Annotated in this window: 51 protein-coding genes, 1 tRNA gene and 3 pseudogenes (1 of these 55 running past the window's edge); 31 read left to right on the plus strand and 24 right to left on the minus strand. The window is 71.0% G+C overall.

Features of this window, described 5'->3' with window-relative positions:
• Window positions 1-143 precede the first annotated feature (143 nt).
• Window positions 144-386, minus strand: a complete 243-nt coding sequence (locus tag O7620_RS00585) for a helix-turn-helix domain-containing protein (RefSeq protein WP_278121208.1) — start codon at window positions 384-386, stop codon at window positions 144-146.
• Window positions 387-757: 371 nt separating this feature from the next.
• Here O7620_RS00585 and O7620_RS00590 point away from each other — a divergent pair, with 371 nt between their 5' ends.
• Window positions 758-1,801 carry a hypothetical protein gene (locus O7620_RS00590; RefSeq protein ID WP_278121210.1) on the plus strand — a complete coding sequence of 348 codons (1,044 nt, stop codon included), beginning with the start codon at window positions 758-760 and terminating at the stop codon, window positions 1,799-1,801.
• Here O7620_RS00590 and O7620_RS00595 read toward each other — a convergent pair.
• The 5 genes from O7620_RS00595 to O7620_RS00615 all read right to left on the minus strand — a co-directional run bounded on the left by O7620_RS00595 (window position 1,781) and on the right by O7620_RS00615 (window position 6,762).
• Window positions 1,781-2,815 (minus strand): NAD-dependent epimerase/dehydratase family protein, encoded by a 1,035-nt coding sequence (locus tag O7620_RS00595; RefSeq protein WP_278121212.1) that lies wholly within the window; start codon window positions 2,813-2,815, stop codon window positions 1,781-1,783. The genes O7620_RS00590 and O7620_RS00595 overlap by 21 nt on opposite strands.
• Before the next feature lie 212 nt (window positions 2,816-3,027).
• Window positions 3,028-3,603 carry a hypothetical protein gene (locus O7620_RS00600; protein WP_278121213.1) on the minus strand — a complete coding sequence of 192 codons (576 nt, stop codon included), beginning with the start codon at window positions 3,601-3,603 and terminating at the stop codon, window positions 3,028-3,030.
• 424 nt (window positions 3,604-4,027) lie between these two features.
• On the minus strand, window positions 4,028-4,792 hold the full coding sequence (locus O7620_RS00605; protein ID WP_278121215.1) for a TIGR04255 family protein: 765 nt from the start codon (window positions 4,790-4,792) through the stop codon (window positions 4,028-4,030).
• A gap of 299 nt (window positions 4,793-5,091) precedes the next feature.
• Window positions 5,092-6,621 carry a tyrosine-type recombinase/integrase gene (locus tag O7620_RS00610; RefSeq protein WP_278121216.1) on the minus strand — a complete coding sequence of 510 codons (1,530 nt, stop codon included), beginning with the start codon at window positions 6,619-6,621 and terminating at the stop codon, window positions 5,092-5,094.
• Window positions 6,622-6,689: 68 nt separating this feature from the next.
• Window positions 6,690-6,762, minus strand: a tRNA-Arg gene (locus tag O7620_RS00615).
• A gap of 158 nt (window positions 6,763-6,920) precedes the next feature.
• Between O7620_RS00615 and O7620_RS00620 the strand changes: the two genes are divergently transcribed.
• A complete protein-coding gene (locus O7620_RS00620; protein ID WP_151489440.1) occupies window positions 6,921-7,616 on the plus strand; it encodes a hypothetical protein in 696 nt (231 codons plus the stop codon).
• A gap of 136 nt (window positions 7,617-7,752) precedes the next feature.
• Here the strand turns inward: O7620_RS00620 and O7620_RS00625 are convergent.
• Both O7620_RS00625 and O7620_RS00630 read right to left on the minus strand, forming a co-directional pair.
• A pseudogene (locus tag O7620_RS00625) lies at window positions 7,753-8,691 on the minus strand (alpha/beta hydrolase); the annotation flags it as partial.
• Window positions 8,692-8,945: 254 nt separating this feature from the next.
• The gene (locus O7620_RS00630) at window positions 8,946-9,386 is read right to left on the minus strand and encodes an HPF/RaiA family ribosome-associated protein (RefSeq protein WP_151489442.1); all 441 of its coding nucleotides are present in this window, start codon (window positions 9,384-9,386) and stop codon (window positions 8,946-8,948) included.
• A 305-nt stretch (window positions 9,387-9,691) separates the two neighbouring features.
• Here O7620_RS00630 and O7620_RS00635 point away from each other — a divergent pair, with 305 nt between their 5' ends.
• The 3 genes from O7620_RS00635 (at window position 9,692) to O7620_RS00645 (ending at window position 13,293) form a co-directional block, all read left to right on the plus strand.
• Window positions 9,692-10,489: a single-stranded DNA-binding protein gene (locus O7620_RS00635; RefSeq protein WP_278121219.1), complete on the plus strand. Its 798-nt coding sequence runs from the start codon at window positions 9,692-9,694 to the stop codon at window positions 10,487-10,489.
• Window positions 10,490-10,777: 288 nt separating this feature from the next.
• Window positions 10,778-11,755, plus strand: coding sequence for a cobalamin biosynthesis protein (locus O7620_RS00640; RefSeq protein WP_278126785.1), 978 nt, complete (start codon window positions 10,778-10,780; stop codon window positions 11,753-11,755).
• Window positions 11,752-13,293 carry a cobyric acid synthase gene (locus tag O7620_RS00645; RefSeq protein WP_278121220.1) on the plus strand — a complete coding sequence of 514 codons (1,542 nt, stop codon included), beginning with the start codon at window positions 11,752-11,754 and terminating at the stop codon, window positions 13,291-13,293. Before O7620_RS00640 ends, O7620_RS00645 begins: the two co-directional genes overlap by 4 nt.
• 444 nt (window positions 13,294-13,737) lie before the next feature.
• On the opposite strand, the gene O7620_RS00650 is transcribed toward O7620_RS00645, so the two are convergent.
• A complete protein-coding gene (locus O7620_RS00650; RefSeq protein ID WP_278126786.1) occupies window positions 13,738-14,139 on the minus strand; it encodes a rhodanese-like domain-containing protein in 402 nt (133 codons plus the stop codon).
• 740 nt (window positions 14,140-14,879) lie between these two features.
• Between O7620_RS00650 and O7620_RS00655 the strand changes: the two genes are divergently transcribed.
• The 5 genes from O7620_RS00655 (at window position 14,880) to O7620_RS00675 (ending at window position 20,031) form a co-directional block, all read left to right on the plus strand.
• Window positions 14,880-15,497, plus strand: a complete 618-nt coding sequence (locus O7620_RS00655; protein ID WP_278121222.1) for a hypothetical protein — start codon at window positions 14,880-14,882, stop codon at window positions 15,495-15,497.
• Window positions 15,498-15,565: 68 nt separating this feature from the next.
• Entirely contained in the window at window positions 15,566-16,699 is a 1,134-nt protein-coding gene (locus tag O7620_RS00660; RefSeq protein WP_278121224.1) for a M48 family metallopeptidase, read from the plus strand.
• 36 nt (window positions 16,700-16,735) lie between these two features.
• The gene (locus O7620_RS00665) at window positions 16,736-18,079 is read left to right on the plus strand and encodes a dipeptidase (protein ID WP_278126788.1); all 1,344 of its coding nucleotides are present in this window, start codon (window positions 16,736-16,738) and stop codon (window positions 18,077-18,079) included.
• A 65-nt stretch (window positions 18,080-18,144) separates the two neighbouring features.
• Window positions 18,145-18,351 carry a hypothetical protein gene (locus tag O7620_RS00670; protein ID WP_139585616.1) on the plus strand — a complete coding sequence of 69 codons (207 nt, stop codon included), beginning with the start codon at window positions 18,145-18,147 and terminating at the stop codon, window positions 18,349-18,351.
• Window positions 18,352-18,438: 87 nt separating this feature from the next.
• Window positions 18,439-20,031 (plus strand): ATP-dependent DNA ligase, encoded by a 1,593-nt coding sequence (locus O7620_RS00675; protein WP_278121226.1) that lies wholly within the window; start codon window positions 18,439-18,441, stop codon window positions 20,029-20,031.
• Window positions 20,032-20,041: 10 nt separating this feature from the next.
• On the opposite strand, the gene O7620_RS00680 is transcribed toward O7620_RS00675, so the two are convergent.
• Entirely contained in the window at window positions 20,042-20,863 is an 822-nt protein-coding gene (locus O7620_RS00680; RefSeq protein ID WP_278121227.1) for an SURF1 family protein, read from the minus strand.
• Between the two features lie 172 nt (window positions 20,864-21,035).
• Between O7620_RS00680 and O7620_RS00685 the strand changes: the two genes are divergently transcribed.
• Together O7620_RS00685 and O7620_RS00690 are read left to right on the plus strand one after the other, a co-directional pair.
• Window positions 21,036-22,439, plus strand: a complete 1,404-nt coding sequence (locus tag O7620_RS00685) for a cobyrinate a,c-diamide synthase (RefSeq protein WP_278121230.1) — start codon at window positions 21,036-21,038, stop codon at window positions 22,437-22,439.
• A complete protein-coding gene (locus O7620_RS00690; protein WP_151492175.1) occupies window positions 22,436-23,005 on the plus strand; it encodes a GNAT family protein in 570 nt (189 codons plus the stop codon). The genes O7620_RS00685 and O7620_RS00690 overlap by 4 nt, the downstream gene beginning before the upstream one ends.
• 7 nt (window positions 23,006-23,012) lie before the next feature.
• Here O7620_RS00690 and O7620_RS00695 read toward each other — a convergent pair whose 3' ends face one another.
• Window positions 23,013-25,145, minus strand: coding sequence for a transglycosylase domain-containing protein (locus O7620_RS00695; protein WP_278121233.1), 2,133 nt, complete (start codon window positions 25,143-25,145; stop codon window positions 23,013-23,015).
• A gap of 121 nt (window positions 25,146-25,266) precedes the next feature.
• Between O7620_RS00695 and cobC the strand changes: the two genes are divergently transcribed.
• From cobC to cobA, 3 genes are read left to right on the plus strand one after another with little or no spacing between them, the layout of a single operon-like run.
• Complete coding sequence (gene cobC / locus O7620_RS00700; RefSeq protein WP_278121235.1) at window positions 25,267-26,352, plus strand: Rv2231c family pyridoxal phosphate-dependent protein CobC; 1,086 nt, start codon at window positions 25,267-25,269, stop codon at window positions 26,350-26,352.
• Window positions 26,352-27,470: a nicotinate-nucleotide--dimethylbenzimidazole phosphoribosyltransferase gene (cobT, locus tag O7620_RS00705; protein ID WP_278126790.1), complete on the plus strand. Its 1,119-nt coding sequence runs from the start codon at window positions 26,352-26,354 to the stop codon at window positions 27,468-27,470. The genes cobC and cobT overlap by 1 nt, the downstream gene beginning before the upstream one ends.
• A gap of 28 nt (window positions 27,471-27,498) precedes the next feature.
• A complete protein-coding gene (gene cobA, locus O7620_RS00710) occupies window positions 27,499-28,773 on the plus strand; it encodes a uroporphyrinogen-III C-methyltransferase (RefSeq protein WP_278121237.1) in 1,275 nt (424 codons plus the stop codon).
• 275 nt (window positions 28,774-29,048) lie between these two features.
• Here cobA and O7620_RS00715 read toward each other — a convergent pair whose 3' ends face one another.
• Window positions 29,049-29,237, minus strand: coding sequence for a DUF397 domain-containing protein (locus O7620_RS00715; RefSeq protein ID WP_278121239.1), 189 nt, complete (start codon window positions 29,235-29,237; stop codon window positions 29,049-29,051).
• Window positions 29,234-29,608 carry a DUF5753 domain-containing protein gene (locus O7620_RS00720; RefSeq protein WP_347403746.1) on the minus strand — a complete coding sequence of 125 codons (375 nt, stop codon included), beginning with the start codon at window positions 29,606-29,608 and terminating at the stop codon, window positions 29,234-29,236. Before O7620_RS00720 ends, O7620_RS00715 begins: the two co-directional genes overlap by 4 nt.
• A 345-nt stretch (window positions 29,609-29,953) precedes the next feature.
• Between O7620_RS00720 and O7620_RS00725 the strand changes: the two genes are divergently transcribed.
• The gene (locus tag O7620_RS00725) at window positions 29,954-30,229 is read left to right on the plus strand and encodes a hypothetical protein (RefSeq protein WP_278121241.1); all 276 of its coding nucleotides are present in this window, start codon (window positions 29,954-29,956) and stop codon (window positions 30,227-30,229) included.
• A 516-nt stretch (window positions 30,230-30,745) separates the two neighbouring features.
• On the opposite strand, the gene otsB is transcribed toward O7620_RS00725, so the two are convergent.
• Together otsB and O7620_RS00735 are read right to left on the minus strand one after the other, a co-directional pair.
• Window positions 30,746-33,310: a trehalose-phosphatase gene (gene otsB, locus O7620_RS00730; RefSeq protein ID WP_278126792.1), complete on the minus strand. Its 2,565-nt coding sequence runs from the start codon at window positions 33,308-33,310 to the stop codon at window positions 30,746-30,748.
• A gap of 41 nt (window positions 33,311-33,351) precedes the next feature.
• Window positions 33,352-34,752 (minus strand): trehalose-6-phosphate synthase, encoded by a 1,401-nt coding sequence (locus O7620_RS00735; RefSeq protein ID WP_074313851.1) that lies wholly within the window; start codon window positions 34,750-34,752, stop codon window positions 33,352-33,354.
• Between the two features lie 1,482 nt (window positions 34,753-36,234).
• Here O7620_RS00735 and O7620_RS32020 point away from each other — a divergent pair.
• The 5 genes and pseudogenes from O7620_RS32020 to O7620_RS00760 form a co-directional block, all read left to right on the plus strand.
• A pseudogene (locus O7620_RS32020) lies at window positions 36,235-36,555 on the plus strand (IS3 family transposase); the annotation flags it as partial.
• Window positions 36,556-36,927: 372 nt separating this feature from the next.
• Window positions 36,928-38,604, plus strand: a complete 1,677-nt coding sequence (ettA, locus tag O7620_RS00745; RefSeq protein ID WP_151492014.1) for an energy-dependent translational throttle protein EttA — start codon at window positions 36,928-36,930, stop codon at window positions 38,602-38,604.
• A gap of 12 nt (window positions 38,605-38,616) precedes the next feature.
• Window positions 38,617-39,063, plus strand: a complete 447-nt coding sequence (locus O7620_RS00750; protein ID WP_151492013.1) for a thioesterase family protein — start codon at window positions 38,617-38,619, stop codon at window positions 39,061-39,063.
• Between the two features lie 29 nt (window positions 39,064-39,092).
• On the plus strand, window positions 39,093-39,797 hold the full coding sequence (locus O7620_RS00755; protein WP_278126794.1) for a hypothetical protein: 705 nt from the start codon (window positions 39,093-39,095) through the stop codon (window positions 39,795-39,797).
• A 131-nt stretch (window positions 39,798-39,928) separates the two neighbouring features.
• On the plus strand, window positions 39,929-40,513 hold the full coding sequence (locus O7620_RS00760; protein ID WP_151492011.1) for a YbjN domain-containing protein: 585 nt from the start codon (window positions 39,929-39,931) through the stop codon (window positions 40,511-40,513).
• 21 nt (window positions 40,514-40,534) lie between these two features.
• Here O7620_RS00760 and O7620_RS00765 read toward each other — a convergent pair whose 3' ends face one another.
• The 4 genes and pseudogenes from O7620_RS00765 to O7620_RS00780 all read right to left on the minus strand — a co-directional run bounded on the left by O7620_RS00765 (window position 40,535) and on the right by O7620_RS00780 (window position 44,662).
• The gene (locus O7620_RS00765) at window positions 40,535-40,963 is read right to left on the minus strand and encodes a globin (protein WP_278121245.1); all 429 of its coding nucleotides are present in this window, start codon (window positions 40,961-40,963) and stop codon (window positions 40,535-40,537) included.
• Between the two features lie 87 nt (window positions 40,964-41,050).
• Complete coding sequence (locus tag O7620_RS00770) at window positions 41,051-42,442, minus strand: MFS transporter (RefSeq protein WP_278126795.1); 1,392 nt, start codon at window positions 42,440-42,442, stop codon at window positions 41,051-41,053.
• Window positions 42,443-42,674: 232 nt separating this feature from the next.
• Complete coding sequence (locus O7620_RS00775) at window positions 42,675-43,685, minus strand: mechanosensitive ion channel family protein (protein ID WP_278126796.1); 1,011 nt, start codon at window positions 43,683-43,685, stop codon at window positions 42,675-42,677.
• Window positions 43,686-43,796: 111 nt separating this feature from the next.
• Window positions 43,797-44,662: pseudogene (locus O7620_RS00780) on the minus strand (IS5 family transposase).
• 814 nt (window positions 44,663-45,476) lie between these two features.
• Between O7620_RS00780 and O7620_RS00785 the strand changes: the two are divergent.
• Window positions 45,477-45,821, plus strand: a complete 345-nt coding sequence (locus O7620_RS00785) for a transposase (RefSeq protein WP_278121247.1) — start codon at window positions 45,477-45,479, stop codon at window positions 45,819-45,821.
• 175 nt (window positions 45,822-45,996) lie between these two features.
• A complete protein-coding gene (locus O7620_RS00790) occupies window positions 45,997-46,533 on the plus strand; it encodes an HNH endonuclease (protein WP_074313833.1) in 537 nt (178 codons plus the stop codon).
• 11 nt (window positions 46,534-46,544) lie between these two features.
• Here O7620_RS00790 and O7620_RS00795 read toward each other — a convergent pair whose 3' ends face one another.
• The 5 genes from O7620_RS00795 to O7620_RS00815 form a co-directional block, all read right to left on the minus strand.
• Window positions 46,545-46,802 carry a Txe/YoeB family addiction module toxin gene (locus tag O7620_RS00795; RefSeq protein WP_278121249.1) on the minus strand — a complete coding sequence of 86 codons (258 nt, stop codon included), beginning with the start codon at window positions 46,800-46,802 and terminating at the stop codon, window positions 46,545-46,547.
• On the minus strand, window positions 46,799-47,074 hold the full coding sequence (locus O7620_RS00800; protein ID WP_151492006.1) for a type II toxin-antitoxin system prevent-host-death family antitoxin: 276 nt from the start codon (window positions 47,072-47,074) through the stop codon (window positions 46,799-46,801). The genes O7620_RS00795 and O7620_RS00800 overlap by 4 nt, the downstream gene beginning before the upstream one ends.
• Window positions 47,075-47,123: 49 nt before the next feature.
• Window positions 47,124-47,963, minus strand: coding sequence for a class F sortase (locus O7620_RS00805; RefSeq protein WP_278121251.1), 840 nt, complete (start codon window positions 47,961-47,963; stop codon window positions 47,124-47,126).
• Window positions 47,964-47,975: 12 nt separating this feature from the next.
• Complete coding sequence (locus O7620_RS00810; RefSeq protein WP_278126797.1) at window positions 47,976-48,449, minus strand: hypothetical protein; 474 nt, start codon at window positions 48,447-48,449, stop codon at window positions 47,976-47,978.
• 142 nt (window positions 48,450-48,591) lie between these two features.
• Window positions 48,592-49,053, minus strand: coding sequence for an Lrp/AsnC family transcriptional regulator (locus O7620_RS00815; protein ID WP_278121253.1), 462 nt, complete (start codon window positions 49,051-49,053; stop codon window positions 48,592-48,594).
• 147 nt (window positions 49,054-49,200) lie between these two features.
• Here O7620_RS00815 and O7620_RS00820 point away from each other — a divergent pair, with 147 nt between their 5' ends.
• The 8 genes in view from O7620_RS00820 to O7620_RS00855 are tightly spaced (at most 23 nt apart) and all read left to right on the plus strand, a layout consistent with a single transcriptional unit that may run on beyond the window.
• Window positions 49,201-50,103: a tryptophan 2,3-dioxygenase family protein gene (locus O7620_RS00820; RefSeq protein WP_151491797.1), complete on the plus strand. Its 903-nt coding sequence runs from the start codon at window positions 49,201-49,203 to the stop codon at window positions 50,101-50,103.
• Window positions 50,104-50,117: 14 nt separating this feature from the next.
• Window positions 50,118-51,398 carry a kynureninase gene (kynU, locus tag O7620_RS00825; protein WP_151491798.1) on the plus strand — a complete coding sequence of 427 codons (1,281 nt, stop codon included), beginning with the start codon at window positions 50,118-50,120 and terminating at the stop codon, window positions 51,396-51,398.
• Window positions 51,395-52,732 carry an NAD(P)/FAD-dependent oxidoreductase gene (locus tag O7620_RS00830; protein WP_278121257.1) on the plus strand — a complete coding sequence of 446 codons (1,338 nt, stop codon included), beginning with the start codon at window positions 51,395-51,397 and terminating at the stop codon, window positions 52,730-52,732. The genes kynU and O7620_RS00830 overlap by 4 nt, the downstream gene beginning before the upstream one ends.
• Window positions 52,733-52,755: 23 nt before the next feature.
• Complete coding sequence (locus O7620_RS00835) at window positions 52,756-54,237, plus strand: 2-hydroxymuconic semialdehyde dehydrogenase (RefSeq protein ID WP_278126800.1); 1,482 nt, start codon at window positions 52,756-52,758, stop codon at window positions 54,235-54,237.
• A 20-nt stretch (window positions 54,238-54,257) separates the two neighbouring features.
• Entirely contained in the window at window positions 54,258-55,055 is a 798-nt protein-coding gene (locus O7620_RS00840) for a fumarylacetoacetate hydrolase family protein (RefSeq protein WP_278121259.1), read from the plus strand.
• Window positions 55,052-55,987, plus strand: a complete 936-nt coding sequence (locus tag O7620_RS00845; protein WP_278121261.1) for an acetaldehyde dehydrogenase (acetylating) — start codon at window positions 55,052-55,054, stop codon at window positions 55,985-55,987. The genes O7620_RS00840 and O7620_RS00845 overlap by 4 nt, the downstream gene beginning before the upstream one ends.
• Window positions 55,984-57,048 carry a 4-hydroxy-2-oxovalerate aldolase gene (gene dmpG / locus O7620_RS00850; RefSeq protein ID WP_151491802.1) on the plus strand — a complete coding sequence of 355 codons (1,065 nt, stop codon included), beginning with the start codon at window positions 55,984-55,986 and terminating at the stop codon, window positions 57,046-57,048. The genes O7620_RS00845 and dmpG overlap by 4 nt, the downstream gene beginning before the upstream one ends.
• On the plus strand, window positions 57,045-57,274 hold the 5' portion of the coding sequence (locus tag O7620_RS00855; protein ID WP_278121263.1) for a fumarylacetoacetate hydrolase family protein. Its footprint extends 544 nt past the window's final position; only the first 230 of its 774 coding nucleotides appear in the window; the start codon lies at window positions 57,045-57,047; the stop codon falls past the right edge of the window. Before dmpG ends, O7620_RS00855 begins: the two co-directional genes overlap by 4 nt.

The following is a 57,274-nucleotide window of genomic DNA, read 5'->3' on the forward strand; positions in this document are numbered from 1 at the left end:
GTGGTTGCGGCACTCCGCGATGGCGTCGGCCCGGCTGAGGTTGAGCGGCTGTCGCCGTTCAGCGGTGCCTACGTTCGGAAGCTCGCTCGGGAGCACAGCGTCCCGCCTGCGCCGCCGGGGCCAAAGCGGGTTGCCCGATAGCGCTATCCGGCAGCACGCAACGTGTGGTTGCTGGCGTCCACCAGGCCGCACGTCAGCGCGGACGCCTCCATGTCGTCGATGGCGCGCGCTGGGATCACGAAGCGGCCACGGACCTTGATGGCGGGGAACTGGCCGGCGTGGATCGCTCGGTAGAGGGTCACCTCCGACATGCCGAGGATCGCCGCAGTGTCCGCGACCGACCGGAACCGGGGGCGATCGTGCTTGAAGGCGAGGGGTTCAGCCACGAGAGTCTCCTCAGTAGTCTGTGGTTGGCGTTCCGTTCGGCTTGCTGAAACCCAGTGAAGTCGAAAGCGAGCGGAGTGCCCATGCAAACCCAGTGCAATGCTCGGCAATCCGATGCAACTTGCAAGCTCGGGAGACCACGGTGGCGACGGTAGACCGGTGGACAGGAAACCTTGCCTGCTCGTTTCAAGCCGCCGCCGGAATGACGAACGAGGGATTCGCGGGATGGCTCGGGATCGCTACAAGGACGGTCGCTTACTGGCATAGTCGGCCAGACACTGTTCCTGGAAACGCGAATCAAGACGTGCTTAACGCGGCCCTGGGCCGTGTATCGGATTCGGTTCGATCCCGGTTCTTCGAAACGCTCAGCCGAGTGCAGCCGGAGGGAATTGCTGGCAGTGACGGCATTGTTCTGGATAGTGTGAGTGCTGCTGCCGACTCGGTCGCCAACGATTCCTTGCTGATGAGCCTCGCTCTGCCGCACGACTCGATCGAGTCCTTACAGGAAGACGTAACGCTGCTCGCCCGTTCGGGTGGCATGACAGCTTTCGACGTGTTCAGCGGTGCCCGGCGGTTGCGCGACGAGGCAAGGGCTTTGGTCGAGCGCACTCGGCGGCCGGTTGATCTGGCCGATCTCTACGTGATTATCGGCCAGAGCGCCTCCCTGATGGCTTCTACCGCCTTCGATCTCGGGCACTGGAACGAGTCGGCGGCACTAGCCAGGGCATCGACGCAGTACGCCGACCTGGCCGGACATGCGTCATTGAAGGCATGGACCTACGGCCTGCAAATGACACTTGCCAACTGGCGCAACGAGCCTGATTCCGCACTGAGCTACTTCGCTCGCGCCATGCGAGCGGCCCCGGAGGGGGAGCCGAGGCTGAGACTTCGCTATATCGCTTCCCGCTCTCATGCGCTGCTCGCCGATTCCGATTCAGTCGCTGCCGTCTTGGAAGCAGCCCAGCGAGACAGAGAATCGGCAGCGGACCGACCCGACGAACTCGCCACCTCTACGGGCGGGGAATTCGCATTCGGCGAAGCGCGGGCGGCGGCATGTGCGGCGGCGGCGTGGCTTGACCTCCGGAACGGTGAGCAAGCCGCGAGGTACGCCCGAGAGGCGTTGCAGGTGTACGAGGCGTTGCCCTCGCCCAGGCGGCCGTACTCGCAGATCAACGGCACACAGATTGATGTCGCCGCTGCCCACCTCCACATGCAGGACAAGGATGGTGCGGCCGAAGCGCTGCGCACCGTCTTGGACCTGCCGCCGCAGAAGCGCAACGTTTCCCTGACAGGCCGGCTGTCGCGGATCGAGCGCCTGCTGAGCGAATCACCGTGGGACCGCGACGCGGACGCGCGCCAGCTCGCCGAGCGCATCGCGGCGTGGTTGTCGGAAACCTCAGCCCGCCCGCTCACCTGACCGGTGCCAGGCTGCCAATACCTGCTCTTCCTTCTCCAGGCTGATGCCGATCTCGGCGGCCCGATCGTGGCTGCTGGCCTCGCCGCTCTCCACCATCCATCGCCAGGTGTCGCGGACGGTCAGAGAGAGCGGCCGGCAGCGCAGTCCGGCTGTCTGCGCCTTGGCGGTGTCGACACGCCACACGCCGTCGAACGTGCGCCAGAGGGGCAGCTCGGACCACTGCCGCACGCCTTGGCTAAGCAACACCTCGTCGGGCACCCAATCGAAGGAGGCGTCACCACGGGTCGCGTGGGCGCAGTCCGCCAGTAGTCCGCCGAAGGTCGCGCCGTCCACCGGGGCACAGACGTTGAACGCACCTGAGAAGCCTTCGGTGATGGTGTGCAGTGCGAACGCGGCCACGTCGCGCACGTCGACCGGCTGGATGGTGCGGTCAGGGGAGCCGGGTGCCAGAACTTGTCCACCAGCAGCCACGCGACGCAGCCACCAGGGCAGGCGGCCGACGTACTCACGCGGGCCGAGAACGACACCGGGGCGCAGGATCGTCGTCCGGTCCGCTCCGAACGCGGCGACTACTGCGCCCTCGCATCCGGATTTCTGGTAGCCGTACCGGGTCGGTCCGTCCTCGGTGTCGGTGCCGTAATCCGGGCCGGCGTCAGGCGGGCAGTAGAGCGCTTCGGAGTGTTCGGTGAGCGGCTTCAGCGGCCAGTCTCGGTAGACGCTGACCGTGGACATGAAGATGTAGCGACCGACGACGGGAGCAAGCGTGCGAGCCACGTCGAGAACGTTCCTAGGCACGTAGCCCGAGGTATCGACCACGGCATCCCAAGGGCCAGCGGCGGCGAGGGCGGCGACGTCCTCAGGATGGGTGCGGTCGCCCCGGATGGTCTGTACGGCTTCCAGGAAGGGATCTGAGGTGCCCCGATTGAATGTCGTCACCTCCCAGCCGGCATTGATCGCAGTCGTGACGATCGCGCGTCCTATGAACCAGGTTCCACCAAGCACCAGCAAACGCATGGGTCCATCATGCCGAGCAGTGCGATCGCCCGGTCGGCGGAGGGTGTCGGCAGCCAGCTGCCGAGTTGGCCACGAGATCGAGTCAAGCCGACCCGCAAGAGGGCCGCGCCGGCCCGGCTCGGCCCCGGTCTGCTGGGAACCGGGCCGGCCACGCTTCGGGACTGTCAGCCTTGAAACCCCGGTCGGAGACTGCCGAGGTAGGAGATCCGACCCTAAGCGACCGCCGGTGATTTGTAATTCTCGAACTCGCTCGCCCCGGAGGGTAAGCCTACTCGCATGAAGTAGCGCGCGAATGATTGAGAGAGATGCTCTCGATATGGAGACAAGAGGCGCAGTCGATCTCCGGCATTGCTGGCGTGAGCTTCCACCACGGATTTCGGAAGGATGTACAACGAGCGAAAGTCAACCAATGACCAGGCAAGGCTCGGCGGACCAGTGAAATGCCTCAAGAGCATGAAGTTCGGAAACTGGTTGCGGACGCATTTCTCGCGGAACTTGACGCCAGCCTTACCGATATGGTCCGCCCTTCGTTGGCGCAGGCTCTCTGAAACTATGTCGTCATAGCTGTCCAGTTTCGCCAAGAGGATGTTTTCAATCTTTCCTGAATGCTCAAGGTCGCATGACTGTGTGACGACAACAACGTCGACAATGTCAATGCTGACATCTATCTCGTCGGCCTGGTCACTTGTGCTTGCTCCGTGCGGCTTGACTACACTGCATCCAAACAGCACGTCACCTTGCATCAACTGCGGACCACTGCATACCTCGAACCAATCGGCATCCGCCATCGATTATTCTCCAGGTGGGGGGGTGAACTCCTGGCTCGGCATGTCAATCATTGGCGGAATGACTCTTCGCTCCCTGATTCTCGCCCTTGCGATACGAGTCCTTTTTGGTGGCATGGGTGGCGGAGCATCGAACTCTTCAAATTCAACGTAGGTCGGCTCGTCGTCGGAAAAATGCGGCGGCATTACATCAACGGAGAATGCTTCTCTCTCATGCAGCCAGTGGAGAGTGCGGATGCGAAGGACGTCCGCTAAGGCGGTTTCAAGAGCAAGGCCACGCGTCGCATCTAGGACCAGGCTGGGAGATGCATGCTCCGGCGTCTCGGTGGTTAGGCCAGCGAGGTGCTGACTCGCTGGAACGATCGAGCGGCCAACCCGGTTAGTGCGCCCCATTCGGACGCGCTCGGCGTGGGGAGATCTGCGCTCTCTAATCAGCATTGAACATCTCCCTCAGTCGGTTATTAATTACCGATTCGAAGGCGTCTCTTTCGCGTTGGCGTAGGTCCACAAGGTGTTGGACAGCTTCGTCGACGCTGCACTTTTCATTCCAATGAAGGTCGAGATCCAGGAGGAAGGAGCTTTGTCCTGGAGAAGAAGGCTGGGTTGTTGCCCAGGTGAAGATAATCTTCGCCGGGATGTCCTCGTAGGCTAGCTCCATTCGATCTATGAACGCAGTCATTCGGCTAGGAAAAGCGTCGGGTAGGCCCTGCGTGATTGTGAAATACTCCGTGAGGCTAAAAGAGTCCTCGGGTATGTTGATCCGGTTGATGTATCGCAGGCTGAGTTTCCTGACCCCGGATGGCCGAGCGATCGCGACGTAGGAATCAAGGGCGCCGACGATGCGAGGAAGTAGCCTCTGCCATCCCTCGTAAGGTCTAAGACTGTGAACGCTCAAAACATCCGGGCCGACCATCAGCAATTTATTGTCATTGCCAAAGACGACGCGAGTGCCTTTACGGCTAACCGTAAAAGCGTTCCCTACCTTCTCGTCGTCCTCGCTTGAAAGGCCCGCCTCAAGGATTTCCCGCTGTTTGGGTGGGTCAGGGTAAGTATCCCGCAGTCCGTCGTATAACCGGCCGGGGATCGTAATGTTCCACTCGGGTCCAGGCTCAAACACTAGCTCTACGATTGCCTCGACGATCGGATCGTGTCGGTAAACTGGCCCTGGTGCCGAGTCTGCTTCGAGGTCCACCCGCTGTCTCCGCTCGGTTGGCTGACTCTATGCATCATGTCTCATCGAGGCAGCGTGTGTCTCCCGTCCGAGTGTCGCGATCCTTCCAGCTGCGACTTCGTTGGGCAAGGGGCAGACGGAGCCGCTGCGGCTATCAGCGGAGACGGCCCCCAACGGCTTTAGCTGGTCAGCGACGGACCGACGTGAGAGCCGCTGAGGGGTGCCGCGAGGCGTCCGCACGTCAGGGCCAGTCGAGACTAGGTAGGCAGACATCGTCAGCCTGATCTCGTAATGCGCGTGTCGCCATGCACACGACACCCTTAAACCAGGTAGCCGCGAGGCCCGTCTGGAGGGTTCTTATCGCGAGGGTAGGCGACGGTCGCCCGGCGACCTCGGACGACGCTCACCAAGCCCTCCGCTGCCAGCAGCGCCACGGCGCGGTGAGCGGTTCCGCCCGAAACGCCATGCGCCGTAGCCAGGTCGGCAACCGCCGGGAGCTGCTCGCCGGGCCGCAGCCGCCCGGCCGTGATCTGCTCGCGTAGCTGACCGGCGACCCTTTGATACGGGCTGCTTTCCACCGTGCGCTGCGTCGGCGCAATCGGGCGCGGTGGCATGCGAGCGGCCAGCGTTCCAGCGGCCCGCTGGTCAGATTCTGACAGCCAGGCCGCATAGACCCTGAGCGTCGTAGTCCCACCCCCACCATGGCCGAGCCGCCCGGCGACGGTCCGCACGTCAACTCCCGCATTGATAAGCTCAGTTGCCGAGTAGTGGCGCAGCGCGTGAATGTGGCTGTTGATACCTAGCCGGGTAGCGAGCCGGCCATACCGCTGGGTGATGGTGTCGGGTCGGTAGCCACGGCTGTTGTCCGGCTCGGGGGAGAAGACGTAATCAGCAGTGTCGGCGTCTGCGTCGAGCTGCGCCAGGCGGTCGAGGTACCGGCCATGCAGCTCGCGCAGCACTTCAATCGTCTCCGGGTCGAGCGCCACCCGCCGCTGCTGGTGCGTCTTTGTGTCCTTCTCCCGCAGCTTGCCGTGTTCGTCCAGGTAGGCGCTGCGCCGCAGCGTCAGCACACCGGCGGGCAGGTCGAGATGCTGCCAGCGCAACGCGCACAGCTCACCCCGCCGGGCGCCCGTCGTCATGGCGAGCCACACCAGCGCGCCCCAGTCCGGATCGCGCCATGCCTCGTTGATGATGCGCGCGGCGTCGGCCGGGTTCGGTGGCTGCGGGTCGGGGTGCGGCGGCGCGGGTGGTTCGGCCTGTCCGGCGGGGTTAACGGCGATCCAGTGCCACCGGACGGCGCGGCTGAGGGCACCACTGAGAATCCAGTGGATCTGGCGCACTGACGACGCGCTGAGCGGCTTGCAGACGTGCGGCCGACACTTCGCCGTGCAGGTATGCTCACCCGCTACCCGGTGCTTCACGTACGCCTTGCCGCCGCACCAGTCGCGGCAGCGGCGCAGGCTCGCGTAGAACGACTCCAACGTCTCGGCGTCGAGTCGACCAACCGGCAGCTTGCCGAGCACCGGCCGTACATGCTTGTTGAGCTTGCTCACGTAGCCCATACGGGTAGTGGCCTCGATATCGGCCACCTCAAGCCACCGGTCGAGAAGTTGGTCGAGCGTCGCGCGGGTGCGCGGGTTGCGTCGCTCGTCCACCTGCGCCAGCAAACGCGTGCGCGCCTTCTCGGCGTCCTTGGCGGCGGTGCGGCCGGCGGGGATGACTTCGGTCAGGTAGTGCCGCTTACCGCTGATCGGGTCGACCCCGGCATAGACCTTCACCCGCAGTGACCCGCTGGGGAGTGTTTCGATCTCGCCGCGTTGGCGCTTGTTGCGTCCGTTCGAGGCTGCCACGGGGCCACCGTACCGCGCTCGCACCACGAATAGCCCCACGCGAGCCAGTCAGATCGGGGAAGTACCTGTGCGCCCGGTAGGGTTCGAACCTACGACCTTGGGATTAGAAGTCCCCTGCTCTATCCGCTGAGCTACGGGCGCGCGGCGTGGATGTCGCGCCAGAAGGGTACCGCCAACCCACGGCGCGCCGGGGTAAAGGGTGCCCGCGTCCACGTTGCCGAGCAGGGTCTCACGGAGGTGGGGCGGCCGGCATCCGGGTTCCCGCAGGCCGACCCCGCGGCGGACCGTACCCTCGGCTGGTGTTGCTGGATCCCGATGCCGAGAGCGGCGTCGCCTACGAGCTGTGCCAGGTCGTCGGCCGCGCCATCCTGCCGTACCGCACGTCCGACGCCGTCGGCACCGCCTTCTTCTTCCAGAGCGGTGACGACCCGGTGGGGGAGGCGTTGCTGACGGCGGCCGACCTGGTCGGTGCCCCGGGCGGTGAGCTGAGCTTGCGGGGGAGCGTCACCGAACCGGACGGGGTGGCCCCGGACGCCGTCTCCGACGCCGAGATCCTGCCCGGCTGGGCCCGCTATCCGGGTGACGGGGTCGCGGTGTTGCCGACCGCCGGGCTGCACCGGTACGCCGGCGACGGTGGCTGGCGATGGCGGGTACAGCCCGTGCCCGCCGCGATCGCCGCCGGGCCCGAGGCCGTCGCGCGCCTCGGCGCCGACGCCGCTTCCGCCTTCATTCTGGCCCATGGGGTACGCGAGGACGGGTCGCGCCCACTGGAGGTCGCGATCGAGCGGGTGGTCCGCGACGGGGACGACGTGCGGATCACCGGGGAGTTGCCAGCGGGGTACGTCGGGGCACCCGTCTTCGTCGTCCAGGCCGACACCGACGGGGACGTGTCGCTGTACTGCCTGGGCCTGGTGCTGCCCGGCGTCGACGGTCACCCGGTGGCGACCTTCGACCGGATCGAGGCCGCCCTCCCGGCCACGCCCGGCGACGCCTGAGCCTCTTGGTCAGCGGCCGGGCGTCGAAGCGGCTGCCGGGTCGGCTGCCGGCTGCCGAGGGGCCGGCAGTCGGGGCGTCGGCGTTCGGGATGGTGTCGGTGGCCGGGGCGGTGGCCGGGGCGGTGGGGCCGGCGGCCAGGAACGCCTCGGCCCAGCGGCCGACCTCGTCGAAGACCTTCCGCCGGACGGCGGGGCCGGAGAGCGTGAGGTCGTGCAACCCGCCGTCGAAGCGGGCGAGGGTGACGTGCCGGCCGAGGCGGGGCGCGTACCGGACCATGTGCTCGACGTCCAGCACGGCGTCGGCCAGGGTCGCGTTGTCGTGCCACTTGGTGCCCCGGAAGGAACGGGTCGAGCAGGCCAGCAGCACCGGCACCTGGATGTCCAGTCCGGCGCGCAGCCGACGTTGACCGGTGCGGATCGCGTTCAGCCAGCCGGCCCGGACGGGGAACCCGGCCAGCGGCTTCCACGCCAGGTCGTAGCTCCACTCGCCGCGGTGGTCGGCGTGGATGCTCTCGCCGTACACCGTGCCCAGCCCGAACGGCAGAATGCGGTGCGGCGCCCTGCGGCCCAAGCGGGAGACGGCGGCCGCGAGGGGTCGACGGACTGCCCAGGGAGCGTTCAGGTCGAAGAAGGGGCTGTTGAGGACCAGGCCGTCGATGGTGCCGGCGTCGCGGCGGGCGTCCGCCCAGAGCGAGATGATCAGACCGCCGGTGGAGTGGCCCATCGCCAGCAGCGTGTCGTGCCCGTCCTCCGTGCGGATGATCTCGGCGGCGGCGTCCAGCTCCGGGAAGTAGTCGCTGATGTCGCGGCAGAAGTTCGGGGTCTGACCGGGGAGCAGGCTGCGACCGTACTTGCGCAGGTCGAGGGCGTAGAAATCCCAACCCCGCTCGGCGAAGAAGTCGGCCAGGTGGGTCTGGAAGAAGTAGTCGACGAAGCCGTGCACGTAGAGCACGGCCCGCCCGGTGGGCCGCTCGGCCCGCCGCCGGACCAGGGTCGCGACGACGGACCCCTCGTCGTCGGTGCCCAGGTCGATCGTCTGCCGCTCGTAGGGCGGCCCCAACACGTCCGGTTCCACGAGGGCGACGCTACGCCGGCAACCTACCGAGCGGTAGCCCCGTGCCCGCCCCCCGGCTCCTGTACCGCGCTCCCGGTCCCTCGGCCCTCGCGCCTGGCCTGCGGCTCTCGCGCCTGGCCCGCGGCTCTCGCGCCTGGCCCTCGGCCCCCGCCCCCCGGCGATCTTGCACTTTCTGTCGCGCCATAACGCTTGAAAAGGTGCGAAACGGGGTCCGAAAGTGCAAGATCGCGGGGGCTGCGGTGGGTGCGGGCGGGTCAGGCAGTTTCCGCGTCGGCGCGGCTCGGGTCGGCGACGGGCAGCGCGTCCGACTCGTCGGTCGGGTCGACCTCGGGCTGCGGCTGCGGGATGTCGCGCAGGTGCTTGTTGTGCCGGGGCTCCTGGCGGGTCTTCGAGTCGTTGAGCCGCCGGCGCAGGTCGTCGCGGACGTCGTTGAGGGCCGCGTGCAGGTCCTCCTCGGCGGAGGTGGTGACGATCTTCTGCCGACCGGCGATCCAGCACTCCAGGGTGACCTTCTGCCCCCGCGCCTCGCGGTCCTTCACCGACACCTCCAGCTCGGTGGCGTCGGCGTGGAAGCCGGCGAGCCGGGCGTCGAGGGTGGCGAACTGCTCGGCGATCCAGTTGCGGTCGCCCTGCGAGAACCCGGCACCCACCCGCAGGCACTCGGCCACCGTGGCCGGGTTCGCCGCGGCGCTCATCGCTGCGCCTCGAAAGCGGTTGCGGAGCCGATGGTGGTGATCATCATGGCGCTGACCTCTCGTCGACGTGGAGCTGTCGGTGTTGCGTTGATCAAGTGCTTACCCAGTTCGGCCAGCGCGGGAAACCGCCGACGCCGTTCCGGGCGGGTCGGCCGTACCACATCCGGGCGTGATCAGGGCGTTGTCCACAGGCGGGCTCGTCATCCACAGGTTGGGCGCTCGTGCTGGCGGGGTCCGTCTCCGGCGCCCAGGCTCGGTGGCGAGTCGACTTGCGCTGGCAGGCCCCCGATCTCCCTGGAGGGACGATGTTCGACACCTACGTCACAATTGTCGGCAATGTGCTGACCACGCCCGAGTGGCGGCGTACCACCCAGAGCAACACCCTGGTGGCCAACTTCAAGGTCGCCTCCACCGCCCGCCGCCTCGACCGGGACAGCGGCCGCTGGGTCGACGGCAACTCCCTTCGCGTACGCGTCAACTGCTGGCGCAAGCTCGCCGAAGGGGTGGCCGCCTCGGTGATGATCGGCGATCCGGTGGTGGTCTGCGGGCGGCTCTACACCCGCGACTGGACCGACGACGCCGGCAACCACCGCACCGTGTACGAGCTGGAGGCGGTCGCCGTCGGCCACGACCTGTCCCGCGGCCGGGCCCGCTTCCTGCGTAACCGGCCGAGCGTGACCACCAGCACGGTGGAGGACGCGGAGGCCGAGAGCCGGGTGCACGGCGAGCCCACCGAGCCGGTGCCCGCCGGGCAGGCTCCCGTGCTGCCCGACGACCGCCCGTTGGACGACGACTTCGAGCCGTCCGACTTCGCGACCCCGCGTACCAACCCGTTCGGCGCCGACGCGCTCGGCGGCGGCTCCCTCGATGGCGGCCCGCTCGGCGGCGGCTCCCTCGACGGCTCTCTCGGTGACGCACCGGGCGGGCAGGCCGACGACCCGGCCGGGCTTGACGACGACGAACTGGCTCTCCCTCGCGAGGTGACCGACGGCACCAGCGACGACGAACCGGACGACGAGCTGGGGCCGGTACCGGACGAGGAGGAGCCGGAGGCCGCGCCGACCGGCCGGCGGCGTCGCGGACGGATTCCGCAGCCGGCGTGACGGATCTGATCGACGATCGCGGGTCAGGCGGCAGGCCGGCCGTCTGACATCAGGGGTGATGCTCCCGCGGTACGGCACGACGGGGGCGGGGTGGCGATGCGATGCGCGTCGTCACCCCGCGTGGCCACCGTCCACCCCGCCGCCTTCATCGGCGGGCAGCGCGGCGGCAGCGGCTGGGCCCGGCGGAATGTGCGGCGGGCCCGGCTCGTGCACGGGCCGCTCGTCTAGGCTGGCCGGCCGGAGGTGGTGCGTGTGCGACGGACAGCGCCGGTGGCGAACGCGGTAGGAATGCTGGCCGGGTACGCGCTGGACAGGCTGATCGGCGACCCCCGCCGATGGCACCCGGTAGCCGGCTTCGGGCAGGCCGCCGGCACGCTGGAGCGTCGCGTCTACCGGCCGGACCGGGCGGCGGGTACGGCTTTCACCGCGCTGGCCGTGGGTGGGCCGGTGCTGCTCGGGGTGGTCGCCACGGCGGCCACCCGACGTCGGCCGGTGACCCGGGCGGTGCTCGTTGCCGCCGGCACCTGGGCCGTGCTGGGCGGTCGAACGCTGCGCCACGAAGCGACCGTCATGGGTCGTACGCTGCGTGACGGCGACCTGCCCGCTGCCCGCCGACGCCTCGGTCACCTCTGCGGTCGCGACCCGTCAACCCTGGACGAGTCGGAGTTGGCCCGCGCCACCGTCGAGTCGGTCGCCGAGAACACCTCCGACGCGGTCGTCGCCCCGCTGCTCTGGGGTGCGGTCGCCGGCCTGCCCGGCCTGCTGGGCTACCGCGCGGCGAACACCCTCGACGCGATGGTCGGCCACCGGTCGGCGCGCTACGCGCGGTTCGGCACCCCGGCCGCCCGGCTGGACGACCTGCTCAACCTGGTGCCGTCGAGGCTCACCGGGCTGCTCACCATCGCCGTCGCGCCGGTGGCGAACGGCGATCGGGAGCGGGCCTGGCGGGTGTGGCGACGGGACCGCAACGACCACCCGAGCCCGAACGCCGGCCAGTGCGAGGCGGCGATGGCAGGTGCACTCGGTGTCCGCCTCGGTGGACGCAACGTCTACTTCGGCCGCTCCGAGGTGCGTCCCTTCCTCGGCGACGGCCCTCGTCCCGAGGCGCGGCACCTCAAGCGGGCCGCCCGGATCTCCGGAGCCGTCGGGCTGGCCGCGGTGGGGCTGGCCGCCGCCTACCCGGTGACCCTCGGACGCCTGGTCGGTGCCGCCGGTCGCCGTGGGCTCGACGCCGCCGGGCTGGTGCGACGGGAGACTGGGCGATGAGCGGCGGGCTGCTCGTCGCCGGCACCACCTCCGACGCCGGGAAGAGTGTCCTCACGGCCGGCATCTGCCGCTGGCTGCACCGGCAGGGCGTGAAGGTGGCGCCCTTCAAGGCACAGAACATGTCGAACAACTCGGCGGTCGTCGTCGGGCCGGACGGACGTGGCGGCGAGATCGGTCGAGCCCAGGCCATGCAGGCGGCCGCCTGCGGGATCGCCCCCGACCTGCGGTTCAATCCGGTACTGCTCAAGCCGGGCAGTGACCTGGCCAGCCAGGTCGTGCTGCTCGGCGAGGCCGTCGACACGATCACCGCCGGCACGTTCCGGCAGTTGCGTCCCCGTCTCGCCGAAACGGCGTACGCGGCGTTGGCCGAACTACGCGCCACGTACGACGTGGTGATCTGCGAGGGCGCCGGCAGCCCTGCCGAGATCAACCTGCGGGCCGGTGACTACGTCAACATGGGGCTGGCCCGGCACGCCAACCTGCCCACCATCGTGATCGGCGACATCGACCGGGGTGGCGTCTTCGCATCGATGTTCGGCACGGTGGCCCTGCTCGACCCGGCCGACCAGGCGCTGATCGCCGGCTTTGTGATCAACAAGTTCCGGGGCGACCTCGGGCTGCTCCAACCCGGGCTGGACATGCTGCGCCAGGTCACCGGCCGCCCCACGTACGGGGTGCTGCCCTGGGCACTCGACCTGTGGCTCGACGCGGAGGACTCGCTCGCCTACGGCCGGGTCCTGGGGCGGCCGGCCGCCCCGCACGGCACCGAATGGCTCGACGTGGCCGTCGTCCGGCTGCCCCGGATCAGCAACGCCACCGACGTGGAGGCGCTGGCCACCGAGCCGGGCGTCCGCGTACGCCTCACCGTCGAACCGGCCGAACTGGCCGCCGCCGACCTCGTCGTCCTGCCCGGCTCCAAGTCGACCGTCGCCGACCTCGCCTGGCTACGCGAGACCGGCCTCGCCGACGCGGTCGCCGCCCACGCGGCGGCCGGTAAGCCGCTGCTCGGCCTCTGCGGTGGCTTCCAGATGCTCGGCCGCGCCATCCACGACCCGGTGGAGAGCCGGCAGGGCAGCGTGCAGGGCCTCGGCCTGCTGCCCATCGAGATCACCTTCGACCCCCGCAAAACCGTGCGGCAGTCGGTGGGCACCGCCCACGGTGACCTTCCGGTGCGCGGCTACGAGATCCACCACGGGTACGTCTCGCAGACCGACCCCACGCTGACCCCGCTGCTGACCGGAGTCGACGGTGTCGGCGAGGGTGCCGTGCTCGGGCCGGTGCACGGCACGCACTGGCACGGGGCGTTCGAATCCGACGCGTTCCGCCGCTGGTTCCTCACCGAGGCAGCCCGGCTGGCCGGGCGCACCGGATTCCGCGTCGCACCGGACACCAGCTTCGCCGCGGCCCGGGAACGCTCGCTCGACCTGCTCGGCGACCTGGTCGAGGAGCACCTCGACACCGACGCCCTCTGGCGCCTCATCGAGACCGGCCCACCCGCCGACCTCCCCTTCATCCCACCCGGCCCCCCAAAACCCTGACCACCCTGCCCCCCGCCCCTGCCCCCGCCCCTGCCCGCCGCCCGTGCCCGCCGCCCGTGCCCCGCCGCCCGTGCCCGGGATCCCGCCCCCACTCCGTCGATCATGGAGTTGTGGTGCCTGACTCAATCCGGTCGGTCACCTTTGTCCCCCACCACAACTCCATGATCGACCGGACGGGGCTGAGCTGAGGCTGGGCTGGGCTGGGTTAGGGCTTGGCCTCGCCATGCTGGGGCTGGGGTGGGGCTTGCCGGGCTGGGCTGAGGTGGGCTGGGTTGGGCCGACGCGGGTTGGGGCCGGGCCGGGTTTGGGGCCGGGCCGGGTTGGGGCTGGGCCGGGTTGGGGCTGGGGAGGGCCGGGCCGGGTTGGGGCTGGGCCGGGCTGGGTTAGCGCTCGGTATGGGCTGGATTGGGCCGGGGCAGGGTAGGGCGGGGTTGGGGTGGGAATTTAGGGGCGGATGTCGGCGGGGCGGTCTGTGGTGGGGAGGCCCGCGGCGAGCCAGGCGTCGACGCCGCCGATCATGTCCGTGGCGCGGCGGAGGCCGAGGGTCTGCAGGCTGGCGGCTGCAAGACTGGAGCTGTAACCCTGCCGGCACACCAGGATGATCTCCCGGTCGTACCCGGTGGCCTCCGGGATGCGCCAGGCGCTGGCCGGGTCGAGGCGCCATTCCAGCACGGTCCGGTCGATGACGACCGCCCCGGGCAGGTCGCCCTGTTCACGGCGCTGCGTCTCGGTACGGGTGTCGACCAGCAGCGCCCCGCCTCGGACCGCCTCGACGGTCTGCTGCGGAGTCAGTCGGTGCAGCCCGGCTCGGGCCTGTTCGAGCAGGGCGTCGATGCCGGGGCTCATCACGTCTCGGAGCACCACCCGATGATGCCGATTGGTATGCCACCCCGGGAGGCGAACGGGCCCGGCGTCACCCGCCGCCGCCCCAATTCCCCCGGACGTGACGGGTTCGGGCGATGGCCGTCAGTCGGACGGGTCAGACCGGCGACGGGGGCGGCCCGGGCACCGTGATCGACTCGGTTTCAGTGAAGGCGCGGTGTCCCGCCGGCTCGGATACCCCACCTTCGCTGAAACCGAGTCGATCTTGGCGCTGATCCTTTGCGGGCGGGGGATACTGCGGTCGTGCACGGACTCGTTACCAGGGAACTGTTCGTCGGTGAGCATCCGCAGCGGTGCTGCCCCGACGGCGCACGTCGGCACGGATTGACGGGCCATCCCGGGCCGTTCGTCGGCGGATCGGCCACCGCACGGCCGGAACACGTGGAGCCACACTGAATCCCGGAACCGGCAGGCCCGCTCCCGGCCAGGAGGCCGCTCCCGGCCAGGAGGCCGCTCCCGGCCAGGAGGCCGCTCCCGGTCAGGAGGCCGCTCCCGGTCAGGAGGCCGCGTCCGGCCCCGGGGTCGCACTCGGCCGCGAGGCCGCACACGGCCACGGGATCCGGGACGCCCACGACGACGCCGTATCCGGCCACGAGGCCGCACACCGCCACGAGGCCGCACACCGCCACGAGGTTGGGGACGCCTACGACGAGGTCGGGGACGTCGGCGGGCCGACCGGGCTAGCCGGTCACGAGGTGCGTCCCGTGGTGGTCGTCGAGGCGTACGCCGAGGTGGCGCGTCGGGTGCTCGCGGGCCCGGCGCGGTTGGGGCGGACCCGGCTGGTGGCGGTCGACGGGCCGAGTGGCGCGGGTAAGAGCCGGTTCGCCGCGCACCTCGCGGACGCCCTGGCGGCGTTACCCGGCGGCGGCCGGCCTCCGGTGGTGCACACCGACGACCTGCTCGACGGTTGGGACGACCAGTTCAGCTTCTGGTCGCGGCTGGACGAGGAGGTGCTCGCTCCGCTGCGCGAGGGGAAACCCGGTGCCTACCGACGCTACAGCTGGGTGCGGCGACGGTTTCTGCCCCGGCCGGTGCCGGTGCCGGTGGCGCCGGTGCTGGTGGTGGAGGGGGTCAGCGCGGCCCGTCGGATCGTGGCGCCGGAGGTGACGCTGGCCGTGTTCGTCACGGCGCCCGCGTCGTTGCGGCTGGCGCGGGCGGTCGAGCGGGACGGCCCGGAGATCCTGCCCGAGTTGCGCCGTTGGCACGTCGGGGAGCGGGCGCATTTCGCCGCCGACGACACGGCCGCCCGGGTCGACCTGGTGGTCGACGGGGCGCCGACCCTGCCCCTGGACGGGAGCCGGTACTACGTGCGGGTCCGCTGAGCGGGGCATGGACGTCGGCCACCGGCTGGGGCACGATGCGAGGAGCTACGGCGAACGGGGAGCCCACCATGACGGCAGCGGACGCGCCAGCGCGACGCCGGATCACCCTCACCGGCATCAGCTCTCGGGCCTGGGAGCATCCGGCCGACCGGGGCGCGCTCGTCGCGTTGCGCGAGCTGCGCGGGTTCGACGACGTGGTGCGGGCGTTCTTCGGAATGTGGAACGAGCGGGGTTTCCGGCTGTCCGTGCTGGCGTCCGGCATCCGGGTGGACCACCGGCAGTATCCGGCGGTGTGGCAGCGCTACACCGAGGCCGCGGCGGCGCTCGACGTGGCGGAGCTGCCCGAGTTGTACGTGACGCAGTCGCCCTGGCTGGGCGCCGAGGCGGTCGGTCTGGACCGGCCGTTCATCGTGCTGAACTCCGCCTGCGTGCAGCAGCTCGATGAGGATGAGCTGCGCTGCCTGCTCGGCCACGAGTTGGGGCACGTGGGCAGCGGGCACGCGGTCTACAAGACCATGCTCATGATCCTCACCCGCTGGGCGGCCAACCTGAGCTGGTTGCCGGTCGGGGCGTTCGCGTTGCGGGCGATCATCGCGGCGATGCTGGAGTGGTGGCGCAAGGCGGAGCTGTCGGCCGACCGGGCGGGCCTGCTCGCCGGGCAGGACCCGGCGGCCGCGCTGCGGCTGTTGATGAAGCTCGCCGGTGGCGGTGACCTGTCGCAGATCGACACGACCGCGTTCCTGGAGCAGGCCGCCGAGTACGCCGGCGGTGGCGACCTGCGCGACAGCCTGCACAAGATCCGGATGACGGCGTGGAGCACGCACCCGGTGCCGGTGGCGCGGGCGGCGCAGCTGCGGCAGTGGATCGACTCCGGGGCGTACGGGCGGGTGCTGGCCGGGGACTATCCGCGCCGCGACGACGACGCCTCGACCAGCGTCTCGGAGGAGATCAAGGCCGCCGCCGAGTCGTACCGGGAGGAGTTCAGTCGGTCCACCGATCCGCTGGTCGGGTTGCTGCGTCGCCTCGGCGACGGTGCGAGCGACGTCGGCGAGTGGGTGGGCGGCACCGCCGGCCGGGCCCGTTCCTGGATGGATACCGCCACCGAGGCCGCCGGTCGCGCGCAGCGGGCCGGCCGGGCCGCGCCGGGCGCGCGGGCGGGTTCCGGCGGTGACGGTACGGGCTCGGCCGGCACGCCCGGGTAAGGCCGGCATACGATGCCGGTCATGACCTCACCGATCATGTCCGAGTCCGAGGTGCGGGCCGCCGTCGAGCGGGAGATGCCCGGCGTACGGGCCGACCTGGAACGCCTCGTCCGCATCCCCGGCATCGCCTTTGACGGTTTCGACCACTCGCACGTGGAACGGTCCGCCGAGGCGGTCGCCGAGCTGCTGCGCGGCTGCGGCCTGGACGTCAAGATCGTACGTTCCGGCGGCCAGCCCGCGGTGATCGGCCGTCGGGCGGCTCCGCCCGGCGCGCCCACCGTGCTGCTCTACGCCCACCACGACGTGCAGCCGGTCGGCGACCGGTCGCTGTGGGAGTCCGACCCGTTCGAGCCGGTGGAGCGCGACGGTCGGCTCTACGCGCGGGGCGCGGCCGACGACAAGGCCGGCGTCATGGCGCATGTCGCGGCCCTGCGGGCGTACGGGGATGCGCTGCCGGTCGGTGTGGTGCTGTTCATCGAGGGCGAGGAGGAGTTCGGCTCCGACTCGCTGGAGCGGCTGCTCGCCGAGCACCGCGACGAGATCACCTCGGACGTCATCGTGATCGCCGACTCCGGCAACTGGGACATCGGCGTGCCGGCGTTGACCACCTCGCTACGCGGCGTGGTCAACTGTTTCGTCGAGGTCCGCACGTTGGACCACGCGGTGCACAGCGGCATGTTCGGCGGTGCCGTCCCGGACGCGCTCACCGCGCTGGTCCGCCTGCTGGCGACGCTGCACGACGACGCCGGTGACGTGGCGGTGGAGGGGCTGGTGGGCCGCGAGGGCGCCACCGTCGACTACCCCGAGGACCGGATCCGGACCGAGGCCGGGCTGGCCGAGGGTGTGCGGTTCATCGGCACCGGCCGGATCACCGACCGGCTCTGGACCAAGCCCGCGGTGGCGGTGCTCGGCATCGACGCGCCGCCCACCGGCGAGGCGCCGAACGCGCTGGTCCCGGCCGCGAAGGCGAAGCTCAGCATCCGTCTCGCTCCGGGTGACGACCCCAAGCGGGCGTACGCGGCGGTGCGCCACCACCTGGAGACGCACGCGCCGTGGGGTGCTCAGGTGACCGTCAGCCTGGAGCACGACGGCAACCCGTGCGTGATCGACGCGTCCGGGCCGATGTTCGACGCCGCGCGCTCGGCGTTCCGTGCCGCCTGGGACGGCACCGATCCGGTGGACATCGGCATCGGCGGTTCGATCCCGTTCATCGCGACGTTTCAGGAGATGTTCCCGAAGGCGGCGATCCTGGTGACCGGTGTGGAGGACCCGCACGCCCGCGCGCACGGCCCGAACGAGAGTCTGCACCTGGGGGAGTTCGCCCGGGTCTGCCTCGCCGAGGCGCTGTTGCTGGGCAAGGTCGCCGAGGCGGGGATCTAGACATCTTTCGACCCTGATCAGGGGTTTTCGGCGTGTCGCAGGCCGGGTTGTTATAGCCTTCGAACATGAGTACGAACGAGGTGATGGCCCGGTTGGGGGCCGCCGTCAGCGCGCTGGGGGACGTCGATGTCTCCGCGTGGTCCGAGGACACGCTCAACGAACAGCTCGGTGATCTCTCCGCCGCCCTGGTCGCCCTCGACTCGGTGCTCGCCCGGGTCGCCGGCGAGGTTCGCGCCCGAGGGCTGCGCATCGAGGAACCCGTCTCCGCCTGATCCCGCCGCCCTCGTGGGGGCGGCGGCACCGCGCCGACACCGCCCGGGCACGGCAATGCCCGGGCGGTGTCGGAGGTGACTGGCAGGATGAACGTCGTGCGGTTCCTTGACCTGGCAGCCACCTCCGCCGCCGTCGCCGCCACCAACGGCCGTCGGGCCAAGGTGGAGTTGCTGGCTGACGCGTTGCGCCGGCTCGACCCGGCCGAGGTGGAGCCCGGTGCCGGCTATCTCGCCGGTGAGCTGCGTCAGCGGCAGACCGGGGTGGGCTACGCGAGCCTGCGTGACCTGCCGCCTCCGGCGGCCGAGCCGACGTTGACGGTGGCCGCCGTCGACGCGTCCATCGCGCAGATCGCCGCGGTGCACGGCTCGGGCTCGCAGGCTCGGCGTCGGGCACTGCTCGGTGCCCTGTACGCGGCGGCGACCGCCGATGAGCAGCGTCTGCTCACCGGCCTGTTCAGCGGTGAGCTGCGTCAGGGCGCCCAGGCCGGGCTGCTCGCCGACGCGGTGGCCCGAGCCGCCGACGTTCCGGTGGCGACGGTGCGTCGAGCCCTGCTGCTCGCCGGCGACCTGCGCGCGGTGGCGGTGGCCGCGCTCTCCGGTGGCGCCGCCGAGCTGGCCGGGTTCGGCCTGCAGGTCGGCCGGCCGCTGGCGCCGATGCTCGCGCAGAGCGCCCCCTCGGTCGACGAGGCGCTCGCCGCGACCGGCACGCCGGCGGTCGTCGACGTGAAGCTCGACGGCATCCGCATCCAGGTGCACCGCTCCGGTGCCGACATCGCCGTCTTCACCCGCAGCCTCGACGAGATCACCACCCGGGTGCCCGAGGTGGTCGCCGCCGTCCGTGCCCTGCCCGGCCGGGAGTTGGTGCTCGACGGCGAGGCGATCGGCCTGGACCAGACCGGCCGCCCGTTGCCGTTCCAGCAGACCTCCAGCCGGGCCGCCCGGCGCACCACGCCCAGCACCACCGGTGGCACTCCGGTCGCCCCGGCGGTGCTCGCGGCGGCCGCCAGCACCGGCGCGACGGTGCTCACTCCGTACTTCTTCGATCTGCTGCACCTCGACGGCCAGGATCTGATCGACCTGCCCGGCCGGGAGCGGTGGGCCGCGCTCGCCGGCGCGGTCGACTCGTCGCTGCTGGTCGGGCGGATGGAGGTCGACGGCCCGGAACAGGCCGGCGCCGCGTTCGCCGCCGCGCTCGACGCCGGCCAGGAGGGCGTGGTGGTCAAGGCGCCGGACGCCCCCTACGACGCGGGCCGGCGCGGCGCGGCCTGGGTCAAGGTCAAGCCTCGGCACACCCTCGACCTGGTGGTGCTCGCCGTCGAGTGGGGCAGCGGTCGGCGCAAGGGGTGGCTGTCCAACCTGCATCTGGGTGCCCGCGACCCGCGCACCGGTGACTTCGTGATGCTCGGCAAGACGTTCAAGGGGCTCACCGACGAGCTGCTGCGCTGGCAGACCGAGCGTTTCCTCGACCTCGCCGTGGAGCGCGGCGACTGGGTGGTCCGGGTCCGGCCCGAGCAGGTGGTGGAGATCGCCTTCGACGGGGTGCAGACAAGTTCCCGCTATCCGGGTGGGATGGCGCTGCGGTTCGCCCGGGTGGTGCGCTACCGCGACGACAAGTCCGCCGCCGAGGCGGACACCATCGACGCGGTCCGCGCCATCCACGCCGGCCGGGTGACCGGCTGACCGGGCGCGATCAGGCGGACGCGCTGGGGGTCGGCTCGGCGGCCCGGTCCAGCGGCTTGCTCCCGGCACCGATGCCGGCGGCCCGGCGGGCCTCCCGGCGTGCCACCCAGCCGTAACCGAACAGCGCCATCACCGCGAAGAGCCACCACTGCACGACGTAGCCGAAGTTCTGCCAGTTGTTGGCGTGCCCGACCGGCACCGCCTTGAACGTCGGGTCGGCGGCCGGCGTCTGCTCGTCCAGCAGCAGGTACGCGCCGTACACCGGGTAGGGCAGCTCGCCGGCGAGGCGCGGCACGGCGATCCGGCGGGTTTCCAGCCGCCCGTCGCGCCGGCTGACCGCGCCGGCGCCGCTCTCCGTCTCGTGCACCCGACCCACCACCGTCACGTCGCCGGTGGGCGCGGCGGGCACCGGCGGCTGGGCGGTCGCGCCGCCCGGTGCCGGCGGAATCCAACCCCGGTCCACCAGCAGCGCCGAGCCGTCGGCGAGCACCAGCGGAGTGAGCACCTCGAAGCCCACCCGGCTGTCCACCGTCCGGCCCCGCACCAGCACCGTGTTCGTCGGGTCGTACCGGCCGGTGACGGTGACCCGGGTCCAGACCTTCTCCTTGGCGGGAGCCGGGCCGGCCCTGCCCGCGCCGCCGGTGGGTGCGCCCAGCGCGTCGGCCAGTGGCACCGGAGCCATCCGCTGGCCGGCGTCGATCCGCTCGTTGACCTCGGTACGCCCCCGGTAGCGGTCCAGCTGCCAGTTGCCGAGGAACACCATGACGGCGGCGGCGACCAGGGTCAGCGCGAGGGCGCCCAGCCAGCGTGGGCTCAGCAGGAACCGGTACACGGCACCGAGGCTACTCGTATGACCGGGACCACTGTCCGCGACCGGGCCGGGACGGTGCGCGCGGCCCCCGTTGGCGGTGCTCGCGCGTCGGGGCGGGCGGGTATCGTCACGCCGACGGATCGACCCCCCGGTCGCCCGTCGCGTACCCGCCGCCGCCCGCGAGGAGTCGATGATGACCGTCGTGCCGCGCCTGGTGCTCAGCGCGCCGTCCTCCGGGCACGGTAAGAACGCGCTGGCGATCGGGCTGCTCGCCGCCCTGGCCGAGCGGGGTGTCGACGTCGCCGGGTTCAAGCTCGGCCCGGATCACGTCGACGCCGCCTACCTGGGCCTCGCCGCCGGTCGGCCCGGCCGGGTGATCGATCCCCGGCTGGTCGGTGTCGACCGTCTCGCCCCGCTGGTCGCGCACGGCGCGGCGGGTGCCGGGCTCGCCGTGGTGCAGGGCAGCATGGGCCTGTACGACTCGGTCGGTGGCCGCCCCGAGCAGGAGTCCACGGCCGCCGCGGCCACCGCGCTGCGCAGCCCGGTGGTGCTGGTGGTCGACGTGGCCGCGATGGGCCAGTCGGTGGCCGCCCTGGTGCACGGGTTCCGCTCGTACGACGAGCAGCTCTGGTTGGGCGGGGTGATCCTCAACCGGGTCGCGTCGTCCCGGCACGAGGGGATGCTGCGGGAGGCGCTCGACGACGTGGGTGTGCCCGTCTATGGGGCGCTGCGCCGTCAGGACCTGCCGGCGGTGCTGCCGTCTCGGCGGCACGGCGTGGCGCCGGTGGTCGACGGGTCCGCGGACGCCGTCCGCGCGGTCCGCCGGCTGGGTGAGGCGGTCGCCGCCACGGTCGATCTGGAACGGCTGCTCGGGCTGGCCCGCTCGGCCCCGCCGCTGCCGGCGCCGGCCTGGTCGCCGCAGGAGGCGCTGGGCGCGTTGGCCGTCCCGGCTGCGCGTCCGCTGGTGGCGCTCGCCGGTGGGCCGGGCGGCAGCTTCAGCCACCCGGAGACCGCCGAGCTGCTGCGGGCCGCCGGCGCCGAGGTGGTCACGATCGATCCGCTGCGCGACGAGGCGCTGCCGGTGGGCACCCGCGCGCTGGTCGTCGGTGGCGCGCTGCCCGAGGCGTACGCCGAGCAGTTGTCGGCCAACCGGCGGCTCTGCATCGCGGTGGCCGAGTTGGCGCGTACCGGGCGGCCGGTGATCGCCGAGGGCGCCGGCCTGCTGTGGCTGGCGCGGGAGTTGGACGGCCTGCCGATGTGCGGTGTGCTCGACGCGGTCGGTGTCAGCCGGGACGGCCTGGTGGTGGGCTACCGGGAGGCGACGGCCCAGACGGACAGCGTGGTCGCCGCGGCCGGCACGGTCCTGGTGGGGCACAAGGAGCACCGGGCGGTGCTGACGCCGCGCGCCGGTCAGCGTCCGGCCTGGAGTTGGGACGGCGGCACGCCGGAGGGGTTCGTGTGGCGCAACGTGCACGCCTCGCAGCTCACCCTGCACTGGGCCGGTCATCCGGCGACCGCGGCCCGGTTGGTCGCCGCCGCGGCGACCGAGCCCGCGGATGAGGTGGTGCCCGCGCAGCCCGGTGGGGTGCCGGCGTGATCGGTCAGGTGGCGGTGCGCCGCTTCCCGGCGTTGACCGTCTCCACCCCTCGTACGGAGGTGCGGCGGGTCGTCGCCGCGGACGCGGCGGCGGCCGGGGAGATCTTCGCGGACAAGCTGACCCGGCGGTGGCTGCCGTTGGCCGACGACTCCGGCCCGATCGACGGGCACGCCTGGTGCACGGATCTGGCCCGGCAGCGGCGCGACAGCGGCGACGGTGACCACTACACGGTGCTGCGTCGTGAGGACGACCAGGTGGTGGGCTCGCTGTGGACGAGGCGCACCGACTGGGGTGCCCGCGCCACCGAGGTGTCCTACGCGATGGCACCGCACGCGCGTGGTTTCGGGCTGGCCGCCGAGGCGGTGGACGCGGTGGCCATCGCGTTGATCCTGGAGCACGGTTTCCAGCGCGTGGAGCTGCGGGTGGCCCCCGGCAACCTGGCCTCGCGCCGGGTCGCCGAGAAGGCCGGGTTCAGCTACGAGGGTCTGCTGCGCAACGCGGGTTTCGTCGGCGGCGGCCGGGTGGACCTGGAACTCTGGTCGTTCGTGGCCGCCGACCTGCGCTGAGCGACGGTCACCCGACGATGGCGTCCGAGGGCGGTGTGAACTGGCGGGTGGGTTGTCCCTTCAGCCCGTCGCGCAGGGTCTCCGAGACCGCCTTGATCGGGATCTGGGACTGTCCGTCACCGACCGCGTTGAACGGGTTGTCCGGGTCGGAGATGAAGCTCGCCGCCGCCAGTTCCGGGGTGTAGCCGACGAACCAGGCCGAGCGGGTGCTGTCGGTGGTGCCGGTCTTGCCGGCGACCGGGCGGCCGACCGTACCCCGCACGCTGTCGGCGGTGGACCACCCGCCGCAGCCGCCGCGTGCCGGCCGGTCCCCCGTGGGGCAGCGGGCCGCGTCGGTGGCTGCTCGGGCGGCGTCCGCGCTGACCACCTGCCGGCAGCGGGGCTTGGCCACCTCGCGGTGGATGCCACCGGGTGTGGCGTATGTGGCCGGGGTGCCGTCCCGGTTCATGATCGCCTGCACCGGGATCGCCTCGCAGTAGCGGCCGTCGGCCGCGACGGCGGCGTACGCGTTGGCCATCTCCAGCGGAGTGGCGTCGGAGACGCCCAGGGTGAACGCGCCCCACTTCTTCGCCTTGCCCGGGGACGCCTGTTCCCGGTCGACGTCGGTGCGCCAGCGCAGCCCGAGTTGTTCGGCCAGTCGGACGGCCCGGTCCGCGCCGACCTTCTCCTCCAGCCACACGAAGTACGTGTTGACCGATTTGCCGAAGCCGGACCACATGGTCTGCTCGCCGGTCATCGCGCCGCTGGCGTTGGAGGGCGCCCAGCCGTCGTACACGGACGACTTGTAGCGGTACGGGGCGTTGAAGGACGTGGAGAGTGTCATCCCGGAGTCCAGTGCGGCCAGCATCGGGAACATCTTGAACGTCGATCCGGCCTGGTAGCCGGGCAGGTCACCGCCGCCGAGCAGCGGCGCAACCGTGTTCGGATAGTTGGCCTTCACGTTCGGCCCCGCCTCGGGGTTGGAACTCTGCGGGTTCTCGGCCAGGTCGAGCGAGTAGGTGCGGTTGACCGCCATGGCCTTCACCCGTCCGGTGCCGGGTTCGGAGACCACGATGCCGTTGGCGAAGGGGCTGCCGGTGTTCTCCTTGGTGCCGACGCTCTTCTCCGCCGCGTCCTGGACCTTCGGGTCGATGCTGAGCACGATCCGGTAGCCGCCACGGCGCAGCTTGTCGATCCGTTCCAGCCGGTTCGCCCCGAACGCGGGCTGCGCGCTCCACCAGTTCTTCAGGTAGTCGCAGGCGAAGCCCCAGCTGTTGAACTTCTGCGGGATCGCGGCGCAGTCGTTGGGCGGGTTGGTCAGCTTCAGCCGGATCGGCTCGGACTTGGCCGCGGCGGCGGAGTCGGGGGAGAGGTACCCGAGCTGGCTCATCCGGTCCAGGACGTAGTTGCGCCGCCCGGTGGCCTCCTTCTGGTCGGAGTCGGCCGGGTCGTACTCGGACGGGGACTTGACCAGCCCGGCGAGGGTGGCCGCCTCGACCGGGGTGAGGTCCTTGGGGGTCTTGGAGAAGAAGATCTCGCTGGCGGCGTAGATGCCGTACGCGCGGTGACCGAAGTACGCGGAGTTCAGGTACCGCTCCATGATGTCTTCCTTGCTCATCTCCTTCTCCAGGTCCAGCGCCATCCGCATTTCCTTGACCTTGCGCAGGCTGGTCTGCTGGGTGGCCTCCTGGACCTCCTTCGGCGTGGTCGCGCTGTCCCGCAGGGCCATCCGGACGTACTGCATGGTCAGCGTGGAGGCGCCCTGGGACACGCCGCTGGAGTGGGCGTTCGCGACGAAGGCGCGGGCCACGCCCTTCGGGTCGACGCCGTGGTGCTGGTAGAAGCGGGAGTCCTCGGCCGCCACGATCGCCTGCTGGATGTTCGGCGACATGTCCGACAGCTTGGTGTACTGCCGGTACTCCTCGTAGAACATGGTCAGCACCGTCTTGCCGTCGGGGGCGTAGAGGTACGAGGTCTCGGCGGGCAGGGCGGTGGTCAGCAGTTTGGTCTTCTGCTCCACGGCGTGCGCGGTGGCCTTCGCGCCGAGTCCGGTGACGGCGACCAGCGGGTACGCGGCGGCGGCGATCACGATTCCGGCGATGAGCCCGGCGCGGAGGAGAGGGACGAGTCGACCAGCGGCAGCAAGGGGTCGGTTGCTCACAGGGTCAAGTTATGACATTTCCGATTCGTACATGAGAAGAACTCATAAATCCGCGAGTGGTGACGCGGCTTACGTCGAGATCGGCTGTCCCACCGGCCGCCTTCCCGGCAGGATCGCGGACATGTCTGATCAGCCGAGCGCACCGGCGCCGACCGTCGGGGTGGAGCCGGACCTCGCGCACCACGGCGACGCGGAGGCGACCGCCGGCCTGATCGACCTCGCCGTCAACGTCCGCCAGGCGCCACTGCCGTACTGGCTGGCCGACCCGATCACCGCCACCCTCACCGACCTGGCCCGCTATCCGGACCCGTCGCCGGCCCGGACCGCGGTCGCCGCCCGGCACCGGCGTCACCCGGACGAGGTACTGCTCACCGCCGGCGCCGCCGAGGGTTTCGTGTTGATCGCCCAGGCGCTGCGCGGGGTCCGGCGGCCGGTCGTGGTGCATCCCCAGTTCACCGAGCCGGAGGCGGCGCTGCGGGCCGCCGGTCACCCGGTCGAGCGGGTGCTGCTGGACCCGGCCGAGGACTTCCGTCTCGACCCGGGCCTGGTGCCCGACGACGCCGACCTGGTCATGATCGGCAACCCGACGAACCCCACCTCCGTGCTGCATCCGGCGCGGACCGTGGCCGCGCTGGCCCGCCCCGGCCGGGTGCTGGTCGTCGACGAGGCGTTCGCCGACACCACCACCGCCCCCGGCCACACCGGCGAGCCGGAGTCGCTGGCCGAGCGGCGTGACCTGCCCGGGCTGCTCGTGCTGCGCAGCCTCACCAAGACCTGGGGCCTGGCCGGCCTGCGGATCGGCTACCTGCTCGGCGCGCCCGACCTGCTGGCCCGGCTGGCCGCCGTCCAACCCCTGTGGGCCGTCTCCACGCCGGCGCTGGCCGCCGCGTCGGCCTGCGCCAGCCCCGTCGCGGTCCAGGCCGAACGCGCGATCGCCGCCGACCTCGCCGCCGACCGCGACCACCTGGTCGCGCGCCTGGCCGACCTGCCCGGCGTACGCGTCGTCGGCCGCCCGGCCAGCGCGTTCGTCCTGCTGCACCTGCCCGGGGCGAGCCGGGTACGAGCCGCCCTGCGCGACCGGGGGTGGGCGGTGCGCCGGGGCGACACGTTCCCCGGGCTCGGGCCGGACTGGCTGCGGGTGGCGGTACGCGACCGAAACACCATCGACGCGTTCATCGAGGTGCTGCGCGAGACCATGGAGGCATGATGTTGGAGACCACGATCGCGGCGATCCGACCCCCGGACGAGTCGGCCATGGCGGCCGCCCGTGAGCTGCACGGCCGGCTGACCAAGCCGGCGGGATCGCTGGGCGCGCTGGAGGAGCTGTCCGTACGCCTCGCCGGTCTCGCCGGGGCCTGCCCGCCGCCGCTGCCCGAGCCGGCCGCGGTGGCGATCTTCGCGGGTGACCACGGGGTGCACGCCCAGGGGGTGTCCCCGTGGCCGCAGGAGGTCACCGGGCAGATGATCGGCAACTTCCTGGCCGGCGGGGCGGTCGTCAACGCGTTCGCCCGGCAGGCCGGCGCCTCGGTCACCGTCGTCGACGTCGGCGTGGCCCACCCGCTGCCCTCCGACGCGGCCGGGCCCGATCGTGCCGGGCTCGACGCGGCCGGGCCCGATTCGGCCGTGCTCGACCCGGCGGTGCCCCGGCTGGTCGTCGCGTCGGTCCGCCGGGGTACCCGGGACCTCGCGGTGACCGCCGCGCTGACCCGGGACGAGGCGCTGGCGGCGGTGCAGACCGGTATCCGGATCGCCGACGAGCTGATCGACGCCGGCGCCCGCATCCTGCTCACCGGTGACATGGGCATCGGCAACACCACCCCGGCCGCCGCGCTGATCGCCGCCTTCACCGGCGCCGACCCGCTCGACGCCACCGGCCGGGGCACCGGGGTCGACGACCCGACGTTCGCGCACAAGGTGGCCGTGGTGCGGGCCGCGCTGGCCCGGCACACGCCCGACCCGGCCGACCCGCTGGGCGTGCTGGCCGCCGTCGGTGGCCTGGAGCACGCCGCGCTGGCCGGGCTGATCCTGGGCGCCGCGGCCCGCCGCACACCGGTGCTGCTCGACGGCGTGATCGCGGTGTCCGCCGCGCTCGCCGCCGCGGCGTTCGCCCCGGACGCGGTCGGTGCCATGGTCGCCGGTCACCGCTCGGCCGAGCCGGGCGCCACGGTGGCGCTGCGGCACCTGGGCCTCGACCCGCTGATCGACCTGGGGTTGCGTCTCGGCGAGGGCACCGGCGCGCTGCTGGCGCTGCCCGTGGTCACCGGCGCCGTCCGGGTGCTGCACGAGGTGGCCACCTTCGACTCCGCCGGGGTGGCCGAGAAGTGATCGCGCGCGTCCGGCTCGGTGGTGCGGTGTGAGCACCAGTCCGTACCCCCTGGGCCTGCGCCTCGATGGGCGGCGGGTGGTCGTGGTGGGCGGCGGCGCGGTCGCCACCCGCCGCGTGCCGGCGTTGCTGGACGCCGGCGCGGACGTCCTGCTGGTGGCGCCGGAGCTGACCCCGGCGCTGCGCGCCCACGTGAATGCCGACCGGCTGCGCTGGGCGCCACGCCGGTTCACGCCCGAGGATCTGGACGGGGCGTGGCTGGTCCAGGTGGCGATCGACGATCCGGCCGCCGCCGAGTCGGTGAGCGTCGCCGCCGCCGAACGGCGGATCTTCTGCGTCCGGGCCGACGACCGGACGGCCGCCACGGCCTGGACTCCGGCGGTGACCCGACACGGTCCGGTCACCGTGGCCGTGCTCGGCGGCGGGGATCCCCGACGGGCGATGACCGTCCGCGACGCGATCCGTGACCTGCTCGCCGCCCGCCTCGTGCCCGAGGGTGCCGCCCGGACGCGCGGCGCGACCGAGGCGACCGAGGCGACCGGCGCGACCGGCGCGACCGACGCGACCCGGGGGCGGCGGTCCGGGCGGGTGGCACTGGTCGGGGCCGGCCCGGGCGACCCGGAACTGATCACGGTGAAGGGTTGGCGGCTGCTCACCGAGGCCGACGTGGTGGTCGCCGACCGGCTGGTCCCCGGGCTGCTCCTGGACGAGCTGCGCCCCGACGTCGAGCTCGTGGACGCCTCGAAGATCCCCTACGGCCCGTCCCGGGCGCAGGAGGAGATCAACCAGATCCTGGTCGACCGTGCCCTGGCGGGTGCCTTCGTGGTCCGGCTCAAGGGCGGTGACCCGTACGTCTTCGGGCGGGGCGGCGAGGAGCTGCTGGCGTGCGCCGAGGCCGGCGTGCCGGTGACCGTCGTGCCGGGGGTGACCAGCTCGATCGCCGCCCCGGCCGCGGCCGGGATCCCGGTCACCCATCGGGGGGTGGCGCACGAGTTCACCGTGGTCTCCGGGCACCTGGCACCCGACTCGCCGGCCTCGCTGGTGCGCTGGGACGCCCTCGCGGGTCTGCGCGGGACGCTGGTGATCCTCATGGGGCTGAAGAACCTCCCCGCCATCACGGCCACCCTCATCGCGCACGGCCGGTCGGCGCAGACACCGGCCGCCGTCGTCCAGGAGGCCACCACGGGTGCCCAGCGGGTGCTGCGCTCGACGCTCGGCGCGGTCGCCGCCGACCTGGCCGCCGCCGACCTGCGCCCGCCCGCCGTCGTCATCGTGGGCGACGTGGTGGAGGCACTCGGCCGCTAACAATGGCACGAGTCCACGCGCGATGGAGCTGCCCGGGCGGTACGTGCGGGTTCGGGCGCGGGGTAGTCCGGCGGTGCGGGCGGCAGAGACTGGCCCGTCATTGTGGCCGTGGTTGCGCTGTTCAAGATCCCGCCGGAGCGACTTCCTGCGGTACTGAAGGCACTCGGGGAACTGTTCCGCATCGGGTCATGGTTTCGCCGTGCGCCTTGATCAGCCAACGGACGCTTTCGGTAGCCGGGTGGGGTCACGGAAAGTCACCGCACCCGGCCCCGTTTTCAGGCGTTGAACTTGCCGCCCTTGATGCCCTGGACGAAGCCGGTCCACTGGTCGGCGTTGAACGACAGTACCGGCCCCTGCCGGTCCTTGCTGTCGCGGACCATGACGACCTGAAGCGGTGTGGCGACCTCGACGCAGTCCCCGCCCCCGTTACTCCGCGTGCTCTTCTTCCAGTTCAGCATGGTCATGTCTGTTCCTCTGCGATTGATGCGATGAGCTTGCGAGACTGCGCCTCGCTGAGGGCTTTCTCTTCGGTGGCGGACCATACGTCTCCGTACGCCTCGACCTCCGCAGGCTTGTCGAGGTACAGAGCGCCGGTCAGCCCGTCGGAGTAGATGATTGACGGTTCGCTACCCCCGTCGAAGTCGAGGATCGTGAACGCTCCGTTGGTCATGCTGGCACGGTGCAGGTCGACATTGAACGGCACCACCCGGAGGGACACGTTGGGTTGGCGGCTGACCGTGACCAGGTGGCCGAGCTGTTCAGCGTCCACACCTCGGCGTAGGACAGCCTCGTCAAGCATGATGTCGACTCGGGGCGCGCGGGGTGTGGACACCACTCGCCCTGCGCGGGGTCACCCTGCCCAACGTGTGGTCGTGGCAGAAATGGCGGAACGTCTGCAAGTGCGGTAGCGAGCTGCCCTGCCGAACCCGGCACAAGGTCCCGATCAATCGTGGGCATTGGCCGGGTGGGAGCTGATGACCACACACGGGCCGCTCCTGCCCATCTGGACCTGCGGCGGGTGTGGTGCTCCCTGGCCGTGCCGTACCCGTCGCGCTGAGCTGCGAGCCGAGTACGACCAAGCCCCCGTGTCCCTGGCTCTCTACATGAGTTCGTGTCTGGTCTCCGCTACGCAGGACATGGGCTGGGCTCCGGCGGGGCTACTGCATCGGAGATTCGTGGGGTGGCTGCCGTGAAAGCCGGTGACCTGCTCTACGTGACCAGAGAGGCCAGCGTGCAGTTCATCCGCCCCATCAGATTCCGCGTGATCCGCGTGCTCGACTGGATCACGTACGACGGGTGGGTCTGGCTCGACGGATACGAGACCAACGAGAAGGGCGACGCGGTGGCCCGCCGGTCGATCTTCGTCATGAAGGCCGGGCTGCGGTCCGCCCCGGCACCCGCGATGGTCGGGCAACCGGGGCGGAAGAGGGCTCCCAGTCGTCGTGTGACGGCCTAAGCCGTACCGGCGGGTCGCGTCGGACGGGTCCGCGCGTTGGGGTCGCCTCCGGACCCGCTGAGAACGCCTCGGATCGTTGAGCTGTGCCAGCGGTCGCCACCGTGCGCTGTCGGCACCCGATCGGCGTTGAGCTGGTCAGCGATGGCGCGCAGGGTGTGGCCGTTGGACCGCAGGCGACGGATGCGCCGGATGACGGGCTTGGGGACGAGGATCGGTCGACCCAGCTTGACGCCGAGCTCCTTAGCTTCCGCGAGGGCTTCCACCGTGCGCTGGCTAATGATCTCGCGTCGTGAGGTCCTCTCGTCAGGGTTCGTGTCACTGATCCGAGCCGTTGGAGCACTGACGGCTCCGAGTGAGACGGAGCAGCCGGCACCATTCATCGTTCAGCTTGGGAAACCACCGTGAACAGTTCGGGCCGGAACGGGACCGTTCCGGACACGCCGCGGAGGACGTCGAACAGAGCAGACGGGGCCGGAGCGTGTGCGCTCCGGCCCCGTCGTCGTACGTGCTGTCGAACTACTGCTTGAGCATGTTGTCCAGCAGGAGGGCGCAGCGGATCAGCCCGAGGTGGCTGTACGCCTGCGGGTGGTTGCCCAACCCGCGCTCGGCGAGCGGGTCGTACTGCTCGGGGAGCAGCCCGGTCGGGCCGGCCGTGAGCACCATCTGCGCGAACAGCTCCTCGGCGTCGGTGCGGCGGCCGGTGCGCAGGTACGCCTCGATCAGCCACGCCGTGCAGATGTGGAAGCCGCCCTCGCGGCCGGGCAGGCCGTCGTCCCAGTGGTAGCGGTAGACGACCGGGCCGCTGCGCAGGTCCGCCTCGATCTTCAGAACGGTGGACAGGAAGCGCGGGTCGTCGCCGGCGAGCAGCCCGGAGAGGCCGATCCAGAGCGACGACGCGTCCATGTCCTCATCGCCGTACGCGACGCTGTACGCCTCGACCGCCTCGTGCCAGCCGTGCTCCAGCACGTTGGCGCCGATCCGGTCGCGCAGGTCCTTCCACTCCGAGCGGTCCTCGCCGCCGTGCTGGCGCATCACGTGCAGCGCCCGGTCGACGGTCATCCAGCACATCACCTTGGAGAACACGTGGTGCCGTGGTGGCAGCCGGGCCTCCCAGATGCCGTGGTCGGGCTCGTGCCAGCGGCGGCGGACCGCCTCGACCATGTTCTCCAGCACCCGCCACTCGTCGTCGCGGACCGAGCCGCGGGCGTCGGCGACGGCCGCGATCAGGTCGGCGATCGGGCCGAAGACGTCCAGCTGAAGCTGGTGGTTCGCCAGGTTGCCGACCCGTACCGGCCGGGAGCCGGCGTACCCGGGCAGCGTGTCGATGACCGCCTCGGCGCCCAGCTCGTAGCCGTCGATCGTGTACAGCGGATGCAGCCGCTCCGGGTGGCCGCCGGTGCGCTCGATGCAGCCGTCCACCCAGCGCAGGAACGCCTCGGCCTCCTCGATGGAGCCGAGGTCGACCAGCGCGCGGGCGGTCAGCGCGGCGTCGCGCAGCCAGCAGTAGCGGTAGTCCCAGTTGCGGACGCCGCCCAGCTCCTCGGGGAGCGAGGTGGTGGCCGCCGCCAGGATCGAACCGGTGGCCTCGTGGCAGAGACCGCGCAGGGTGAGCGCGCTGCGGGCGACCAGCTCGCGGGAGGTGGAGGGCAGCCGCAGCGAGGCCACCCAGTCCTTCCACGGCTGCTCGGCCGCCGCCTGCCGCTCGTGGATCGGCACCCGGTGGTGCTCCAGGCTGTGCGTGCCGAAGCGCAGCTCCAGCACGACCTGCCCACCGGCGGCGGCGAGGTCGACGATGGCCTTGGCCGTCTCGTACCCGCCGTCGTTGTCGACCTGCCACTGCACGCCGGGGGAGTAGAGGGCCACCGGCTCGTTGGAGCCGAGCACCAGCAGGCCGTCGCCGAGCGGCTGCAGCTGCACGGCGACCTGGCCGAACTCGGGGCGGGGCGCGAACTCCACCCGGACCCGCCCGCTGCCGGTGAGCACCCGGACCAGTGTCGAGTCGCCGGTGATGACCGCCGGGCTGTCGTCCGGAGTGGTCTCGTGGGCCGGCTTGTCCAGCCAGTCGGTGACGGTGAGCCCGGACCACCGGGTCTCCACGGTCATCGTGCCCGAGCGGTAGCGCTGACCCAGCGGGATGCCACCGCGTTCCGGGGTGACGCTGAAGTGACCGGCCGGGCTGCCACCGACCAGGTCGGCGAAGATCGCCGCCGAGTCGGCCTTGGGGTGGCAGAGCCAGCTGACCTTGGCCTCGGGGGTGAGCAGAGCGACGGTACGGCCGTTGGCCAGCATGGAGTGCCGCTCGATGGGCACCGCCCGCTCGCCGAACAGCCAGTGTCGGCGGGTCTCCAGCAGCAGCCCGAGTGCGCGGGCCGCCTCGATCGGCTCGGCCACCCGGTAGCTGGCCTGGGTGTCGCCGGGGCCGATCTTGATGCCGAGGTCCGGGCCGTGCAGGTTGCCGAACGCGTTCTCGTCGGTGACGTCGTCACCGATGAAGAGCACCGCGCTGGCCGAGAGCTGGGTGCGCAGCTGGTCGACGGCGGTGCCCTTGTGGGTGGCCACCACGGAGAGTTCGATGACCTCTTTGCCCTGGGTGACCGTGACACCGTCGAAGGCGGCCGGGCCGTTGCGCACCGCCTCGATGGCGGCGGCGGCGACCTGCGGGTCGACGCCGCGGGTGTGCACGGCGACACTGGCCGGCTTGCGTTCCAGCCGGATGCCCGGGTGGTCGGCGGCGATCTCGCGCAGCGCGTTGCGCACCTGGGTGCGCACCGCCACCAGTTCGGGGGAGAGCCGCTCGACGAAGCCGATGTCGAACTCGGAGCCGTGGCTGCCGACGAGGTGCACCTCGCTGGGCAGCCGGGAGAGCGCGGCCAGGTCGCGCAGCGCCCGGCCGGAGACGACCGCCACGCTGGTCTGCGGCAGCGCGGCGAGGGCGCGGATCGCGGCCACCGACTCGGGCAGCGGTACGGCCGTGCTCGGATCCTCCACGATCGGCGCCAGCGTGCCGTCGTAGTCGCAGGCGATCAGGAGCTGGGGCACCCGGGCGATCCGGCCGATGGCGGATCGCAGCTCGGGGTCCATCACCCCGGTGGCGGTCGCCGCTCCGTCGTTGACGGACGTGTTCACGCGGCCTCCGCCTCGGAGACTCCCAGCTCGGAAAGGAACGACTTGGCCCAGTGGCCCACGTCGTGGGTACGCAGGTGACGTTGCATTGTCCGCATCCGGCGGCGTGCCTCGGTTTTCTCCACGTGCACGGCCCGGAGCAGGGCGTCCTTGACCGCGTCCGGGTCGTGCGGGTTACACAGAAATGCCTGGCGCAGCTCCGTTGCTGCGCCAGCGAACTCACTGAGGACGAGCGCCCCGCCCTGGTCGGCGCGCGATGCGACGTACTCCTTGGCTACCAGGTTCATTCCGTCTCGCAGCGGGGTCACCATCATCACGTCGGCAGCAACGTACATCGCGGCCAGTTCACTGCGACTGTACGACTGATGCAGGTAATGCACCGCCGGCACGCCGACCCTGCCGAATTCGCCATTGATCCGACCAACCTCGCGCTCCACCTTGACCCGAAGTGCCTGGTAGTGCTCGACGCGCTCGCGGCTCGGCGTGGCGACCTGCACCATAACCGCGTCCGGGACTGTCAACTTTCCGTCAGCGAGCAGTTCGCGGAAGGCCTTGAGCCGCAACTCGATGCCCTTGGTGTAATCCAGCCGGTCCACACCCAGGATGATCGTCTTCGGGTCGCCCAGCTCGGCGCGGATCTGCTTGGCGCGGGCCTGGACCGCCGGATCGGCGGCCATCCGCTCCATCTCCTGCGTGTCGATCGAGATGGGGAAGGCGCCCGCCTTCACCTGCCGCCCGTCGACCTGGATCATCTGCCCCTCGTAGCGCAGCCCGAGCAGGTGCCGGGCCAGCCGGACGAAGTTCTGCGCGGCCAGCCGCTGCTGGAAGCCGACCAGGTCGGCGCCGAGCAGGCCGCGCAGGATCTCGGTGCGGAACGGCATCTGCATGAACAGCTCGATCGGCGGGAACGGGATGTGCAGGAAGAAACCGATCCGCAGGTCCGGTCGCAGCTCCCGCAGCATCGCCGGGACCAGCTGGAGCTGGTAGTCCTGCACCCAGACCGTCGCGCCCTCGGCCGCGACGTCCGCCGCGGCCTCCGCGAACCGCGCGTTGACCAGGCGGTACGCCTCCCGCCAGCGCCGCTTGTAGGCCGGCGTCTCCACGGCGTCGTGGTATAGCGGCCAGATCGTCGCGTTGGACTGGCCCTCGTAGTAGCGCTCCAGCTCTTCGGCGCTCAACGGGACCGGGTGCAGGCGGATCCCCTCCAGGTCGAACGGCTCGGGCGCGGCACCGGTGCCGCCAGCCCAGCCGACCCAGGTGCCCTGATGTTCGGCGAGCACGGGATGCAGCGCGGTGACCAGCCCTCCGGGGCTGCGTCGCCACTGTCGTCCCTCGGGTGTGCTCACCTCGTCGACCGGCAGACGGTTCGCCACTACGACAAAGGAGCTACGGACGGTCACGATCGGCCACCTCCGGGTACTGACGGGTCCACCGCGATGAGCGTACTGAGCGTAGCTGCGGCGTCTTGTGCCTCGTGCCGGAGTCTCCTACCCGCCCCGCACGTGCCGAAATCCCGTCGGTGATCTTGTCGACAGTCGCCGCCCAGGGGCGGTCTGATGTGTTCGAATTGATCTATTCCTTGTGTCTGCTTGTGGGTTTTCCGGGGGGCATCTCATAGCTGGCGGCCGCTGAATTCGAAAAAGTGAATTTTTGTCGGTCGACTGCGGCCTTAGGTCGGTCGCGGGTGATTGAAAGCGGTATCCCAGTGATGTCACCGACGGTCGGTCCTCATCGACGACGTCGTCGTAGCAGGTGCACGGTCGTGCACGGTCACCGGCAGTTCGTCGTCGACGAACGCGGACCTTCTCGCCGTTGAGGTCGACGTTGCCGGAGACAAAGTCCTCCGGGCGCTAATCGGCATCATCTGACTTTGCCTGGACCGGCCCTGGCCACCCGACTGGGCCGATTTTTGCTAGCGAACAGTTCGCCTGTCAGCGTGGGCCTTGCTGTTTGTGGCGGCCATGCTCGCCGTGCTGACCGAGGGAGTTGTGCGAAGTGTCCCGGTGCCGCGCGACTGGGGGCGGAGGGGGCGACGGCCGACGCCGCGTCGAGGAATCCCATGCGGCGGATCGTAGGGCGGCACCATCCAAGGACGAGTCCCAGGTTGCATATACCCGGTATCGCATTTGGTCCGCGCCTCCCGCCGAGGGCGCCGCAGGAGGCGCAGTCGTCGAGCGGGGAGGGAGTGCCGCTGGCGGCGGATTCCCGAGACGCCGACCCCTGGGCTCTGGCCGCCCCGCTCTGCCGGATCGGCGCAGCTGCTCAGTGAACCAGGCGCGCGTCACCAAAACGCCCGGGTCCATGGTGAAAGGAATTCTGTGTGCAACGAGCCAGTTGCGGAGGTCTCTCGATTCGTCGCTTTTCGTGCCGCTCGTTAATCCTTTGAGAAGGTTGTAGAGCTGTTTTTCTTCTGGCGTCGCATGTTCGTGAGGGAGTGGCACATCACCATATTGGCTGATGAATGTTCCTATTCGTTCCAGTTTTTCGGTCAACGAGGGTGGGTTGTTACCGCTTCTGTTGTGGTGACGTGTGCGGGAGGGCGAGGGGAGATCTTTTTCAGGCATGGCTCTCCGGGATGAGGGGCACCTGCAACCGTGCGCTGACATAGTAACGGAGCGAGCTGCCCGCTGGTTCACAAAGGAGATCGTGGGTGTCCGGGCAGAGGCGTCGTCGTGGAACGCGCGGATCACTAGGTGTCCCGCACCGGGTTTGATGGAGGCATCGAAACCTGGGAGGAACACCAGCGATGCCGGCACCGAAGAAGTACAACGATGAGCTGCGTGAGCGTGCGACCCGGTGGCGATCGAGGCTCGCCGGGATACGGTGTCCGCGGTCGGAGCGATCCGCCGGATCGCGGGCCAGCTCGGGGTCCACCCGGAGGCTTGCGTACGTGGGTGAAGAAGGCCGAGGCCGACGCCGGTGACCGTCCGGGCACCACCAGTAGCGACGCCGAACGCCTCGCCGCGCTGGAACGGGAGAATCGTGAGCTGCGGCGGGCGAATCAGATCCTTAAGTCCGCGGTGATCGAGCAGGTCCACGCGGCCAACTATGGCGTCTACGGCGCCCGCAAGATGCGGCACGAGCTGCACCGCCAGGACGGCTCCTACGACAACGTCATGGCCGAGGCGTTCAACTCCCTCTACAAGGCTGAACTCGTCCGCAACCGCGGTCCGTGGCGCGGGCTCGACGACCTTCACCGGTGAGTTGGAAGCCCGCCTGCCGTACGCCTGCCGTAGCGCACGCCGGGTCCGCTCGCCGGCCATTCGCTCGCGCACGCTGTCGGTGACGAATGCCGAGACGTTGGCCTCCTTCGCCAACCGCTCCGCCACGTCGTCGGGCACGCTGATGGCGATCTTCTCGGTCATACCACGGGCGCTAGCCAGTAATACTGGTGCTGGTAACGCAGCACGCGGCGTACTCCTGGGGCGGGGTGATGTGGGCGAAGCGCGCCGTACCTGTCAGGATTGACGATGGCGTGCGCGCGGCCGGCTCCCGGCCGGCGGCAGCGGGCGGTCCTCGCAGCCCGCGCCCGCGCCCGATCAGGCGACAGCAATCCGACGGAGGTAGCCCGCACCGTGGCCCAGTACATCTACGTCCTGGAAAAGGCGCGCAAGGCGCACGGCGACAAGGTCGTGCTCGACAACGTGACGCTGAGCTTCCTGCCGGGGGCCAAGATCGGTGTGGTCGGTCCGAACGGCGCCGGTAAGTCCAGCCTCCTCAAGATCATGGCAGGGCTGGACAAGCCGAGCAACGGCGAGGCCCGGCTGATGCCCGGCTACACCGTCGGCATGCTCGCCCAGGAGCCCCCGCTCAACGACGCCAAGACGGTGCTCGGCAACGTCGAGGAGGCGGTCGCCGAGACCAAGGCCAAGCTGGAGCGGTTCAACAAGATCGCCGAGCAGATGGCGACCGACTACTCCGACGAGCTGATGGAGGAGATGGGCAAGCTCCAGGAGGAGCTGGACCACGCCGACGCGTGGGACATCGACTCCAAGCTCGAGCTGGCCATGGACGCGCTGCGCTGCCCGCCGCCGGACGCCGACGTGACCCAGCTCTCCGGTGGTGAGCGCCGCCGCGTCGCGCTCTGCAAGCTGCTGCTGGAGGCGCCCGACCTGCTGCTGCTCGACGAGCCCACCAACCACCTGGACGCGGAGAGCGTCTCCTGGCTGGAGCAGCACCTGGCCAAGTACGCCGGCACCGTCATGGCGATCACCCACGACCGGTACTTCCTGGACAAGGTCGCCGGCTGGATCCTGGAGCTGGACCGCGGCCGGGCCATCGGCTACGAGGGCAACTACTCCACCTACCTGGAGAAGAAGGCCGCCCGGCTGGCCGTCGAGGGCCGCCGCGACGCGAAGATGAAGAAGCGCCTCACCGAGGAGCTGGAGTGGGTCCGCTCCAACGCCAAGGCCCGGCAGACCAAGTCCAAGGCCCGTCTGGACCGGTACGACGAGATGGCCACCGAGGCGGAGAAGACCCGCAAGCTGGACTTCGAGGAGATCCAGATCCCGCCGGGCCCGCGCCTGGGCAGCACCGTCATCGAGGCGAACGGTCTCAGCAAGGGCTTCGGCGACCGGCTGCTGATCGACAACCTGTCGTTCTCGCTGCCGCGTAACGGCATCGTCGGCATCATCGGCCCCAACGGCGTCGGCAAGACCACGCTGTTCAAGACCATCGTCGGGCTGGAGGAGCCGACCGGCGGCGAGGTCCGGGTCGGCCCGACGGTCTCGCTGTCGTACGTCGACCAGAACCGGCAGGGCCTCGACGGTGACAAGACCGTCTGGGAGGTCGTCTCCGACGGGCTGGACTACCTGATGGTGGGCAAGGTCGAGATGCCGTCGCGGGCGTACATCGCCGCGTTCGGCTTCAAGGGCCCGGACCAGCAGAAGCCGACCAAGGTGCTCTCCGGCGGCGAGCGCAACCGGCTCAACCTGGCGCTGACCCTGAAGATCGGCGGCAACGTCATCCTGCTCGACGAGCCGACGAACGACCTGGACGTGGAGACCCTCTCCAGCCTGGAGAACGCGCTGCTGGAGTTCCCCGGCTGCGCCGTGGTCATCTCCCACGACCGGATGTTCCTGGACCGGGTCGCCACGCACATCCTGGCCTGGGAGGGCGACGACCAGGACCCGGCCAGGTGGTTCTGGTTCGAGGGCAACTTCGAGGCGTACGAGAAGAACAAGATCGACCGCCTCGGCGCGGAGGCCGCCCGGCCGCACCGGGTGACCTACCGCAAGCTGACCCGCGACTGACCGGCCGACATGGTGTCTGACCGGTTCGTCTACCACTGCACACTGCGCTGGTCCGACCTGGACGCGTACGGCCACATCAACAACTCGCGCTTCCTCACCCTGTACGAGGAGGCCCGGGTGGCGTTGATGTTCGCCGGTGGCCGCGCCTGGGGGGTCGGCTCGTTCGCCGACGGGGTGGTGATCCGCCGGCACGAGGTCGACTATCTCCGGCCGGTGGACTACGCGCTGGGTCGGGCCACCGCCCAGGCCGCGCCCACGGTCCGGATCGAGCTGTGGGTGGAGGAGATCAGGGCCTCCCGGTTCACCGTCGCCTACGAGCTGTACGACGGTGACGTGCTTGCCAGTCGGGCCCGTTCGGTGCTGGTCCCGTTCGACCTGACCCGTCAGGTGCCCCGGCGGATCACCGCCGAGGAGCGGGAGTTCCTGCTGACCTACGCCCCGCAGGGCGGCGTGGCGTGACCCGGCCCGGTGCGACCGGAGCGGGTGGGGTGACATCGTCGACGCACGACCTCGCCGGGTCGGCCGACGCGGGGGCGTTCCTGGCCCGCCTGGTCCGGCTGGAGCCGGGTGCGCCGGTCCGGCTGCGGCCGGCCGGCGCGCCCGGCCGCGTCGCTCTCTGGGCGCGGCTGCCGTGGCAGGTGCTGGTGGTGCGCACGGTGGCCGGTGGGCCGGTCGACGGCGCCCCCGACGACGTCACGGTGGCCGCCGCGGAGCTGCTCGCCGAGTTGGAGCGTGGCGGCACGACGTTACCGACCCGTCGGGACGCGCAGTGGCGGTGGCCGCTGCCGCCGGCGCGCAGCCGACCGGTGGAGGTGCTGCCCGCCGCCGAGCTACGTCGGATCGCGGACGCCGCCGCCGGCACCCTCCGCACCGCGAGCCAGGAGGGTGTGGCCGGCCGGGCGGTCGGTCAGCGTGCCCTGCGGGACGCGCTGCTCGATCACGTGGCGGTGGTGGTCACGCCCGACGGACCGCCGGCGGCGCCGGTGGAGGTGCCGCAGCGGCTGGTGCAGGGGCTGGTTCGGATGGGTTTCCTCGGTGCCGCCGCCGGCCCGGTCGCCGGCGCGGACGAGCCGACCGTGCAGGTACGGGTGGCCGGCCGATGGGTTGGCCTGGTGGGACCATACGGAGCGGCCTGGTTGCAGAAGGCCACCGACCTCGCCTTAACACCCCTCGGGACTCATCCGAACGGATGACCCATGGTCATTCTTCTGGGCTGGGGCGGTCGTTGGGGGGATGCTTCAACCCGGCTGTCCGGGTACCGTCCATCCTCGGATCCAACGCACCGTAGGCGACTGGATCCGCTGGGGAGTGAGGTGCGCGAGCGATGCCGTGGTGGTCATGGCGCCCCGGTCCCGCCGACGGCGGCGATCCGGAAACCCGAAGCGGGATCACAGTGGAGAGCGCGGTCCGGGTCGGACCGCCCAGCCCCCGCCAGCCGGGGGACGACTGCCCGTCCAACGATCGACCCGTCCTGACGGAGATGCCCGCAACCGTCGAGCCGGTCAGTCTGCGCAGAGTCTGTGACGCGCTCGACCTGCTCGACGTGCGTTACCTGGCCGACGGCGACGGCAACCTGCTGGCCATGTGGGAGCGGCACGCCGTGCTGGTCGCCCTCGAAGGGCCGGAGGACGAGATTCTGGTGATGCGGGCACGCCCGCACGCCACCGTCCCGCCGGACTGGGCCGACCGGGCCTACCGGGTGGTCAACGAGTGGAACCACACCCGCCGGTTCTGCAAGGCGTACATCGGCGATCCGACGGAGCGCGGGCAGCTGCCGATCTACGCCGAGCTGCAGGTGCCGCTCGGCGCCGGCACGCACGACGCGCTGCTGGTCGAGATGCTCGACTGCGGCGCGGCGGTGGCCACCAGCTTCGTGGACTGGCTGCACGACGAGGGCGCGCTGCTCTGAGGCCGCCCCGGGTCGGGCGGGTCAGACGCCGTGGGCCGGATCTTCCTCGACGTTGACCATGAAGTACGCGGCACGCTCCAGGTAGTCCCAGAGCGTGCCGGCGATCTCCGGCTCGAGGTCGAGGCGGTCCACGGCGCGGCGCATGTTGCGCAGCCAGGCGTCCCGCTCGGCCGCGCCGATCCGGAAGGGCGCGTGCCGCATCCGCAGCCGTGGGTGCCCGCGCTGGGCGGAGTACGTGTTCGGCCCACCCCAGTACTGCATCAGGAACAGGGTCATCCGGTCCGCGGCCGGGCCCAGGTCCTCCTCCGGGTACATGGGCCGCAGCAGGGGATCGGTGGCGACGCCGGCGTAGAACTCGTCGACCAGCTTGCGGAAGGTGGGCTCGCCGCCGACCGCCTCGAAGAGGGTCGTCGACGCGCCGGGACGGTCGGATTCACCTGCGGGGTTCACCGCTCCATCCTGCCAGGTGCGTCCCGAGCCGGCCCGACCCGTACGCCGTGGGTCGGGTCACGCCCGAGCCGCGGACGGGACGTCGGGTCAGGTCACCGCGTGCCGGCGGTGGCCCTTGCCGGCCTGGGGTTCGTCCACCGGCTTGCCGCCGGTGGGTCGGCCACCCGGGGTGGCCGTCTGCGCCGCGCTGGCCGCCTGCGCGGCGTTGGCCGTGACGGCCGCCGCGATGGCGTTGTCCACCGTCTGCTGGTCCGGCCAGCGCAGCGCGGCCACCAGCATCAGCAGCACCCCGGCCGCGCTCCACACCCCCACCACCACCGGGATCGAGAACCGGTCGGCGAGCAGCCCGGTGGCCAGCACCGCCACCCCCTGGATGACCTGGACCCCGGTGGCCATCACACCGAACGCGCGGGCCCGGAACTCGGCGCGCAGGGCCTGGACGAACAGGCCGTTGGCCATCGGCAGCATGCCGGCGACCGCGAACCCGCAGAGCGCGGCGAGCAGCGCCACCACCGGTGGGGCGGGGTTGAACAGTGCCGGCACCAGCGCCAGCGGCGCGAGCACGGCCAGGGGCCGCATCAGGGCCAGTCGGCGGGACGGAGCGAACAGTCGGCTCACGAGCAGCCCGCCGAGGATGAATCCCAGCGGATTCGCCACCATGATCAACGCTTGCGCCAGGCCCGCGTCCATCCTGCCGCCGTCCCGGTTGGCCCAGCCCGCGGCCAGCCCCTCCGGGACGATCGAGAAGAGCATCGCGCTGAACACCAGCACCGCGATGGCCCGCAGCACCGGCGTCCGGAACACGATCTGGAAACCCTGGGTGGTCTCCCGGAGCAGGTGGCTGCGGTGGGCGCTGGTCATCACCGGGAGCCGATCCTGGACGCCGAAACGCACCAGTAGCGCCGAGACGGCGAACGTCGCCGCGTTGATCAGCAGCGCGGCGGCCGGGTTGATCGCGGCGACGGCGGTGCCGAGCAGGTAGCCGACGACCTGCGCGGCCTGCCCGACGCTGCTGTTCAACGACAGGCCGACCACCAGCCGGTCGCCGGCGAGGATCTGCGGCAGCAGGGCGGACTTCGCCGCCTGGCTCGGCGGGTTGGCCAGCGTGGCCGCGAAGATGAGCACCAGCACCGCCTGGACCGGCAGGTTCGGGATGGCGATGAGCAGCATCAGCGCCATCCGGATCACGTCACACGTGACCATCACCCGCCGGTACGGGTATCGCTCCGCCAGCGCGGCGAGCAGTGGGCCACCGAGCAGCCAGGGCAGGAAGCTGACGGCGAACGCGGCGGCGGAGAGCGCGACGGACCTGGTCTGCTGGTAGACGAGGAGGGTGACGGCGGCCTTCGCCAGGTAGTCACCGACCCACGAGAGGGCCCCGGCCGTGAAGACAGCACGGAACTCGCGCTGGGCGAACACTTCGCGAAAAGTGGCCGGGCCTTCCGCGGAAGGTCGCTCGTCGGGCACCGTCGCCTCCATCGGCTCCCGGGGCACCGCTCGTGGCAGCCCGGCCGGGAACACTCGTCAGATCTACGGATCAGCGAGGATGTGACCACGCTCCGGCGGGAACGCGTGCACCGGATTCTGCCCGATAGTCTGACAACTAGCTAGGGCGAACGGCTCGTTCGTCGCATCCCCGACTGAACGAACGGACGATACCTGAGGGGCCGGCCGGCCCGCGACCCCTGGATCGCCGGACAGGTTGCCCGGGTCAGGTGGCGCCACCCTGACCGGTCTCCCCCTCGCGCAACGGGCGGCTCGACGCGCCCGGATAGATGCGGGCCGCGGCGATCTGGGCGGTGATCCCCGAGTTCTCCAGCGCCTCCGCGAGCCGTCGACGCAGCTCACGGCCCACCGCGAACTGCCCGTCGGCGGTCGTCTTCACCACCGTCCGGATCACCGCGCCGTCCACCGTCATCTGCTCGACGCCCAACACCTCCGGCGCCTCCACGATCTCCGGCGACAACTCCGGGTCCATCGCGATCGAGGCGGCCGCGGTCCGCAGGACGGCGGTCGCCTCCTCGGTACTGCTGAACCCGATCGGCAGGTCGACCACCACCAGGGCCCAGCCCTGGCTCTTGTTGCCCACCCGGATGATCTCGCCGTTGCGGATGTACCAGAGCACCCCGCGACCGTCACGCACGGTGGTGACCCGCAGGCCGACCGACTCCACCACGCCCGTCGCCTCGCCCAGGTCGACGTTGTCGCCCACCCCGTACTGGTCCTCGATGAGCATGAACAGGCCGGCGATCAGGTCCTTGACCAGACTCTGCGCGCCGAAGCCCAGCGCGACGCCGGCGATACCGGCGCTGGCCAGCAGCGGCGCCAGATCGAAGCTGAACTCCCGCAGGATCATCAGCAGCGCGATTCCGAAGACGAACGCGGTGGTCAGGCTGCGCAGTACCGAACCGATCGCCTCGGCGCGCTGCCGTCGTCGTTCCGGCACGAACTCGGCCGGGTCGACCGCGGCGGTCGGCACCCGCTCGCGCAACGGCCGGAGCATCGTCGGCACCGCACCGTCGGTGGTGGTCCGGACCAGCCGGTTGATCGTGCGGTGCAGCGCCCAGCGGGCCACCATCGCCAACGCCACGATCAGCAGCACCCGCAGCGGTTTGAGCAGGATCCAGTAGCTGCCCTCGGCGAACCAGGACGACCTGGTGATGTTGTAGATCCATTCGCAGGAGGTACTGCCCTGGCAGTTCACCGACCCGGCGGTGGACAGGGCGAGGGGCGTCACGCTGGCGGCACTCACCCTGTCTTCGTACCGCAACGGGCCCGAGCGCCCGCCGCCGACCCACCGGCCGGGTGACCTTAGAGCGACCGGCAATAGGCGTCACGTGAGTCGGCGGGTTGTCGGTCGGGTGTCCCAGCGATAGAGCGTGCGGGCTCGTTGGATGAGTTGACGGATCGTGACGATCGCGGCGGCCAGGTACAGGTAGAAGTCGATGATCGCCGCGTTGCGGTCGGTGCAGCGGCGGATCTTGCCGAAGCCGTTCAGCCACGAGTTCGTGCGCTCGACCACCCACCGCTTGCCGATCTGGATCGGGGCGGGCACGCCCTTGCGGGCGATCTGTGCGTCGAAGCCGATCTCGTCGAGCAGCTCACGGGTGCGCTGGCTGTCGTAGCCGCGGTCGAGGTGGGCGGTGACCTGCTGCGGCCAATGATGGCGTAGTTGGGTGCTGCACTGCTCGAAGGTGTCGCGTAGCAGCGGGGAGTCGTGTCGGTTGGCCGGGGCGCCGGTGATCCCGAGGGGGATGCCGTAGCCGTCCACACCGGTCGAGCGCTTCATACCGCCCTTGCCGCGGTCGACCGGTGAGCGGCCGGCCCGGTCTCCGCCGCAGGGTGCCTTGGTGATCGCGCCGTCGGCACTGACGTCGGCCAGGTCCAGGCCTGGTCCAGGCCGATCATCTGGACGCCTACGTCCAGATGATCGGCCTGGACCTGCTCACCGAGACCGGCGTCAGCCCACGAGCGCAGACGGCGACGGATGGTCCGGTCCAAACAACCCGCCGAGGCGACGCGTTCATAGCCGGATCGATCGACCAAAGCGGCGATGACGTGCTCGAACACCACCCGGTCCGGGATCCGTCGACGGTGACAGCCCAGCGGATGGGCCGGATCGAACTCAGGTCGCTCAGGCCACAACGCGGCGAACTGGACCCACACGGGTTCGAGCAACGATGATGGCGGCACAGGCACGGAACTCCATCGGTCACAGAGCGTCAACAACTCCGATGATCAATGGACCCGTGCCTGCTGCCTTCCCGCAGGTACCCGCATGTCCAGATCTTGAACCTATTGCCGGTCGCTCTTACTGAGCCCTGCCCCGCCCCGACTGCGCGCCTCCTCGGCCGAACTGTTGCTGCTGAGGGGAAGGGTGCTGGCCAGAGGTCAGCTGCGGATGTGGCCGTGCAGCCGCAGCGAACCTTGACGGTGTCCCTGCGGCAGCAACGAGGGCATTTGTGCCGCCTGGTGCGGTGGGTGCCGGTGCCACCCGGCGAGGGCCTGGCGGGGGGAGAGTTGGGTACCGCGCAGTCCACTGCTGCTCCGGGTGCTCCGGGCTCGTGGAAGGGTTGTCCCGCACCCGCTCCTGCGCGGGTCGATCCAGTCTTGCCCGAGCAAGTTTTTTCCGCTGCGCGTCCAGCTTTTGTTGGCGCTGTTGCTCTTGCTCGTGTTTGTTCTGTCGCCATTGCCCATAGTCCGTCACAAAACCTCTGCGTACCATCAGTTGGGTCTCAAGCACAACCTGTAATTGCTGCTGGGTCTGACTCAGGTCGGTCTGCATCTGCGAAAAAGTTTCCCGCTCCCGCTCCACCTGCCTCGCTAATTCCTGCTGCTCCCGCTCCCGCCGTTGCGCCATGTCGTGGGCTCCTTACTGCATCGTCTTACTGCATCGTCACCCGCTAAACGCGCGCATCGCGTATCCGGTTCAGAGCGCGTTTTAGATATGGGTTGGTCGGGTGTGTCGCACAGCGGGTCCGATCGGTGAGCGCAACTCTGTCGGTAGGCAGGCATGGATCGAGTGCGGCGCTACCCCTCTGACCCGACCGACGCCGAGTGGGAGATCATCGAGCCGATGCTGCCGTCCCCGCAGTGGATGGGCAGACCCGAGAAGCATCCCCGGCGGGCCGTCATCAACGCCATCTTGTACGTGGTGCGCACCGGTTGCGCGTGGCGGTACCTGCCGGTCGACTTCCCGCCGTGGCAGACCGTGTACGCGCATTTCACCCGGCTGAACAGGCGGGGTGTGACCGAGCGGATCCTGGCCGAGCTACGGGAGCAGATCCGGGTGGCACACGGCCGCGAGCCCGGGGCCGACGGCGGGGATCATCGACTCGCAGAGCGTCAAGGGCGCTGACCCGGTGCCGCAGGACTACCAGAAGCAAGATTAGTGCGTGCAATCCGGGGTCCGATCAGGGACTATTGGCGCAACGGACGTCGGTGATCGGCCCGGCGTCGACCGTGTGGGTCGTCATGCCCGGCCCCGGTCGACGGCGGTACGCAGCAGCCGCTGAACCGGGAGGGTGAGCGCGATGCCTGACATACGACCCACGGTGGGCTCCGGCGCGTTGGTCCTCAACGCCACCTACGAGCCGCTGTGTGTCGTGTCGGTGCGCCGAGCCGCGATTCTCGTCCTGTCCGCGAAGGCGGTCTGTGTCGCCGACGGCGACGGCATCCTGCACAGTGCCCGGGACGCGCTCCCGGTGCCGTCGGTGGTGCGGCTGACCCGCTTCGTGCGCGTGCCGTACCGCACGCACGTCGGGCTGTCCCGGCGGGCGATCTTCGCTCGGGACGGCTGGCGGTGCGCCTACTGCCGGGGCCCGGCCGAGACCATCGACCACGTGTTCCCCCGCAGCCGGGGTGGCCGGCACGCCTGGGAGAACGTGGTCGCCGCGTGCGCCCGCTGCAACCACACCAAGGGCGACAAGACGCCGGCCGAGCTGGGCTGGCGGCTGCACGCGCTGCCGGCCGCGCCGAAGGGCACGGCCTGGCGGGTCCTCGGGCACCGCGCGCCCGACCCCCGCTGGGCCGACTGGCTCGACCTGCGGGAGCCCGAAGCCGCCGCCTGACGCTCCGGCCGCTATCGGTCGCCGTAGTGGTACCGGCAGGCCACGATCTCGACGTCTTCCTTGGTGATCCGATACACGAGCCGGTGTTCGCGATCGATCCGGCGGGACCAGAAACCGGACAGCTCGCCCCGAAGATGCTCCGGCTTTCCGATGCCCTCGTATCCGTTGCGGATCACGTCGGCGATGAGATCGTTGATGCGCTTGACCAGCTTTCGGTCCGTGTGGCTGAGGTACTGGCTCCACGCCGTGGCGGTGAAGACCAGCCTCATGCGACGTCTCGTACGGTGGCCGGGTCGATGAGATCCCGCTCGGCCGCGTCGCCCGCCTCCAGTTCCGCTATCGATCGACGCAGCGCGGCGGCGTTGCTCGGACTGCGCAGGAGGTATTCGGTCTCCTTCATCGACTCGTACTCCGCAAGCGGCACGATCACCACGGGCTCGTGGCCGGAACGGGTCACCACCACTTCCTCGGCGTCGTTGATGACGCTGTCGAGCTCGGCGGCCAGGTTCTGCCTGAGCTGGGTGAAGTTCACGGTCCGCATGGCCACCTCCGAATAGGTACAGAAAACTGTACCTCGCGACTGGCGCGACTCAACGACCCGCACGGGCCTTCACCAGGGACGCGAAGACCACGACATTGTCCGAGTAGCCGGTCTCGCCGCCGACCCAGCGACCTCCGCAGGTGATCAGTCGCAGGCTCGGGCGGCTGAAGTCGCCGTACACCTCGTCGACCGGCAGCCGACCCTTGTCGAACCGTTCCACCGAGTCCACCTCGAAGACCGCCACGCTGTGGTCGGTGCGGGTCACCTCGATCTGGTCGCCGTTGCGCAACTCGCGGAGCTGGTGGAAGACCGCCGGACCGCTGGTGGTGTCGACGTGGCCGACGATCACCGCCGGGCCGTACTGGCCGGGTGTGGGGCCCTGGTCGTACCAGCCGGCCTCCTGGGCGTGGCTGGCGTCCGGCACGGCGATGGTGCCGTCCGCGGCGATGCCCACGCCATGCACCGGCGCCTGAAGGTCGATCTCACCGATGGCCAGGCTCGTCGGGCGGCTGGCCGGCAGCACCGGGAACTTTTTCGGCGGCGGCCGCAGGCCGGCGCTGAGTCGGTCGGGCAGGAGGCTGACCCCGGTCACCCGCTCGACGCCGAGCATCGCCACGATCAGCACCATCAGTGCGGCGATGGCCAGCACGGGCACTCCCGGCCCGGTGCCGAAGCGGCGGCGGGTCAGCGCCGATCCGGCCGTCCCGCTCGCCGGCAGCGGACGGGTGGCCGGATCGGTGGTGGCGACACCGGCCGACGCGGCCTGGCCGGCGACCACGCGCAACCGACCGCAGGCGCGGGCCACCAGCCGGCCGGAGGCGCGCAGTGCCGGCCCGGCGCGGAAGCGGGCGCGGCGATCCGGCCGCGCACGCGCGGATCTGCGGGTCATGGTTGGTCCGGCTCAGGAGCCGGCTCCGGTCCGGCGCCGTCCGCCCGCCATGCCGAGCGCGACCGCGGTGGCCACCAGGGCCACGCCGCCGAGCACCAGCAGCGAGCCGGTGCCCCGGCCCCCGGCGGTCCCGCCGCCCCCGGTCGCCGGTCCCTTGCTGGGCGAGGCCATGTTCAGCACGTTCAGCGTCGTCGACGCCGTCTGGCCGTTCTGGCAGCGCAGGTCGACCGCGTAGTCACCGGGTTCCTTGGTGCCCGCAACGGTGACCTCCCCCTTGAGGAAGCCGTTGTCCGGTCTGAGTATCACGTGCCCGAACGCGTCGGAGTGCACGTTGGCCTGCCGATCGTTGTTGTTGTCGCAGCTCGCGCGGATCGTGACCCGGCTGCCGGCCGGGACGCTGTTCGGGGTCACCTCGACGAACGTGTTCTCGCCGGCGCGTGCCGGCGCGACCGTCATCAGGACGAACGCCGCGACCAGCCCGACCAGTGTCAGTGCGGACGAGAGCGCGCGGTTGATCGTGCGGATTCCCTGCATGATTTCCCCCCAACCGGCGACGACCGCCGGAACCCTCCCCTGGGCACGCGCTGCTTTCCCCCTGACGCAGGGGCAAACCACGGGTCGGGGTGGGTCAGCGGCGGCGGAGGGTGTCGCCGGGTGGGACCGGGGTGATCGGCTGCCAGTCCAGCGGGGACGACAGGACCATCGTGCTCGACGGCTGGCCGTACGGGGCGAGTCGGTCGATGACGCCTTCGAACTCGCCGATCGAGCCGGCGGCCACCTTCAGCATGCTGCACGCGTCCCCGGTGATGCGGTGGATCTCCAGGATCTCCGGCCAGCCGGCCACCGCCGGGTCGTGCAGGATGCAGCGCGCCCCGTAACAGGACATCCGGATCAACGCGACCACGGTGCGGCCGGCCCGGGTCAGGTCGACGTGGGCGTGGTAGCCGGTGATCACACCGGATTCCTCGAGCCGGCGGACCCGCTCCGCGACCGCTGGTGGGGACAGGTGCACGCGCCGGGACAGCTCACTGAAGGAGAGCCGCGCGTCGGCCTGCAACTCGCGCAGCAGCGCCCAGTCCATGTCATCCACGCTCAGACCTTACTTTCGTGAACCCGACTCGCCTAGCTGCCTTCGGTTTGCGAGCCACAGCCGAGAAGAGCCGTTGATCCGGCATTCCGTAGGCCGATCCGACCGCGGGATCATGACGTCGGCCAGTCCGGGGGAGGGAGTCCAATGGTGGATCAGACGGAGCGGCGGGTGCCGAACCGCCCCGCCACGGTGCGACCGGTGACCCCGCGGCAGCGGGCCGCCCGCGCCGCCCGCAACGGCGGTGAACCGACGCTGGAGTTCGCCGAGCGCGTGCCGTACGACGCGTACGTGCAGGCCAGCACCCTGCACCAGTTGCAGCAGCCGCTCAGTACCGACCCGGGCGAGATGTCGTTCCTCATGGTCAGTCAGATCATGGAGTTGTACTTCGGGCTGACCTGCCACGAGTTGCGCGAGACCCAGCGGCTGCTCCGCGCCGACCAGGTGTGGGACGCGCTCGCCCCGCTGCGCCGCGCGGCCCTGCACCTGGAAGGGCTCAACGCCGCCTGGCAGGGCCTGCGCTGGATGACCCCGGCCGATTTCAACCGGTTCCGCAACCTGCTCGGCGAGGGCTCCGGCTTCCAGTCGGCCATGTACCGGCACCTGGAATTCCGGCTCGGGCTGCGCGACCCGGCGCTGATCCGGCCGTTCCGCCGGCAGACCGAGGTGCACGCCGCGCTGAGCGCCGAGCTGGCCGCCCCCAGCCTGTGGGACGACGTGGTCGCGCTGCTCGCGCGGCGTGGCTTCGACCTCCCCGCCGACCTGCTCGCCCGGGACGTGGCCGTGGAGCACGACCCGCACCCGTCCGTCGAGGCGGCCTGGGTACGCGTCTACGCCGACGCCGGCCCCGACAACCACCTGCGGCTGCTCGGCGAGGCGCTCAGCGGCGTCGCCGAGGAGTTCGGCGACTGGCGGTGGAACCACGTCAAGGCGGTGCAGCGAACAATGGGCGCCAAGGTCGGCAGCGGCGGCTCCGCCGGGCTGGCGTGGTTGCAGCGCAGCATGTCCCGGGTCGTCTTCCCGGAGCTGTGGTCGGCCCGTACCGCGATGTGACCGGAGAGCGAGACATGCACACCCCAGAACGAGAGGCGCACCGCCTCGACGAGGCCGACCCGGGCCACCGGCACCTGTTCCTCGTGCCGCCGGCCGACGGCGGCGACCACCCCGAGTCGGCGTACCTGGCCGGCAACTCGCTCGGCCTGCAACCCCGGGCCACCCGCGACGAACTCCTCGCCGACCTGGACGCGTGGGGGCGGCTCGGCGTCGAGGGGCACCTGGAGGCGCAACGCCCCTGGCTGCCGTACCACGAGCTGTTGACGGCGCCGGCCGCCCGACTGGTCGGCGCCCGGCCCGCGGAGACCGTGGTGATGAACTCGCTCACGGTCAACCTGCACCTGCTGATGGTCAGTTTCTACCGCCCGGCGGGTGCCCGCACCCGCATCGTCATCGAGGACGCCGCGTTCCCCTCGGACAGTTACGCGGTGCGCAGCCAGGCCCGGTTCCACGGCCTGGACCCGGACGACACGGTCATCCGGCTGCGCCCGCGCCCCGGCGAGGACGCCCTGCGCACCGAGGACGTCACCGACTACCTGGCCGCCGAGGGCGACCGGGTGGCGTTGGTGCTGCTCGGCGGGGTCAACTACCTGACCGGTGAGTTGCTGGACATCCCCGCGATCACGGCAGCCGGCCGCGCGGCCGGCGCGGTCGTCGGCTGGGATCTCGCGCACGCGGTGGGCAACGTGCCCCTCGCGCTGCACGACTGGGACGTCGACTTCGCGGCCTGGTGCTCCTACAAGTACCTGAACTCCGGGCCGGGTGCCCTCGCCGGTGTGTTCGTGCACGAGCGGCACCTCGGCGACGCGGACCTGCCCCGCTTCGAGGGCTGGTGGAGCACCGCGGCGGCGACCCGGTTCGAGATGACGCCGGTGTCCCGGCCACCGGCCACGGTGGAGGCCTGGCAGATCTCCAACCCGCCGATCTTCGCGATGGGTCCGGTGCGTACCTCGCTGGAGCTGTTCGACGCGGTCGGGATGCCCGCGCTGCGGGCACGCAGCCAGCGGCTCACCGGCTGGCTGGAGTCGCTGCTCGACGAGGTCACCGCCGACCGGCCGCTGCGCGTGGTCACCCCGCGCGACCCGGCCCGGCGGGGCTGCCAGCTCTCGGTCCGCATCGGCGCCGGCAGCGCCGCCGAGCTGACCAAACGCCTGCGGTACGAACACGGCGTCATCGCCGACGCCCGCGAACCGGACGTCGTCCGGTTCGCCCCGGTGCCGCTCTACTCCACCTACCTCGACTGCTGGCGGGCCGCCGCCGCCCTGGCGGCGACCGTGGGGCAGGTGAACCCGTGACGGCGCGACGCGACGAGATCGCGATCATCGGCGCCGGCCTGGCCGGCTGCCTGGCCGCCTGCTTCCTGGCCCGGCGCGGCTACCCGGTGGCCCTCTACGAACGACGGCCCGACCCGCGCAACGGCACGGCCGAGCGCGGCCGGTCGATCAACCTGGCGCTGTCCGAGCGTGGGCTGGACGCGTTGCGTCGGATCGGCCTGGCCGAACAGGTGATGACCGACGCGCTGCCGATGCGCGGCCGGATGATCCACCCGGTCCAGGGGGAGCCGCAGTTCCAGTCGTACAGCGCGGCCGGTGACCGGGCGATCAACTCGATCAGCCGGGGCGCGCTGAACAACGCGCTGCTGGACGCCGCCGCGGCACTGCCCGGCGTCCGGATCGTCTTCGACCACCGGCTGGTCGGGCTCGACCCGACCGACGGCGCCCTGAGCTTCGACACCCCGCAGGGCACGGTCGCCGCGAAGGCGTCGGTGGTGCTGGGCGCCGACGGCGCCGGGTCCGCGGTCCGTGCACAACTGCTGGCGTACGGGCTGCTGAGCGAGAGTGTGGACGTCCTCGACTACGGCTACAAGGAGCTGACGATTCCGCCGCTGGGCGGGGACTTCGCGCTCGATCCGGACGCGCTGCACATCTGGCCGCGCGGCACCTCGATGATGATCGCGCTGCCGAACCCGGACCGCTCTTTCACCTGCACGCTGTTCTGGCCCAACGAGGGCGCCGGCAGCTTCGCCTCGCTCGACGACCCGGCCGCGATCGTCGCGCACTTCGCGCAGCACTACCCGGACGTGGTGCCGTTGGCGCCGACCCTGCTCGACGACTACCAGCACAACCCGGTGGGTGTGCTCGGCACCGTCCGCAGCACCCCCTGGCAGGTCAACGGCACCGTCGGCCTGCTCGGCGACGCGGCCCACGCCATCGTGCCGTTCTACGGCCAGGGCGCCAACTGCGCCTTCGAGGACGTGGTGGAACTGGACCGCTGCCTCGACGAGTGCGCCGACGACTGGGCGGCGGCGCTGCCGCTGTTCCAGCGACGCCGGCAGGAGAACGCCGAGGCCATCGCCCAGATGGCGCTGACGAACTTCGTGGAGATGCGGGACAAGGTCGCCTCCCCGGTCTTCCAGCTGCGCCGCGAGGTCGAGCACGCACTGGAACGGGCACTGCCCGGCCGGTACGTTTCCCAGTACGAGCTGGTGTCCTTCTCCACCACCCCGTACGCCGAGGTGCGCCGCCGCGTCCGTCGGCAGCACCGCGTGCTCGGCGCGGTCGTTGGCGGAGCGGCGCTGCTGCTGGCCGGCGCGGTCGCGGCGGCACTCAGCCGAGGGAGGCGCGCGTGACGACACTCTGGGACTCCGCACTGATGACCGGCCACGCGCCGGCCGGGCCGCCGCGCCTGCGTAACTTCGTGGGCGGCGAGTTCGTCGACGGTGGGCCGACGTTCACCAAGGCCAGCCCGGTCACCGGTGAGCCGGTGTTCGAGGTCGTCGAGGCGTCGCGGTCCACGGTGGACGACGCGGTGGCCGCCGCTCGGGCCGCGCTGCGCGGTCCGTGGGGCCGGATGGGCGAGCGGGAACGCGCCGAGGTGCTGCGCCGGGTCGCCGACGAGCTGGAGCGCCGCTTCGACGACCTGGTCACCGCCGAGGTCGCCGACACCGGCAAGTCCATCGCCCAGGCCCGCACGCTGGACATCCCGCGTGGGGCGGCGAACTTCCGGGCGTTCGCGGAGATCGTGGCGACCGCACCGACCGAGTCGTTCACCACCGTCACCCCGACCGGCGGCCGGGCGCTCAACTACGCCCTGCGCAAACCGGTCGGCGTGGTCGCGGTCATCGTGCCGTGGAACCTGCCGCTGCTGCTGCTCACCTGGAAGGTCGCACCGGCGCTGGCCTGCGGCAACGCCGTCGTGGTCAAGCCCAGCGAGGAGACTCCCGCCTCGGCGACGCTGCTCGCCGAGGTGATGGCCGCCGCCGGCGTACCGGACGGGGTGTTCAACCTCGTGCACGGGTTCGGACCGGACTCGGCCGGCGAGTTCCTCACCCGCCACCCCGGCGTCGACGCGATCACCTTCACCGGCGAGTCGGCCACCGGCGGCGCGATCATGCGGGCCGCCGCCGACGGCGTGAAGGCGGTGAGCTTCGAACTGGGCGGCAAGAACGCCGGCCTGGTCTTCGCCGACGCCGACCTGGACGCCGCGGTGGCCGGGTCGGTGCGCTCCAGCTTCACCAACGGCGGGCAGGTGTGCCTCTGCACCGAACGCATCTACGTGCAGCGGCCGGTCTTCGAGGAGTTCACCGCCCGGCTGGCGAAGCGGGCCGGGGAACTGGCGTACGGCTGGCCGACCGACGAGGCCACCGCCACCATGCCGCTGATCTCCCACCAGCACCGGGCGAAGGTGCTCGGCGCGTACGAGCTGGCCCGCACCGAGGGTGCCGAGGTGCTCACCGGGGGCGGCACGCCCACCTTCGGTGACGCCCGAGACGACGGGTCGTACGTGCAGCCGACGGTGCTCACCGGCCTCGGGCCGGACGCCCGCACCAACCGGGAGGAGATCTTCGGCCCGGTGGTGCACGTCGCGCCGTTCGACACCGAGGACGAGGCGTACGCCCTGGCCAACGGCACCGAGTACGGCCTCGCCGCGACCGTGTGGACCCGGGACGTGGGTGTCGCGCACCGCGCCGGGGCCCGGCTGGACGCCGGCATCGTCTGGGTCAACACCTGGTTCCTGCGCGACCTGCGCACCCCGTTCGGCGGGGTGAAGGCGTCCGGCATCGGCCGGGAGGGCGGCGTGCACTCGCTGAACTTCTACTCCGAACTCACCAACGTCTGCGTGGACCTGTCGTGAGCCGTAGCGAGGGAGCGAGCGTGGACGCTGACATCGAGGCCGCCAACCGGGAGCTGGCCGACGCCCGCAGCACCGGCAAGCCGTGCCCGCCGCTGCGCGGTCGGTTGCTGCCGGAGGGCGACGTCGAGTCCGCGTACCGTGTGCAGCAGCTCCAGGCGCGGGCCTGGCAGGGCCGCGGCGAACGCCGGGTCGGCGCGAAGATCGGGCTGACGTCCCGGGCGGTGCAGGAGACCTTCGGGGTGTTCCAGCCCGACTTCGGGATGCTGACCGACGCGATGGCCGTCGGCGACGGGGTCGAGGTGGCCATCGACCGGCTGCTCCAGCCGCGGGTCGAGGCGGAGATCGCGTTCGTGCTCGACCGGGACCTCGCGGACCCGCAGATCACCACGGTCGACCTGATCCGCGCGGTCGACCACGTGCTGCCGGCGATCGAGATCGTCGACTCGCGGATCGCCGCCTGGGACATCTCCATCGTGGACACCATCGCCGACAACGCCTCCAGCGGGCTGTTCGTGCTCGGTACCACCCCGCGCCGGCTCGCCGACGTCGACCTGCGGCTGTGCGGGATGGTGCTGGAGCACGCCGGTGAGCCGGTCTCGGTCGGCGCGGGCGCGGCCTGCCTCGGCAACCCGCTGCACGCCCTGCAGTGGCTGGCGAGCACCCTCGCCCGCGCCGGTGACCCGCTGCGCGCCGGCGACGTGGTGCTCTCCGGGGCGCTCGGCCCGATGGTGCCGGTCACCCCGGGCGCCGCGTACGAGGCGCGGATCTCCGGGCTCGGCTCGGTACGCACCGCCTTCACCCGAGGAGAGACAGCATGAGCGTCGGCGTGGCGGTGCTGGGATCGGGAAACATCGGCACCGACCTGATGATCAAGGTGCTGCGGCTGAGTGACAGCCTGCGGATGGTGGCGTTGGCCGGCATCGACCCGGCCTCCGACGGCCTGGCGCGGGCTCGCCGCCTCGGCGTGGCCACCACCGCCGAGGGCGTGGACGGCCTGGTCGCGATGCCCGAGTTCGCCGACGTGGAGCTGGTCTTCGACGCCACCTCGGCCGGCGCGCACCGACGCCACGACGAGGTGCTGCGCGCGCACGGCCGCACCGTGGTCGACCTGACCCCGGCCGCGCTCGGCCCGTACGTGGTGCCGCCGGTCAACCTCGACGAACACCTGCACGAACGCAACGTCAACATGGTGACCTGCGGCGGCCAGGCGACCGTGCCGATCGTCGCCGCCGTGCGCCGGGTCACCCCGGTGGTGTACGGGGAGATCGTCGCGTCGATCGCGTCGAAGTCGGCGGGGCCGGGCACCCGGGCCAACATCGACGAATTCACCGAGACCACGGCCCGCGCCATCGAGGTGGTCGGCGGGGCCGAACGGGGCAAGGCGATCATCGTGCTGAACCCGGCGGACCCGCCGCTGCTGATGCGCGACACCGTCTACTGCCTCTGCCCGGACGTGGACGCCGACACCGACGCGATCGCCGCCTCGGTGGCGGACATGGTGGCGACGGTCCAGGAGTACGTCCCCGGCTACCGCCTCAAGCAGGACGTGCAGTTCGACCGGGTGCGGGCGTACCTGCCGACGCTCGGGCGGCAGCTCACCGCGTTGCAGGTGTCGGTCTACCTGGAGGTCTCCGGCGCGGGCCACTACCTGCCGGCGTACGCCGGGAACCTGGACATCATGACCTCCGCCGCGCTGCGCACCGCGGAGCGGCTGGTCGCCCTGCGCTCCTCGGAGGTGGCCGCGCCATGACCGACCTGTACATCCAGGACGTGACGCTGCGCGACGGCATGCACGCCATCGCCCACCGGTACACCGTCGAGCAGGTGCGCACCATCGCCGCCGCGCTGGACGCCGCCGGGGTGGCCGCCATCGAAGTGGCGCACGGCGACGGCCTCGCCGGCTCCAGCGTCAACTACGGCCACGGCGCGGCCAGCGACGCCGAGTGGATCTCCGCCGCCGCCGAGGTGCTGACCACGGCGAGGCTGACCACGCTGCTGTTGCCGGGCATCGGCACCATCGCCGACCTGAAGGCGGCAAAGGCGCTCGGGGTGACCAGCGTCCGGATCGCCACCCACTGCACGGAGGCGGACATCTCCGCCCAGCACATCTCCTGGGCCCGGGAGAACGGCATGGACGTGGCCGGGTTCCTGATGATGTCGCACATGAACGATGCGGCCGGGCTGGCCGGGCAGGCCAAGCTCATGGAGTCGTACGGGGCGCACTGCGTCTACGTCACCGACTCCGGTGGCCGGCTGCTGATGTCCGACGTGGCGCAGCGGGTCGACGCGTACCGGCAGGTGCTCGCACCGGAGACGCAGATCGGCATCCACGCCCACCACAACCTGTCGCTCGGGGTGGCCAACAGCGTGCTCGCCGTCGAGCACGGCCGGATCACCGGGTCCGCGCCGGCCGGCCCCGACGCGGTGCACGGCCGGACAGTCCGCGTCGACGCGTCCCTCGCCGGCATGGGCGCGGGTGCCGGCAACGCGCCGCTGGAGGTCTTCGTGGCGGTCGCCGAGCTGCACGGCTGGAAGCACGGCTGCGACGTGTTCGCCCTGATGGACGCCGCCGACGACATCGTCCGCCCGTTGCAGGACCGGCCGGTCCAGGTGGACCGGGAGACGCTCTCCCTGGGGTACGCGGGGGTCTACTCCAGCTTCCTGCGGCACGCCGAGCGGGCCTCCGCGAAGTACGGCGTGGACGTCCGGTCGATCCTCGTCGAGCTGGGTCGACGCCGGATGGTCGGCGGCCAGGAGGACATGATCGTGGACGTGGCACTGGACCTGACCGGCAAGGGTGACGCAGCATGATCGGACCAGACATCGCGGGGATCGCCGAGAAGCTGGCCGCGGCTGCCGACACGGCCACCGCCATCCCGCAGCTCGCCGCCGAGACGGGCCTCGACGTGGACGGCGCGTACGCCGTGCAGGCCGCGTTGCTCCAGCGTCGCCTCGACTCCGGTGAGCGGCTGGTCGGGCTGAAGATGGGGCTCACCAGCAGGGCGAAGATGGCCCAGGTCGGCGTGGACGAGGTGAT

It is taken from the genome of Micromonospora sp. WMMD710, from assembly GCF_029626045.1.
Taxonomy (GTDB): domain Bacteria; phylum Actinomycetota; class Actinomycetes; order Mycobacteriales; family Micromonosporaceae; genus Micromonospora.

Bases quoted from the DNA above. Each gene is read 5' to 3' on its own strand.
- O7620_RS00595 (WP_278121212.1), bottom strand. From the start codon at position 2,815: ATGCGTTTGCTGGTGCTTGGTGGAACCTGGTTCATAGGACGCGCGATC.
- O7620_RS00600 (WP_278121213.1), bottom strand. From the start codon at position 3,603: ATGGCGGATGCCGATTGGTTCGAGGTATGCAGTGGTCCGCAGTTGATG.
- O7620_RS00630 (WP_151489442.1), bottom strand. From the start codon at position 9,386: ATGAGCGCCGCGGCGAACCCGGCCACGGTGGCCGAGTGCCTGCGGGTG.
- O7620_RS00635 (WP_278121219.1), top strand. From the start codon at position 9,692: ATGTTCGACACCTACGTCACAATTGTCGGCAATGTGCTGACCACGCCC.
- O7620_RS00640 (WP_278126785.1), top strand. From the start codon at position 10,778: ATGCTGGCCGGGTACGCGCTGGACAGGCTGATCGGCGACCCCCGCCGA.
- O7620_RS00645 (WP_278121220.1), top strand. From the start codon at position 11,752: ATGAGCGGCGGGCTGCTCGTCGCCGGCACCACCTCCGACGCCGGGAAG.
- O7620_RS00650 (WP_278126786.1), bottom strand. From the start codon at position 14,139: ATGAGCCCCGGCATCGACGCCCTGCTCGAACAGGCCCGAGCCGGGCTG.
- O7620_RS00660 (WP_278121224.1), top strand. From the start codon at position 15,566: ATGACGGCAGCGGACGCGCCAGCGCGACGCCGGATCACCCTCACCGGC.
- O7620_RS00665 (WP_278126788.1), top strand. From the start codon at position 16,736: ATGTCCGAGTCCGAGGTGCGGGCCGCCGTCGAGCGGGAGATGCCCGGC.
- O7620_RS00670 (WP_139585616.1), top strand. From the start codon at position 18,145: ATGAGTACGAACGAGGTGATGGCCCGGTTGGGGGCCGCCGTCAGCGCG.
- O7620_RS00675 (WP_278121226.1), top strand. From the start codon at position 18,439: ATGAACGTCGTGCGGTTCCTTGACCTGGCAGCCACCTCCGCCGCCGTC.
- O7620_RS00685 (WP_278121230.1), top strand. From the start codon at position 21,036: ATGACCGTCGTGCCGCGCCTGGTGCTCAGCGCGCCGTCCTCCGGGCAC.
- cobC (WP_278121235.1), top strand. From the start codon at position 25,267: ATGTCTGATCAGCCGAGCGCACCGGCGCCGACCGTCGGGGTGGAGCCG.
- cobT (WP_278126790.1), top strand. From the start codon at position 26,352: ATGTTGGAGACCACGATCGCGGCGATCCGACCCCCGGACGAGTCGGCC.
- O7620_RS00715 (WP_278121239.1), bottom strand. From the start codon at position 29,237: ATGACCATGCTGAACTGGAAGAAGAGCACGCGGAGTAACGGGGGCGGG.
- otsB (WP_278126792.1), bottom strand. From the start codon at position 33,310: ATGGACCCCGAGCTGCGATCCGCCATCGGCCGGATCGCCCGGGTGCCC.
- O7620_RS00760 (WP_151492011.1), top strand. From the start codon at position 39,929: ATGCCGTGGTGGTCATGGCGCCCCGGTCCCGCCGACGGCGGCGATCCG.
- O7620_RS00770 (WP_278126795.1), bottom strand. From the start codon at position 42,442: ATGGAGGCGACGGTGCCCGACGAGCGACCTTCCGCGGAAGGCCCGGCC.
- O7620_RS00785 (WP_278121247.1), top strand. From the start codon at position 45,477: ATGGATCGAGTGCGGCGCTACCCCTCTGACCCGACCGACGCCGAGTGG.
- O7620_RS00790 (WP_074313833.1), top strand. From the start codon at position 45,997: ATGCCTGACATACGACCCACGGTGGGCTCCGGCGCGTTGGTCCTCAAC.
- O7620_RS00795 (WP_278121249.1), bottom strand. From the start codon at position 46,802: ATGAGGCTGGTCTTCACCGCCACGGCGTGGAGCCAGTACCTCAGCCAC.
- O7620_RS00800 (WP_151492006.1), bottom strand. From the start codon at position 47,074: ATGCGGACCGTGAACTTCACCCAGCTCAGGCAGAACCTGGCCGCCGAG.
- O7620_RS00805 (WP_278121251.1), bottom strand. From the start codon at position 47,963: ATGACCCGCAGATCCGCGCGTGCGCGGCCGGATCGCCGCGCCCGCTTC.
- kynU (WP_151491798.1), top strand. From the start codon at position 50,118: ATGCACACCCCAGAACGAGAGGCGCACCGCCTCGACGAGGCCGACCCG.
- O7620_RS00835 (WP_278126800.1), top strand. From the start codon at position 52,756: ATGACCGGCCACGCGCCGGCCGGGCCGCCGCGCCTGCGTAACTTCGTG.
- O7620_RS00845 (WP_278121261.1), top strand. From the start codon at position 55,052: ATGAGCGTCGGCGTGGCGGTGCTGGGATCGGGAAACATCGGCACCGAC.
- dmpG (WP_151491802.1), top strand. From the start codon at position 55,984: ATGACCGACCTGTACATCCAGGACGTGACGCTGCGCGACGGCATGCAC.